A 57,671-nucleotide genomic window follows, 5' to 3' on the forward strand; every position below is an offset into this window, starting at 1 on the left:
GAGATGATTGCTTCTCTTACTTCTTACGACTTTATCCTTGAAGCCTTATTTAGCGCAGCTTCATAAAGAATTGGTATCAATACCCTTGGGTTAAGGATTTTTGGTACTGATATTAAACCTGTATAGACATAAAATTTTGTGTCTATAACAAGTATTTTGGGCTTAACTGAACTGAACAGTATTGATTCCCAACTAATGACTAATGACTAATATATTTTATTTCAATTTCAATAATTTCGACTCCGAAGATTCCCAGCATAAAATCTTGCTGGGAATCACTTAATTGTCTTGATTTCTTGTTGTTAATGATCTTTCATAGATTGCTTTTTAGCTGCTTCACCTACTATTTTTGGATGATTACTGGTGTACCTACCGATGCCCACTCAAATAGCCATTTAGCGTGTTTTGGTGCAAGATTCACGCAGCCGTGGCTCATTGGAGTACCAAACTTTTTATGCCAGTAAGCACCGTGAATACCGTAATTACCTTGGTAAAACATTGCATGAGGAACGTTAGGAACATTGTAGTCTTCTCCCCGCATTCGGGTAGTTTTGAACTTGGATTGAATTTTAAATGTTCCAACAAGAGTGGGAGTTGCTTTTTTACCCGAGGAAATAGCACTTCCATAAACCACTCTGTCTCCTTCCCAAGCTATTAACCGTTGCTTTGAAAGATCAATTTGAATCCAACGCTGATCTGATTTTTGCAATGTCTGGATTGTTTGTGCAATCATTTTATCTTTAGAATTCGCCCAAACTTCACTTGTTCCAGTAGTAGTAAAAACACTTAAGGATAGTACTGTACCAGTCAAGAGTATTTTTAAGCGACGCACCCAGTCAGCATAAATTAATTTTTTCATTTTAGATACACTCCCACTCAAATCATGAAGTCTTGAGAAACTTATCAGCTTTCACCTTTATTTCTCTATCTATTACTTTAATAGACGTGAATTTTTGATGCTTTGTTCTAAGTTAACCTAACTGTTGTATCAGCTTTTTGGCCCCAGATGCGATCGCTTGCCAATTTCCCTCTGTGACAAGCTTTTTGGGAAATAACTCATTGCTCAAACCGACAGCGATCGCTCCGGCTTGTAAAAATTCTTTGGCATTTTCTAAAGTCACGCCGCCAGTAGGAATTAAGGGAATCTGACTTAGTGGGCCTTGCAAACTTTTGATATAATCAGCCCCTCCTACTGCTTGCACGGGGAACACTTTTACACAACTAGCACCCTGACTCCAGGCGGTAACAATTTCTGTAGGAGTCAGCGCCCCTGGGATAATAGGTACATTTTTTTCTTGTGCTGCTTGAATCATTGCTGAGTCAACATGGGGTGTAAAGAGGAATTGCGCCCCAGATGCGATCGCTTCTTGTAGCTGTTGCACATTGAATAACGTACCAGTACCAATGGTGCAGGCTGGTAATTCTGAGCGTAGTTGAGTGATTAATTCCCCAGCGCGTGAGCTATTCCAGGTAATCTCAACGATCTGCATTCCCCCAGATGCTACAGCCATTGCCATTTGATACCCCACTTCAATTTTAGGGGCACGGATAACTGCGATCGCTCTATGTCTTTGCAACTGTGATAACCAAATTTCATTAGGCATTTTAACTGGGAATTAGAGATTGAGGACTAGGGAATGAGAACTAGAGAATAGTTTTCCTAACACCTAATTTTCAATACTAATACCCAGTAACTAATCCCCAATGCCCAATGTCCATCCCCTTAGCGCTTGTTTTTTGTATCAAACTATATCCTGACGATATCTAAGTGCGGAATGTTGAAAATTAAGTTCCTACAACTACGCCCATCGTAGACATCACCTGATTTTATCTCTTTTACATTACTTTAGAGACAGTCTTTGAAAACTCAGCTTAATTCTTCTAGTAGAGGAGAGAGCTAATTAAAAAGACATATACTTCAATTACCAAGCAATAGTTTGATCGGCTCCTAGTTTAAGACCTACTAGGAGCTTTTTTTAACTAATTATCCTAAATATCCATAAACCTATGGATTACTATTTGATTTTTGAACGAAATTAAGTATTTGTAGAGTGTGTTAGAACGGAGTTCGTAACGCACTAACTATTATCAGGTTCGCTTCACTTCCCTAACTTCATATTCAATGACTGTGTTAGAACGGAGTTCGTAACGCACTAACTATTGTCAGGGGTTTGATGCCGTACTCTTTGCGCTCATATCCTACGGATATTTTCTCCAAATCAAACCTAATACCTAGAGTTGCAATTAAACTATTCCTCATGGATATTAATAATTAATTCTGATGGTAGATGGAATCAAAAGATTGAGATTGATAATATGTATTCGTGAGTGAAAAACGTTTACCCATTTAATTACAATGAATATTCTTGCTTGGATTGTTTTAGGTCTAATTGCTGGTGCGATCGCTAAGGCTATCTACCCCGGTCATCAAGGTGGCGGAATTCTGGGAACAATCTTGTTAGGAATTATCGGTGCTTTCGTTGGCGGTAGCTTAGGAGTATTTTTCAGTACAGGAACGTTAAGTTTAGCTGCTCCTAGTCTCAGCATTCCAGGTATTGCAGTAGCAGTTCTTGGTGCAATTGTTGCAGTTTTCTTGTGGAATTTAATAACCAACCGCAGTGCTGTATAAAAGCAAAATCGCGGATAATGACTGAAGGATATTTAGTAAATTCTTTTAACTATCGGGAATTAAATGAAAAATAGCGTTTGCCTTTTATTATGGTAACGCTATTTTTTATTTATTAATAAATCAAATAAAGATTGGTGTAATCTAATCGTAGTTTTTTATTAAAAGTCTCAATTAGCTTTAAGAATTCATATAGGATTCCTACTTGATTTTTGAACAAAACTCACTAAAACTATCATTTTTTCTTTCCTGTTCCCTGTCCCATGTCTCCACGAGTAATTCAGTAATCAAATCAAATTTATATACAAGTAAGTGGTTCAAATTAAATACCTCACCCTGCCTCCCGCTTCCCTCTCCGATACTTTGGAGAAGGATTGAGGGTGAGGTTTGATCTTATATTTAATTACGCCTGCCTACTTACCAGCTACTCTTTCAATATATAGGACTACTATTTGATTTTTGAACGAAATTTTTATTTTTGAAAAGATACGTAGGGGAGCCAGTCGCATGGACAGGTTTCCCGACTTGAGCGGTAGCGACGCAGGAGCGTCACTGGCGTTGCGTTACGCTGTCGCTAACGCACCAAAGTCTTAAGAATGGTGCGTTACGGCTTACGCCTAACACACTCTACAAATACTTAGATTTTTCAGAAATCAAATATGATTCCTATAGTCTGCTAAATTGATAAAATCTTCGCGCGGGTAGCATCTTCCGCCAACCAGATCAAAAGCTAATCTACTCGCAGGCTTTTCTGGGTTTTCAAAGATATGTATACCCCAGTAATAAAGGAGATCGCTAGCGCGAATACAAACTTCTTCTGGATATATACAATGAAACTTATTATTTATTTTACTAATTTCTTTATACTTTAAGTAAGTATAAATACGCTACATTATAGAGCTTTCATGAAATTTTAAAAAAGTTGCCCTAGTAGCTACATACAAAACAACGATGTTTGGTTAAGCTGTAAGCGCTATCATATAGATTTATTGAACGTCTTATGCATTGGTTATTATCTGGGCCGTTGAGTACAGAAAAATTGACGGTTAACATTGCAGGTTTGCCTGTATCGTTACAAGGTAAGAAACTGGTGCAGTTGTCAGATTTTCACTACGATGGTTTGCGGCTGTCGGAAGAGATGTTAGAAAAAGCGATCGCAGTTACTAACGAAGCTAAACCAGATTTAATTTTATTAACTGGCGACTATGTAACTGACAATCCGACACCGATTCATCAACTGATACTTAGACTCAAACATTTGCAAAGTCGCAGTGGTATCTATGCGGCTCTTGGCAATCATGATATACATTACAAACAAGCAAAAGTAGAGGTTACAGATGCCCTTACTAGCATTGGCATCCATGTCCTTTGGAATGAAATTGCCTACCCACTAGGAAAAGAATTGCCACTCGTTGGACTGGCGGATAGTTGGTCACGGGAATTCAATCCTGTACCAGTGATGAATCAATTAAACCCCGACACACCCTGTATTGTATTATCCCACAACCCAGATACTGCGGAGATACTGCAAGCATGGCGAGTTGATTTACAATTATCTGGTCATACTCACGGTGGCCAAATCGTGATTCCTGGACTTGGCCCGGGGGCGTTGATTTACAGCAAGATTGCAAAAAACATACCCTTAGCAGTGCGCCGTCGAGTCCGATTTTTGGAAGCAAATGTTTCTGTAGTCAAACATTGGGAATGGGCACAGGGTTTCCATCGAATCGGAAAAAATCAGATGTATGTCAATCGTGGTTTGGGAACTTATCTCCCAGGACGGTTATTTTGCCGCCCAGAAGTTACTATAATCACACTACAAAGTGAGTAGGGAAGGAGGCAGGAGGTAGAAGCTAGAAGGTAAAAAATATATTTTCTTCCTCCTGTAACGCTGCCTTCGTTCGATAATTCAAATTTTAGAATTAATGAACAGAATCAAAATATAGGACTACTATTTGATTTTTGAAAAGATGCGTAGGGTGTGAGCGCAAAGAGTACGGCACCAAAGCCTTAAGAATGGCGCGTTACGGCTTATGCCTAACACACCCTACAAATACTTAGATTTTTCAGAAATCAAATATGATTCCTATAGGTATTATGGTTAATCAGTTAAGAGCAAATTAAAACAAGGTCTTCTCAGTTTAACTTAAGGATTTAAGCTAACTAGCTAATTATATTTGGAGTATAGGAATCCTATTTTATTTTTGCGGAGCTAAATACAACTTGAATAGACTACCGCCTATTGCCTCTTGCGTCTCTAGGCAAATGAATTCAAAAATCAAAGCAGACTGCTATATATGACATAAATTATTGCAGTTTATCAAGTTACATTTTTATTTTTGGTAAGCTGTAAGCGCTGGTATGAGGAGTATTGCTTGCCTTATGCATTGGTTGTTTACGGGACATTTAAGAGTAGATAAAATCACGGTTAAGATTGCGGAACTTCCAGCATCTTTACAAGGTACAACGCTAGTGCAGTTGTCAGATTTTCACTACGATGGTTTGCGGCTGTCGGAAGAGATGTTAGAAAAAGCGATCGCACTTACTAACGAAGCTGAACCGGATTTAATTCTATTAACTGGTGACTATGTAACTGACGATCCGACACCGATTCATCAATTGGTGCATCGACTCAAACATCTGCAAAGTCGCTGTGGTATCTACGCTGTACTGGGTAATCACGATATTTATTACAGCCATTCAAAAGCAGAAGTTACACAGGCGTTTACTAGTATTGGGGTGCATGTGCTTTGGAATGAAATCGCCTATCCACTAGGAAAAGAATTACCATTGGTAGGACTAGCTGATTATTGGTCACAGGAATTTTACCCTGCACTAGTCATGAATCAACTAGATTCTGTTACACCCCGCATTGTTTTATCCCATAACCCAGATACAGCAAAGATACTACAACAATGGCGCGTAGATTTGCAATTATCTGGTCATACTCACGGCGGCCACATTGTAATTCCTGGCATTGGCCCTGTAGTTTTCTATTATAAAAAGTTACTCAAACAAATTCCCAAAAAATTACGGCGTTGGGTAACATTTTTTCTAGGAGACTGTTCTAAAGTCGTGCGATATTGGGAGTGGGCGCAAGGATTTCACAAGGTGCAAGAAAATCAACTATATGTCAATCGGGGTTTAGGAACTTATAAACCAGGACGTTTATTTTGCCCGCCAGAAGTGACTGTAATTACCTTAATTGGTCATTAGTTATTAGTCATTGGTCATTGGTCTAAATACATAACAAAGGACAAATGAAAGCCCTTATCTATCAATCTGCAATTGAAATGAAAACACTCAAAGCAGAAACCGCCGGAAGCTACGATGGATGAATATCAGCAGCTTGGGGCGGTTTCTTGAAGATTGGAGAATTCAGAAGTAAGTAACTCAACTAAGGTGGACAGTATTGGCGATCGCTATACTCAGAATTGCACATCCTTATATTCTAACTAGGCAGGCATTTTCTGACTGTGCGTTTTCAAAACCTCCAAAACAACTCATTGAACTTAAAGTAAAAACATATTCAATGGATGCCACAAGTTCAGAGCGATCGCAGTGTTATTAGAGCGGAAGGTACAGGCTCTAATATGAAAGTTTTTAGTAACTTTTAACCTGTTTGTACCTTGCTCTTAATCTAGCATCATGTTTGTTCAGTTCAATACATCTTTACGAAACTTAAATTTTTTCCACCTGTGTTCTAGTAAAAGGGAAAACTGTTTGTGCTAGTGACGATACAATAGCATTCATTGTCTTGCTGCCAACTTTTTCGTCCTATGCTGCCAGTCATTTATTCCGACGAATTTTTAGATCACAAGACTGGAAAATACCATCCCGAAAAACCAGAGCGTTTAAGTGCGATCGCCACCGCTTTAAAAGCAGCTACATTTGCAGATAAAATTGACTGGCGATCGCCCACACCAACATCAGAACAGCCAGCACTGATGTCTATGTTGGTTAAAGCCCATAGCCCAGCCTATATTAAAAAACTTTGGCAAATCGCTTCTAGTGGCGGCGGCCCTTTGGATGGAGATACGCCAGTTTCCCCGCGCAGTTATGATGTGGCTTTGCTGGCAGTCAGTGCATGGTTGGATGGTGTTGAAGCTGTGTTAAAGTCGGCTAATCCAGCTTTTGTATTAGCACGTCCTCCAGGGCATCATGCAGAAAGCGATGCGGGGATGGGCTTTTGCCTATTTTCTAATGCTGCGATCGCCGCTTTCTTTGCCCTCGAACAACCCGGAGTTAACCGCGTCGCCATCCTCGATTGGGATGTACATCACGGTAATGGTACTCAAGCGATCGTTGAAAGTGAAGCACGCATCGCCTACTGTTCCCTACATCAATATCCATGCTACCCCGGTACTGGGAGAGCAACAGAACGCGGCTTTCATAATAATGTATTAAATTTACCAGTACGCCCTGGTAGTGATATTGCCGAATATCAGCCACTATTTGAGAAACAGGTAGTACCGTTTTTAGCCAACTTTCAGGCGGATTTACTGATTGTGAGTGCGGGTTATGATGGCAATGCCGCAGATCCTTTGGCAAGTATCAATTTACAGCCAGAAGACTACGCTTTATTTACTGATTATTGTCTAGGACTAACTCGTAAAATTCTTTTTGGCTTAGAAGGTGGTTACGATTTTGACACTCTTTCTCAATCAGTTGTAGCAACTATTGAGCGCTGTTTACTTTAACCAATTTAAAATTAAAAACAGGTTTAATCCTTGTCTATGCCCTTTTTCTTTTATTAAAACAGAAGTCAGAATTCTGTACAACTAGCGGATAGTACAGCGTAAAGCCTGCGGCATATCAGCGCTATGAGCGAGTCCGCGTACTCTTTTAACGTCTCGTAGAGAGCGTCATTTTGAATTCCCCAAAGAGGTTGACTATATTTCTCATTAATGGATATTAAGTTAGCAAAAATAAAACAGGCAAAGGTTTATTGAGCATGGGAGTAGAGGGAAAGTTGCATAAGTCTTTCCACTGTGCGTAATGCCCAATGAGATTTTTTGTCAAGTTCATTAAATCTTCAGAAAGAAAAACTTTGAACGGGGTTCTGAAAGAGCTAAAGTTTTGTTAAGATGCAATTGCTAGTAGTTTCTCAGCGAAATTCACCTATCTGGGTGTGGAGAAATAAAAAGCACTAGCAGCACAAAATTCAAAAGGTGAAGCAATGACCACCTACATTTTTTTCGATGAAGCCCTACGGATGCTAACCAACGCCTATTTAATATCAGCAGTATTGCTAATAGCAGCTTCTGGTATAGGTTTGGCGGTAATTGAAACAATAGAAAAAACAGGAGAACGTTAAGTTTACAAATGGCAGTATAGTTTTTGCCAAAAGCCATTGGGTGCAGGTGTTCGCTGTTGAGAAATCCTGGGAATACTAAAGCATGAAAGTCTCATAACGTTACAGTTTTACCTGTAAATATACCAAATACACAGGTAGCAGTAACGCTATTGAGACTCTAACCAAGGAGTTACTATAATGGGTCTATTCGACGCTGTTTTGGACACAGAAAACCAAACTCAAGCGGCACTCAATCCAGCCGAAGCCTTTGCTGTCATTATTTTGATAGCAACAGCATCAGACGGTTATCTTTCTGTTGAGCAAGCAAATTCTATCACTTTTGTGCTATCTCGGATGAAACTTTTTAAAAGTTATCCCCATGAAATGATGGATAGGCTGTTCGACAAAATCTTGGGCATTCTCCAGGGTGATGGTTTTAATGCTTTATTCGATGCAGCCAAAGATTCTCTATCTCAAGACTTGCGAGAATCAGCCTTTGCAGTAGCCACTGATTTCGTCTTAGCTGAGGGAATTGTAGCTGAAGAAGAAAAAAACTTCTTAAACGATTTATATCAAGCTTTAAACGTTTCTAGTGAGAGAGCAATGCAAATTATGCAAGTAATCTTAATTAAAAATCGTGGATAGAGCGATAAAATATATTCTTAATTAAACTATATAAATAGCTTATAAAGAAAGTGTGCCAAAGAAGTTAAACTTTTTTGGCACTATTTTTGGTGTTGTTATGGCTAGGTTTAGATTGGTAACTTTTTCGAGAAGTCACAACTCTAGGAATTATGCACAAGATATTACCCAAACCCTTAAAAACGAGGATCTAGGTTTCAGGTTTTTAGTGCGTAAATCATGAAATTTTGTTGTTCAATGCAGTATTATGTCAGAAATTTAAATTGTAAATTACTTATGCATTGCTCTGCGACCCTAACCCAACTGGTTGAAGTTCTTTTGGCCAGTCCGATAAACTTATCTGAAACTGCTTTAATACAAGTAAGTAGCGGTATACAAACAGATAGCCGCGCCCTAAAGCCAGGTGAAGTATTTCTGGCTTTGCGAGGCGAGAAATTTGATGGACATGAATTTGTGCCAATTGCGATCGCAAAGGGTGCAATAGCAGCAATTGTAGATTTTGAATACGAAAATCCCGGTTTACCAGTATTGCAGGTAAAAGACACTCTCAAGGCATATCAGCAAATCGCCAGATGGTGGCGCGATCGCTTTAATATTCCTGTAATTGGTGTAACTGGTTCCGTGGGTAAAACTACAACCAAAGAATTGATCGCCGCAGTTTTAGGAACAAAGGGACGAGTTCACAAAACTTATGGAAATTACAACAACGAAATTGGTGTCCCAAAAACTCTCCTAGAACTTGGCGCAGAAAATGACTATGCCGTGATTGAAATGGCGATGCGGGGTAGGGGACAAATTGCCGAACTAACCCAAATAGCGCGTCCAACAATTGGATTAATTACCAATGTGGGGACGGCACATATTGAGTTACTGGGTTCCGAAGAAGCGATCGCTGAGGCAAAATGTGAGTTGTTAGTTGAGATGGCTGCTGATAGTGTGGCAATTCTCAACCGCGACAATCCTTTATTAATGACCACGGCGGCAAAATATTGGCACGGAGAAGTTTTAACTTACGGCTTTTCTGGTGGGGATATTCAAGGGGAGTTAATTGATAACGAAACTGTGGAAGTTGCCGGAATCCAACTACCTCTACCGCTACCCGGCCGTCACAATGCGATTAATTTTTTAGCAGCTTTAGCGGTGGCAAAGGTGTTGGGGATCGATTGGGCAACCCTGAAAGCAGGTGTGGAGGTGGATATGCCCACAGGACGATCGCAGCGATTTAACTTAGCTAATGATGTGGTAATCTTAGATGAAACTTATAATGCTGCACCAGAAGCTATGATTGCAGCGTTGCAATTATTGGCAGATACACCCGGAAAACGGAAGATTGCTGTGTTGGGTGCGATGAAAGAATTAGGGGAGCGATCGCAGCAGTTGCACCAGCAAGTGGGAGAAACAGTACGAAAGTTGAATTTAGACGGTTTGTTGGTTTTGGTAGATGGAGAAGATGCCGAAGCGATCGTTCAAAGTGCCAAAGGTATCCCATCGGAGTGCTTTGCAACTCATGTCGATTTGGTGGCTAGGTTAAAGACATTTGTGCAAACAGGCGATCGTTTATTGTTTAAAGCCGCTCATTCTGTGGGGCTAGATCGGGTTGTCAATCAGTTACGTGCAGAATTTTCTAGATGATACCGCTAGAAACCCAACGTCTCATACTGCGAGACTTTGTAGAATCTGATTGGCCAGCAGTTTATCGATATGCTAGCGATCGTGAAGTTGTGCGCTATTTGACATTTGGCCCTAATAACGAAGAAGAGACTAAAAAGTTTTTGCAAAGAGAGATTGCATTACAAGGAGAAAAACCCCGTCGGCATTTTGCCTTAGCAGTGACTTTAAAAGCCTAAAATCAATTAATTGGTATCTGTCGCATATCCGTTAAGGATATTGGTAATAAAACAGGCTCTATTGGATACTGTTTTACTAAGGAATTTTGGGGATACGGATATGCGACAGAAACTGTAAAAGCAATTCTATCCTTCGGTTTTAAGGAGTTAGACTTACATCGCATCATTGCGACTTGTCATCCAGAAAACATTGCTTCAGCACGAGTTATGGAAAAAATCGGAATGCAGCAGGAAGGATATTTGCGAGAACACCATTGGATAAAGGGAGAATGGCGAGACTCTTGGCTATATGCCATCCTTGAGCATGAATGGAGAAGTCTAGATTTCAGACGTTGTTAGAAAAAGTAGGGCTGTTATTGTAACGTCTTTGAAAAAGAATTGCTGCCAAATTAGTCACCAAACACGTGATTGCTAACCACAGCAAGATGTAAGTAGGAGCCATCACCACGCCAATCATGAACCAAGTGTAAACGTGCAATATCATTACGGAAGCGAAAAAGCTGGCAATTCCAGCAGATTGCCACACTTGATATGATGGGCGACGTAAGGCTACTAAGCTCATCGTTAAAATTGTGACAATCAAGTTTGCTGGTACGAGAAACGCACAAATACCTATGCAGTTGCCACGAGAGAACTCTACTAAGGTGTTAAAATCGAGCATTAATGTTCTTGGGATAGATGTTAGCTTTTTAAGAACTTAATTTATTTTAAAATTACTAAATTTACATTAACAGATGAGTGAGTAATCACATTGCAAACATAACATAAATTAAAATATTGAGTTGCGTTTTGATACTACTCAATAGTTAGTTAATTATAAAGATTTTAGATAAATAGGGTGGATGTTTCCACCCTGGCTGAATTAACCTGGTAAAATCACGGTATCGATAACGTGTACTACGCCATTATCAGCTTCGATATCTGCTGCTAAAACTGTGGCATTTTTAACTTCAAAACCATCTGAAGAATGAATTTTAATAGGTGAACCTTCTACAGAATTAACTGTACCGAGTTCTGCCAAATCAGCCTTTAGCAGCTTTCCGGGAACGACATGATACTTTAAGATCCGCGTTAGCTGGGGAATATTTTGTAACAGAGTTTGGATAGTTCCCGGTGGTAACTTGGCAAAAGCATCGTCATTTGGTGCAAAGACAGTGAAGGGGCCAGGACTTTTCAATGTTTCTACTAAACCAGCAGCTTGTACAGCTGCTACCAGTGTTTTGAAAGACTCAGCCGTAACTGCAATATCAACAATATCAGCCATATACCTTACCTAATTTTCTGCAAAATATTTTAAAGGATAATAAACCTATTTGAAGTTTTATTAAATAGGGAGTGGGGAGAAGAGGCAGGGGGGCAGGGGGCAGGGGAGCAGGGGAGCAGGGGGGCAGGGGAGCAGGGGAGCAGGGGAGCAGAGGGGAAAGAGGCGATGTTATTCTCTCCAATTCTCAATTCCCAATTCCCATTAATTCTGATTAGCTTTCCAGTTTGCTAAATCGGTTAAAGAGCGATCGCGGTAACGTCCGTAACGCTCCTGCTTACTTTTGATTTTCGCACCCAATTCGGGAAAAATCCCAAAGTTGGGCGGCATTGGTTGAAAATGCTTCGGCGAAGCGGAACTAATAAATTCCAGTAACGCACCCATCATTGTTGTTGGTGGCAAAACTAAAGGTTCTTTACCCAAAGCTAGCCGCGCTGCATTAATTCCCGCCAAGCACCCACCCGCCGCCGCCGCAGTATAGCCTTCAGTACCAATCAATTGTCCCGCAGCCAACAATGTCGGACGCTCTTTAAATTGCAGAGTCGGATGCATTAGCTGAGGAGCATTAATAAAAGTATTGCGGTGCATTACTCCCAAGCGCACAAACTCCGCTTTTTCCAAACTTGGGATTAGCTGAAATATGCGTTTTTGCTCACCCCAACGCAGATTAGTTTGAAATCCTACCATATTCCACAGTTGACCGGCTTTATCTTCTTGTCGCAACTGCACCACAGCATAAGGACGTTCCCCGGTGCGACTATCTGACAATCCTACCGGCTTTAGCGGGCCATAGCGCATGGTATCTTCCCCACGCTGTGCTAGTTCTTCAATGGGTAAACACGCTTCAAAAAATTTCGCCGTTTCCCGTTCAAAACCTTTGAGTTCTGTTTGTTCCGCTTTGCAAAGTTCTTCTCTAAAGTGCAAATACTGCTCTTTATTCATTGGGCAGTTGAGATAGGCGGCTTCACCTTTGTCATAACGTGATGCCATAAAAGCAACATCACGGTTAATGGATTCTCCGACAATAATTGGACTAGCGGCATCGAAAAAGCTGAGGTATTTCATCCCCGTAAAGCGTTGCAAATCTTCAGCTAAATCGGGACTGGTTAAAGGCCCGGTTGCCAAAACTACAATTCCTTCAGGAATCGCAGATACTTCACCCCGGCGAAATTCAATTAAAGGATGGTTGGCTAAAGTTTGAGTCAAGTCTTGGCCAAATTGTCCCCTGTCTACCGCTAACGCCCCACCCGCAGGTACGGCGTGTTCATCAGCTTTGGAGATGACAATAGAACCTAGTTGGCGTAATTCTTCGTGCAATAATCCTGCTGCGCGATCGCTTGCCATTGCCCCAAAGGAATTACTACACACTAATTCTGCCAAATGTTCTGTATGATGAGCAGGGCTGAAGCGTTTTGGCCGCATTTCATGGAGAATTACCGGTACTCCAGCTTGGGCTATTTGCCACGCTGCCTCTGTCCCAGCTAGTCCACCTCCAATTACTTGTATCGGTTGTTGTTCCATAGTTAAATTTTTAGTTCCTAATATTATAAGTATCTATCAGCATCACAGAAGTAAAATTAAATAAAAACACCTAATTCATGACTACTTCTGTAAATACAACAGTAGCAATTATAAATTATCTGTATCAATTCCCTTTTCTTTGAGTTTAGCTAGTAATTCTTGATAGCGATCGCGCTCTTTTTCTAATTCTTGTAAAGCTGCCTCCTTTGCTTGACGTTCTTGTTCACGCAACTGGTCAATTTCTACGGGACTCAAAAACTTTTGTCCAGAAGGGGAAAAAATTTCCAGCGTATCCGATGTTAGTTGAAAACGGATTTCCAAACGCGGACTTACCCAGCCATTCATTTCTTCAATGACTTCAAAACTATCCCCAGAACGGAGCAAGCCATTTAAATCGTTTTTTTCTGGATCGTAAATATAATATTCTTCCACACCGTAACGCTGGTAAAACTGCAATTTTTTGGTCATTTCTTTGAGCGTATTACCTGGTGAGAGTATTTCAAATACTACCTGCGGAGGTATATTATCTTCATCCCACTGTAAATAGGAACCCCGTTTTACTTTTGGTCTGCCAAAGACTACCAGCGTATCAGGCGCTTGTTTAATATTAGGGCTTCCTTTAACTGGATACCAAAACAAATCTCCGGCGATAAATACATCAGCTGAGGATGCAAATAAGATTTCTAAATTTTCTTTAATTTTGACAATCCATGCAAATTGTTCTGTATTATCCGCCATTGGTTGCCCGTCACTTTCTGGGTAGATAACTTCGATTGGGGTTTCTGATGTGACTTGTTGTATCATTACTGCACCTCTAAGTATGGGGTTTCTAGCTGAGATTTTTAGTTAGGAAGATGCGTAGATGCATTGGCGCAGCGTCTCGTAGAGAAGCGTCTTGTAGCCAGACATCGCTTGTCTGAACTTATTCATTGAGAGGTATTTGCTGTACTGTTTGCTGGACTTGTGCAACATCCGAATCTAACGCCTGTGATATCTGTTCCACACTTAAACCTAGTGCTAGCAGTTTAGGTACAGCTTCTAACTTTGCCTCAAAACGACCTTTTTGTTTGCCTTCTTGTTTAGCTTCTTGATAAACCCGTGTTTGCTTCAACTCACTTAACCCAAACATCGCTTCTATCTCCTCTCGACTTATGTTAGGCAATTTATAAACCAGGATTGTCTCTATTAATTCTAGTAATTGTTTTTGTGGAAGTTGTAAATTTACCGCTTGTTTGGTACGGTTGATTAAAACTCTTGCGCTAGTAATAGTTGTATCTTCATTTTCAATTACTAATTTTAGGGTAGCAATACCTATTGGTAGTGATGCAGCTTCGCCTAGTTCATCCAAGTAAATTATACTAATACGATCGCTGTTGAAGAATTCGTGGCAATCTTGTCGTTCACCAGTATCTATATTCCTTCTGGGATAAATCACCACTCCTCGCCAAGAATTTTTAGATTTCTTTTGCCGCAAATAGAGAAATACTTCTGAAACTAGGCGCAAATAAATATCTAAATCTGGTTGAAATTGAACTTCAACGAAATAAATCGGATTTTCTTCGTCTTGAGTGGGAAGAAATACACCATCTATTCTAAAGGCAGTTTGTTTGATTTCAACTGAAGAGAATTGATAGGTATTTGCAGTCTCAGGAGGATTGCCAATCAGTTCAAAGAAGATACTGGGAAATTCTTGAAATAAGCGATAAAATATGCTGTCAGTTTTCACTCTGGATGTTGTAGCACAATTTTGAACTTCAGCAATTTTATAATGTGCTGCTCTCTGATTGGATAATTTATCACAGATGAAAACTAACTAATTGGCAGTTTTTTGTATTTTTTGATCGTAAAATCCATGTTTATGGAAATTTGCGATCGCGCACTTCCACGGCATAATCTTGTACAGCTTTGGTAATTGTCTCCCGCAAGTTGGTGTAAACTTTTGCAAATGGTGGATGCTTCTCGGCAAGACCGATTACATCTGAGGTAACTAAAACTTGTCCATCGCAGTGAGTTCCTGCACCGATACCAATTGTCGGAATCGTAAGTTTTTGTGTAATCTGCATTGCTAAATCTGCGGGGATATGCTCTAAAACTAGAGAAAATACACCTGCTTGTTCCAGAGCGATCGCTTCAAGTAAAATTCTCTCACTTGCTTCTTGGGTTTTCCCTTGTTGTCGTAAACCCAATTGATGTACAGATTGGGGTGTCAAACCTACATGACCCATTACCGGAATTCCAGCTTCTACTAAACGAGCAATAGTTTCTGCGATCGCTGGATAGCCACCCTCCAATTTTACCGCTTGAGCGCCCGTTTCCTTCAGTATCCGCCCAGCTGAGTGCATTGCTTGTTGAAGACTTTCTTGATACGTCAAGAATGGTAAATCTACAACTACTAATGCCCGTTTCACCCCACGACGCACAGATTTGGCGTGGTAGATCATCTCATCCAAAGTTATCGGCAGTGTTGTTTCATACCCTAGAACTACTGCCATAGAGTCACCCACAAGGATTAAGTCTACACCAGCTGCATCGATGAGTTGAGCGATCGCATAATCCCAGGCCGTCAATGCCACAATTGAACGTCCCTGTTGTTTCCATTGAATTAATTGCTGGGTAGTGATTGCCATTTTTTGAGTGCTGAGTGCTGAGTAGTGTTAGCGGTAGCGGGGCGTTTAGCCCGTGCTGAGTTAAGAGTTACGAGTTAGAAATGAAGATAGAAGTTAGGAGTTAGCAGTGAAGATAGAAGTCAATAGTTCAATACAGTTCAGATAAGACCAAAGCACTTGTAGAGACGGCGATTTATTGCGTCTCAAAAACCAAAAATTTTTTACCAATAGCCCTTAACTGAACCGTATTGGTCAATAGTTGAGAGTTTAATTTAATTCATAACTCCTAACTCCTAACTCTTAACTTGTCATTTAACAGCGCGACTGAAAGCAATATGGGTTTTTGCACTGTCCGTTTTGGGCATTAACCAAGCTAGACCTTCACTAGTGCCAATCCATAATTTATTAGCGATGTCAGGTACAAGGGCAAGAACCCGACTAGAAGGAAGTCCAGCCACTTCTGCATCTAACACAGCGCCTGTATTTGGATTTAATCGTAACAAACCATTGCTAGTTCCAACCCAGACACTACCATCTTTAGCAAAACGTATTGCTCTCACATCACGCCCACGTAAACGAGTTACAGACCTTAACACTGCACCAGTTTTTGGGTTAATAACTAGTAAATTATTCGGCATTCCCGCCCAAATTAATCCTTCTGGACTAATAGCTAAGGCTTGAACAGTCGTCCCTGGCAAATCGGCTATTCGCTTCATAATCCCAGCACTAGCGGTATTTACTCGCACCAATCCATCAAGAGTACCAACCCACAGTTGACCTTCGGCATCTAAAGTTAGGGTGTTGGCGCTGACACCAGGCAGATTTTTGACTGTTGTCATAATCAAACCTTGGTCGGGACTAATTAGGGCTAAACCACTATCAGTACCAGTCCACAAATAACCTCGTTTGTCAAGTAACAGTGACAAAACCCGTTTAGAAGGCAAAAATAAATTCTGTGCGGTGATTTCATTAGTGCGAGGGTCTACTCTAACTAGTCCGCCATAACTTCCTACCCACACACGTCCTACTTTGTCTTGGGCTAAAGCACCAATAGCAACATTCGGTAAACTAACACGAGAAATAATCTTGCCAGTTTTAGGATCAATCCGCGATAATCCCCGCCAAGAACCTACCCAAAGATTGCCTGTAACATCTGCCAGTAAGTTACCGACACGATAATCAGTTTCAGGCGAATTCTCTTGCACTCCCCGTTCATCGGGCAAAGATTCTACTCGCGGTGGCGGTGCAGAAGGTGGGTAAGCGGGGGTTAAATCAGATGGTTTAATGTCAGGAGTTTTTTGTGCCCATCCCATACTTGGCACAGCTATTAACCCCAGCAACATAGAAGTAATCAATAAACTAGTACGCTTGCAAAACAATACCACGATGACATTTCCTTTGGAGACAGTACCCCTAGCCATTACCTAACCTGGCTTTGGGTTAGTTTCAGTGTTCCCCTAGCTGAGATTTTTTAAACATTGGGAAGTGGGAATTGGGAATTGGGCATGGGGAAAGAATTCTTATAACTCCTAACTCTATGTATAGACAAAGATTTTTCGCGTCTATCGAAAGGCTTCTTTACAGTTATTGCTGACATCTTGTAAAGCATTTGTAATAAAATGTTAAATATTTATTTAATAACAAAACTAAATATATAAGTTCAAAACTTTGAAAGAATAACTTATCGAATTCTTGATATATTGTGAAATAAGTTACAAATTACGTGGTGTGCGATTTTTTATCTTTAGCTCACCACTCTGCTAAATCTCTGTCAAGTAAATTCTTTTGTGATATCTTTTCCAGCAACGGAGAAGATATAGGGAGTGTAAAGCCGGGAATGTGTGCCAGCCAGCCCAATCCCCTGAATACCCCGAATTGTAGGGGAATTATCTAAATCAAACCGCGAAACGCGGAATTTTTGGTGAAATTGAGAAGGTTTAGTCGGGTGCGAAAAAGAGGTAAAAAAGAATTTTGATTCGTAGAAAGAGGCAACAGTAGAAGCTCTAGGTCGTGTACCCCTAGAAGGGGATAACACTGGTGAGGAGGGCTACCACCGCGACCATTGTGTCCGCCGCAAAAAAACTACTACCCTTTGCAAAAAAACAACCCCTAACAAAAATTTTTCCCATTCTTCTCCCCGATTAAGGGGGGAAAAACTGGGTGAGGGGAAGTTGCACAAAACGTGATTTGATAATTAACAAGAGTGATTTCAGGGAAGGATAAAATATGTCTTACGCTCAAACGAAGACTCAGAGCAAGTCTGGGTATCAAGCCGGGGTTAAAGATTACAGATTAACTTATTACACACCCGATTACACACCAAAAGATACCGATCTTCTAGCTGCGTTCCGCATGACACCCCAGCCTGGTGTTCCTCCCGAAGAAGCAGGTGCGGCTGTTGCGGCTGAGTCTTCCACAGGTACTTGGACAACTGTGTGGACAGATTTGCTCACCGACCTCGATCGCTACAAAGGTCGTTGCTATGACATCGAACCAGTTCCTGGCGAAGACAACCAGTATATTTGCTACGTTGCCTATCCTTTAGACTTGTTTGAAGAAGGTTCTGTAACCAACGTATTGACCTCAATTGTCGGTAACGTATTTGGTTTCAAAGCTCTCCGCGCACTACGTCTAGAAGATATCCGCTTTCCAGTAGCTTATATCAAGACTTTCCAAGGGCCTCCTCACGGTATCCAAGTTGAACGCGACAAGTTAAACAAATACGGTCGTCCTTTGCTGGGTTGTACCATTAAGCCCAAATTGGGTCTTTCTGCTAAGAACTACGGACGCGCTGTATACGAGTGCTTACGCGGTGGTTTGGACTTCACCAAAGACGACGAAAACATCAACTCCGCACCATTCCAAAGATGGCGCGATCGCTTCTTGTTCGTAGCTGAAGCTATCAACAAATCTCAAGCAGAAACCGGTGAAATTAAAGGTCACTACCTAAACGTTACCGCTCCTACCTGTGAAGAAATGCTGAAGCGGGCTGAGTACGCAAAAGAACTCAAAATGCCCATCATCATGCATGACTACCTAACCGCAGGTTTCACCGCCAACACCACATTGGCTCGTTGGTGCCGCGATAACGGTATCTTGCTACACATTCACCGTGCTATGCACGCTGTAATTGACCGTCAAAAGAACCACGGTATCCACTTCCGTGTATTGGCTAAAGCCCTACGTTTGTCTGGTGGCGACCACATCCACACTGGTACAGTTGTTGGTAAGTTGGAAGGTGAGCGCGGCATCACAATGGGCTTCGTTGACCTGTTGCGTGAAAACTACATTGAGCAAGACAAGTCTCGTGGTATTTACTTTACCCAAGACTGGGCTTCTCTACCTGGTGTAATGGCAGTTGCTTCTGGTGGTATCCACGTATGGCACATGCCCGCGCTGGTAGAAATCTTTGGTGATGACTCCGTACTACAATTCGGTGGTGGTACTCTGGGACACCCTTGGGGTAACGCTCCTGGTGCAACCGCTAACCGCGTCGCCTTGGAAGCCGTTGTTCAAGCTCGTAATGAAGGCCGCAACTTGGCTCGTGAAGGTAACGATATCATCCGCGAAGCTGCCAAGTGGTCTCCTGAACTAGCTGTTGCTTGCGAACTGTGGAAAGAAATCAAGTTCGAGTTTGAAGCAATGGATACCGTCTGATCGAAAGTTAGGAGTTAGAAGTAGAGACGCGAGAAATCGCGTCTGTACAAGAGTGTAGAGACGCGATTCATCGCGTCTGTTAAGAGTTAGGATTTGCATTAATTCATAACTCATAACTCATAACTCATAACTCTTCACGGCTGGGGTCAAGCATGAATCTTAAGCAAATTGCGAAGGACACAGCCAAAACTCTCCAAAGCTATCTGACTTATCAGGCTCTAAGGACAGTATTGGCACAGCTAGGCGAAACGAATCCGCCATTAGAACTTTGGTTGCATAACTTTTCGTCTGGCAAAATTCAAAATGGTGAGTCATTCATTGAGCAACTGTTGCGAGAAAAACCAGATTTGGCTTTGCGAATCATGACTGTCAGAGAACACATTGCCGAAGAAATAACGGAATTTTTACCGGAAATGGTTCGCACTGGCATTCAGCAAGCGAACATGGAGCAGCGTCGCCAGCATTTAGAACGCATCACACGAATAGACACATCTAACCCCAGTCTGCAACCAGAACAGCAAGCAACTTCAGATCCGAATTTGGATAATTTATCCAATTAGTTCGATCAATTTAGTAGTAAAAAATCGCAACCCATTATCAAAAGCTATGCAAACTTTACCAAAAGAGCGTCGTTACGAAACCCTTTCTTACCTGCCCCCTCTGTCTGACGCTCAAATTGCCAAGCAGATTCAGTACATTTTGAATCAAGGCTATATTCCAGCGATCGAGTTCAACGAAACTTCTGAGCCAACAGAATTATATTGGACAATGTGGAAGCTGCCTTTGTTCGGTGCTAAATCTACTCAAGAAGTATTGAGCGAAGTTCAAGGATGCCGTTCTCAATTTAACGGTAGCTATATTCGTGTTGTGGGTTTTGACAACATCAAGCAGTGCCAAGTTCTCAGCTTTCTTGTTCACAAACCTAACAAAGGTAGCAGATACTAAAGCAAGCGTTGCTCTAAGTAATTAGTTTATCTTCATAGGAGAGGTGGAATTATCTGCCTCTCCTATTTACTAGATTTGTTGCTAACACCAAGGGTATTGGGTTACAAAATATATAGAATTTTGTAACCCAATACGGTTCAGTTAAGGACTACTGGTAAAAATTTTGGGTTTTTGAGACGCGATAAATCGCCGTTTCTACAAGTGTTTTGGTCTTATCTGAACTGTATTGTTTTATAACCTGCAAATTAGGTTATTACGCAACATGAGAGCAAGATATAAAAATTCGTTCCTTTGTCCTCTTTTTTAATTAGCGATCGCACCACAAATTTACTAGTATTCCAAAACACACTGCTAAGGCACAATCAGCACTGGACAAGGGGAAAGGTTAATAACGCGAGTTGTCACACTATCATCTGCTCCCTCTTCAGTCAAGCCTAGCCCCCGGCAGCCCATAATAATTAAATCGGCCCCGATTTCATCAGCGACATCGCAGATAGTAAAAGCTGGTTTACCTTGCCTTTCTAAGGTTTCAGATGGAATTCCTTGTCCAGAAAATAAAGTTTGGGCACTTTCTAGCAGTTTAGCAACTACCTCTGGTGACACCATCGGATCTGCACTAGGGGCATCTTTTGGCGGTTCTTCTACTACAGACAGCAGCACTAAGCGACTGCCATACTTTTTAACTACGTTGGTAACAACATCAGCAGCTTCCCGCGTTTCCCGGCTTTGATCGATAGGAAATAGTACTGTCTTAAATATCTCTGTCACTTGGGTACCCCTGACTCCGGTAAAATCTTGATGGTTCTACTTTCAAAACAATAACAAAAAGGCAATCAGGAGAGTTTGGTGTGTCCAAAAAAAGTTTAGCAAGTTTATCTTCAGCTGATATATCTGGGAAACGGGCCTTAGTGCGGGTTGACTTTAATGTGCCTGTGGACGATCAAGGCAAAATTACCGACGATACTCGCATTCGCGCCGCTTTACCCACCATCCAAGATTTGACGCAGAAGGGTGCTAAAGTCATTCTCGCAAGTCATTTTGGCCGTCCCAAGGGTGTGGATGACAAATTACGCCTAACTCCCGTTGCCAAGCGTCTGTCGGAGTTGCTGGGGCAAGAAGTCGTTAAAACTGATGACTCCATTGGCGATGAAGTTGCAGCTAAAGTTGGTGCGTTGCAAAATGGCCAAGTGCTGTTACTAGAAAATGTCCGTTTTTACCCAGAAGAAGAGAAAAACGACCCAGAATTTGCGAAAAAATTGGCAGCTAATGCTGATTTTTATGTAAATGATGCTTTTGGGACTGCACACCGCGCCCACGCTTCTACTGAAGGTGTGACTAAATTCCTTAGCCCTTCTGTGGCTGGATATTTGGTTGAGAAGGAATTGGAATATCTGCAAAACGCCATTGAAAATCCCCAACGTCCTTTGGCGGCAATTATTGGCGGTTCCAAGGTTTCCAGCAAGATTGGCGTAATTGAAACGCTACTGGAAAAGTGCGACAAGCTAATCATTGGCGGTGGAATGATTTTCACCTTCTACAAAGCCCGTGGTTTGAGTGTCGGTAAGTCGTTGGTAGAAGAAGACAAGCTGGAACTAGCGAAGTCTTTGGAAGCGAAGGCTAAGGAACGGGGTGTTACCTTCTTGTTACCCACGGATATCGTATCGGCAGATAAGTTTGCTCCTGATGCTAATGCGACAACTGTCAGCATTGAGAACATCCCCGATGATGGTATGGGTTTGGATATTGGCCCAGACTCAGTAAAAGTTTTCCAAGAAGCCCTTGCAGATACCAAAACGGTAATTTGGAACGGGCCGATGGGTGTGTTTGAGTTTGATAAGTTTGCCGCAGGTACGGAAGCGATCGCTCATACTCTCGCCGAAATCGGTAAAACTGGCACAACCACCATCATTGGCGGTGGTGATTCAGTAGCGGCTGTGGAAAAAGTTGGTTTAGCAGACCAAATGAGCCATATTTCCACCGGTGGCGGTGCTAGTTTGGAGTTACTTGAAGGCAAAGTGTTGCCCGGAATTGCAGCTTTAGATGATGCGTAATTAGGGATTGGGGACTGGGGAATGGGGAATGGGAAATAAGATTAAAAATACTTTTTTCCAATCCCAATGCCTAATACCCAATCCCCAATGCCCAATCCTCAGTACCCAGTACCCGATTCCCAATCCCTAAATATGGAAACCAAATGGCTGGAATGGGCGCAAAATTTACAGGCGATCGCTCAAAATGGTCTAACTTATTCTGAAGGGCCTTTTGATATTGAGCGATACAAACAATTACGAGTAATTGCCACAGAAATTATGGCAACCTATTCGAATGTAGAACACAGCTATGTCCTTGATTTATTTAACTGTGAATTAGGGTATGCAACTCCCAAAGTTGATGTGCGGGCAGCAATTTTCCGTGATGACACTATATTGTTAGTCAAAGAAAAAGCTGATGGCTGCTGGAGTTTACCTGGTGGATGGGCTGATGTTGGGGAGTCTCCCAGTGGTGTAGCTGTAAAAGAAGTATATGAAGAATCTGGATATCAAGCACGCGCGATCAAATTACTAGCAGTCTATGACAGAAACAAACAGGGACATCCACCGTTACCGTTTTATGCTTATAAGTTGTTTTTTCAATGTGAACTGATTGGTGGTTCTCCATCATTAAGTATTGAAACTGAAGATGTAGGCTTTTTCGCTGAAAATGCCTTACCAGAACTTTCTATTGGACGTGTGACACCAGCGCAAATCACGCGCCTTTTTCAACATTATCGCCAACCAAATTTACCAACAGATTTTGATTAGTAACATCTTAAATATTTAAGATAGTTTACTCTGAAAATAAATACTTAAAAATGACTCAAATTACTCAACAACAAACAATCCAGCACCACCCAAGACTCGGAGTTGAAGTCCTGCGCGGTTGCAATCTTAACGATCTCACAAATCTAGAGTCGCGTGAATTAAAGGAATCACTTTGGAAACATGGCGTTGTAGTAGTCAGACAACAACAGCTGACTGCACAACAATTAAAAGAATTTGCCAAGCAGACCTTTGGCGATTTTATGTTTGGTGGGCCTCCTAAAGCATTAGATCCTGAAATTAGTCCAGACTTACAAAGCCAATATGTCTATATATTGGGCAATCTTAAAGAGCCAGTTCCCGATCCAGGAGAGAAATATGCGTGGCAATGGCATCATGATAAAGATAGTCTCCCCCGCATAGAGGGACTGGATATGAATGCGCTATATGTTGTGATGCTTTATGGAATACAAGTGCCGGTAGGTGTAGATGGGCAACCTCACACTACCGAGTTCCTCGATATGCTAGAAGCGTACAATAACCTAGATCGTCAACATCAGCAGCAGTTAGAGCAGATGTCAATGTATCACCCAGGGCCAGTTTTTTCTAAAAATTCGAATGTAGAAACTGATGAACTGGGAAAAATGCATCCCATTGTGTCTACTCACAAAGTCACTGGTAAAAAGGGATTATATCTAGGTTCCGACACTGCGATCGCAGTTGGTATGGAAGATCGACCAGAGGAAGCAAAACGTTTCTGGGAAGATTTGTTTGCAACTGTTTTAGACTGTACCCCAATCTATTCCCATGTTTGGCAGCCAGGAGATATTATTTTTTGGGACAACTCACAGGTGATGCACAGAGGTAGACCCTATGATGCAACGAAGCATAAGCGAATTGCGTTGCGTTTAGGTGTCGTGGAAAGAGGTTGAGGTGAGAGTGGAAGACGCGGGGATGCAGCGAAAGAATTTTCTGTATCTCCGTGTCTTTTTCTGTTCATATACTCTTCAAAAACCATTAGTACAGCACGGCGGAAATAAACTACCCTGATGAAATGTCTGGAACCCTTGCGAACAGGTAATTACGAATTACGAATTACTAGAAGCGGTACTACGGCGTTTTCTCTTGCGTTGGTGTCGGTGTAGATTCAGGTGTGGGCGTTTCTGTAAGAGTTGGAGTAGAAGTAGGCGTGGGAGTTGGTATGGGTATTTCCGTAGGTGTTTCTGTGGGCGTTGGTGTTGGTGTTGACGTAGGCGTAGGTGTGGGATCTTCCGCCGTGATACTGAGTTGATAATCTAATGGTTTGGATGCTGTGGAAACCACAACAAACTCGTAAAATCCGTTTTCTGGTAATTTGGTTGATAAACTGCGTTTGCTAGAATCTTCTAAAAATTGGATTTTGCCAGAGGGTGAATAAACTGATAACAAAACTTGGGAATTTGCTTCTAGTTTCAAGTCCAGAGATTGATTTTTAGCAAGTCCAGCAATGAATACTTTACCATCACCAGGTTGGAGAGTACTGTTGACTGTAGTGCCTGTAGTGCCTGGATCAAAGACAAGCTTTTGGAAAGCGCTACCAGCTACGATCGCACTCAGTTTATCACTAACAAAACCGTACCAAACTTGTCCAATGGGCTGATTCCGAAAATCTTTACCACGCTGCTCAGGGAATACACTTAAAAAAGCAGCGTCTCCCACATCATACAAAGAACGACTACCAACGTTAATTTTGTTGACTTCTACTTTCCAGCGATCGCGTTCAGCACTTGTATAACTTCCCAGTTGTCGGCGGGCATTTGAACTCAGTGGTGCTAGCTTTTCTAGCAATTCTGAGGCTGTTTTATCCCATTCTGCCCGCAAGCCCTCATCTTCAGGGCCATCGCTGAGAGTGCGTCCTTTTAAACTGGGGTTTCTGTCCCAAAAAACTTGATTCACCAAGTTCACATAGAAGTTTGAGTTAATTCCCAACTGTTGACGGCGATCGTTTAATTTTTCTTTGCGTTGCCGTTCTGCTGGTGAATATTGCGCTAAAGGATCGGTTGGTTGGTTACTGGTTGGAGTTGGGCTGGCTGTGGGATTAGGTTGAACTTCCCCAATATCGCGGCGGCTATTGACTCCCCACAAAATTAATCCCACACTACCAGCTACCGCTGCCGCCACGAGAAAGGTTTTTGTTGGTGTCCACCAAGAGGAAGGGGGAGGAGATGAGGAGGATGGCGGAGGTGGGGAAACGGCGACTGTGGCGGATGTAGGTTGTGGTGGGGTGGGATATTGTTGTGGTGGGGTGGGATATTGAGTTGGAGGAAAGTTAGCTGGGGGAGGGTTGAGGGCTTCGATTACTTGACGAACTGATTGATAGCGATCGCTTGGTCTGGCAGATAGCATTTTATCTAATACCTGTGCCAAAATCGGACTCACGTTTACTTCTCTTCGCCACTGCCAGGTAAGATTATAGGTATCAATTAATTCTTGTGGTTGCTTCCCTGTGAGTAAAACCAACATTGATGCGGCCATTGCGTATAAGTCGCTATGGGGAGATACTAACCCAGTTTGCATCTGTTCTGGGGGTGCAAATCCTATCTTGCCCAATAGAGTTGGCGATGGGGAAGATGCAACTACGCCGGGTTGGTAATATTGGGAAGCTACGGTTGCTACTACTTGTTTTACACCACCAAAATCAATTAGAACTGGCAGTTTGTCAATAGTGCGAAGCATTAAGTTATCTGGAGAAATATCTCGATGAATTACTCCTAGTGAGTGGATATATTCCAACACTGGCAAAATTTGCTGCAACAGTTGGCGTATTTCCGCTTCTGTAAAGCGCAAACCCTGTTGTAATCGGGCATTTAACAACGAGTTGTAAGTTTCTCCTTCTACATAATCTTGCACCAAAAATAGAGATTCTTTGCCCCCTAAATTTATGCGAAGCAGTTCCCGGAAGCGGGGAATTTGGGGATGTTGCAGTTTATATAGAACACTCGCTTCTCTCTCAAACAGTTCTTCCGCTTTTTGGACAACGTAAGCGGTTTGAACTTGAGGGGAAAATTCTTTTAAAACACAAAGTTCGCGGAAACGGTTGACATCTTCAGCTAAATATGTACGTCCAAAGCCACCTTGGCCAATTTGACGCACAATTACATAGCGATCGCCTAAAGTTAGTCCCGGTTGGATGCCATAACTCATGGGCGTACCCGACAAATTTTCACCACACTGGAGACAAAAGCGGCTACCTGGGGAATTTTCATGTCCTTTAGAGCAATATATTTTTGTCATTTGTCATTTTTTATTTGTCATTTGTCATTTGTCGTTTGTCATTTGTCATTTGTCGTTTGTCATTCTTCCCCAGTCCCCAGTCCCCAGTCCCCAGTCCCCAATTCCCAGTCCCCAGTCCCCTTACTTGCCAGATTGTACTTTACTGACTCGATCGGCTGCGATCGCATACCAAATTTGACCGAAAGTTTGCTGATTCAGTTTCCCACGCTCTTGGTCGGGAAACAACCGATCAAATTGTTCATTTGTGTCTTTGGTTAGTTGATTAAATGTATAATCCCCAAACTGACCCGATCGCGCTTGTTGTCTCCATGTATCGTAATCTTTTTGACTATACTTACCTAATTTCCGACGAGCTTCCGTACTGAGGTTAGCCTGTTCTATTTTATTCAATAAATCCTTAGCAATACCAGACCATTCATCTCGCAAACCAGCATCTTCAGGTTTAGATGTCAGGCTACGTCCCTTTAATTCGGGTTTTTTTGTATAAAATAAATTATCTACGAAGGGAATAAAAAATCCTTCAGAAATTTCTAGCTTTTGGCGACGACTGATAATATCCTGGAGTTCACTATTTTTTCCTTTGTCGCTGACTGGTTTACCGATGGGATTTGGAAATTGGGGAATTTGCGGTAATGAAATTGATGGAATACTAATTGAAGTTACACTCCGAATGACTGCATTTACCACCGCCCAAGTCCCTGCACCAGTTAAGACAACTAAAGCTGTCCCGCCGAGACTGATTACAAAAGGGCGAATCCAAATTGGTAAGGATGCCGGTTTAGAAATAGCTTGCGTTCTATTCTGGAATCTACTGACAATAGCACTGGCGCGTTGTCTTCCCGGAGCAACTACCATCGTTTTAATCTTGGTGGTAATATAATTTCCAGGTGATTTAGTTGTAGTTGATGATGGTAAATCTCTGAGGACTTGCTCGGCTCGTTGATAGCGATCGCTCGGTTTATAAGCCACCATCTTTTTTAACACCGCTTCCAATTGGGGACTAACTCGAATTTGCTTTCCCCAACCCCAAATGCCCTGATAGCTGTCGTATAATTTTTGCGGTTCTTGCCCTGTAAGCAACACCAATGTTGTCACCGCTAAAGAGTATAAATCACTACTAAAGAATGCTTTACCCTGCCGTAGCTGTTCTTCGGGTGCGTAGCCCTTTTTACCTAATAATGTGTTATCTCCAACCAACTTAGTTTGCCAAAAACCTTGAGAAGCAGGTAATTGTTTGACACCGCCAAAATCAATCAGTACTGGGAGATTATCAGAACGCCGCCAAATCAAATTGTCGGGAGAAATATCACGGTGAACTACATCTTGTGAGTGGATGTAGGATAATACAGGTAAAATCTGTTGCAGTAAAGTAATTACTTCTTCTTCACTGAAAGTCTTTCCTTGACTCTCACGTTGTTCTAATAGTTGGTAATAATTATCACCATCGACATAATCTTGCACTAGAAAGAAAAAATCTTTAGTGCCTATCTTCACTTGTAGCGAGGCGTGAAAACGCGGAATTTGTGGATGCTGGAGTTTTTTTAGAACATTTGCTTCTCGTTCAAATAACTCTTTAGCTTTTTGTAAATCTTGATGTTCTTGGACTTGGGGTGCAAATTCCTTCAGCACACAGGTTTGATGGGATTGACTTATATCCTCCGCCAAATAAGTGCGTCCAAAGCCGCCTTGCCCTAAATGACGGATAATTTGATAGCGGTTATCCACAATCTGTCCCACAGCAAGAGGTAATGGCTCACCACAATGGGTACAAAAGCGGTTGCTACCATTATTCGTGTGTTGTTTACTGCAATAAAGCTGCATGGTGCTGAAGGATAAATTAAGGTTTTATTGGATGACTACAACGTGTATACGCTCATTTTCGGATATCCTACAAATTAGGAATTACGAATTACGAATTATTTTAACGATGTTGGTTCTATTTCAGGATAAATAAAAAGCGTCATGAACCGCATACCACGACAGCAGCAAGTAATTAAAGCATTTGAAGCTTTTTTGTCTACCCCCCTAGAAACGATACTGCAACAGCATCTCAACTCTCAAACTTTGCCAGCTTTAACTTTATTTCATGATGTGGCGGCTAATGTCCCTGCTTATAAGGAATTTTTAGCAGAAAGGGAAATTAATCCCGCGACTATTCAAACCTTAGAGGAGTTTCAAAAACTACCAGCGATCGCTAAACAAAATTATATACTGCGTTATCCTTTAGCTGACTTGTGCCGCAACGGGCAATTAGAAGCGTGCGATATGATAGCTGCTTCATCAGGTTCTAGTGGTAAACCGACATTTTGGCCTCGTTTTTTCACAGATGAACTCCAAATCGCCACACGCTTTGAACAGATTTTTCACGATGGTTTCTATGCAGATACCAGACGTACCCTAGCAGTGATTTGTTTCACTCTGGGTACTTGGGTAGGTGGAATGTTTACTACTAATTGCTGTCGTTATCTTGCTAGCAAAGGTTATCCCATCACTGTAATTACTCCAGGTAACAACAAAGAAGAAATTTTGCGAGTTGTCCAAGAACTTGGTTCAGCATTTGAACAAGTGGTGTTATTGGGATACCCACCCTTTTTAAAAGATGTGATTGATACTGGTATCGCTCGTGGCGTGGAGTGGCAGCAATATCAGATTAAATTAGTGATGGCGGGAGAAGTATTTAGTGAAGAATGGCGGAGTTTAGTTGGCGAACGAGTTGGTTCACAAAATCCTTGTTATGATTTTGCATCACTTTACGGTACGGCGGATGCAGGAGTTTTGGGTAATGAAACACCGTTAAGTATCTGCATTCGTCGTTTTTTGGCACAAAATCCTGATGCTGCTAGAGCTTTATTTGGGGAATCGCGTTTACCCACACTAGTACAATACGATCCTTTCACTCGCTTTTTTGAAGTTCACAATGGCGGATTACTGTTTTCGGGAGATAACGGTATTCCCTTAGTGCGTTATGACATTTTAGATACTGGCGGGATAATTAGTTATGATGCGATGCTGCAATTTTTAGCAGAATGGGGATTTAACCCGCTTGAAAATCTTCGTTCTGACGCTCAACAATCACCTAGAGGTATTCATCAACTACCTTTCGTTTATGTTTTTGGCCGTTCTAACTTTACAGTTTCCTACTTCGGTGCAAATATCTATCCGGAAAATGTGACGGTGGGATTAGAGCAACCAGGAATTCAAGAATGGGTAACGGGGAAATTTGTGTTGCAAGTGAAAGAAGATGCAGATAAGAATCGATTTTTATCTGTGGTTGTGGAGTTAGCACCAGGGGTAGAGGGGAGTGAAGATCGAAGAGTTGCGATCGCATCTTCTATTCTTTCACAACTGTTACGCCTAAATAGCGAGTTTGCTAATTATGTTCCGGCAGAATATCAAACACCACAGGTTGCATTAGCGCCAATGGGTGATGCTGAATATTTCCCGATTGGGGTGAAACATCGGTATACGCGTCAATAGTACTAATCAAATATAAGAAGACACGATGAATCGCGTCTCTACAAGGGGGGATGGGGTGGGTGTTCGCGTTGGTGGGCTATGCCCCGCCGTAGGCATCGCTCTCCCAATCAATTGGGTTATTGATAATATATATGTCTGATGCGATCGAGGGCGAATTCATTACGAATTATGTTGTCATGAAACCTTTCTTGCCATCCAAAACCTTCATATATTTGATTAATTTCAAATGTACATCGTCCTTTGTACCACCTAACAATTTTAGAAAGAGAATTTTTAGATAACATCGGATTAAATAACCCAGTAACCCCACCCCGTTGAATATCCCCCCTTGTAGAGACGCGATGAATCGCGTCTTCTTCCTGCGTTCGTGGATTCATCGCGTCTCCTTCTCGTATTTGATTAATAACCAAAATCCCATGAATATGATTAGGCATGACGCAAAACGAATCTATCTGACAATTAGAAAAATTATTAGGAATTTCGTACCACAATTTATGAGCAATTTCTCCAATTGCTGATCGCTTCATTTCACCTTGCACAACCTCACCAAAAAAGCATTTTTTACCGTCGGTGCAAATAGTAATAAAATATCCGGCATTGCTGGCATAACTCCATGCTGGCAAACGGGTTGATTCAATTCGATATTTACCTTTGTATTTAGGTTTGTTGTTTTCTGGTTGAGGCTCATCATTATTCATGATTACATCTTTGATTGATACAAAAATTTATGCAATTATTGCTTTGCATTGATGTAATTGCCAACCCAAAAAACTCGGAATTATTCGCGCTATGTAAATGATGGGAAGGAAGAAAACGCGATGACGGAAAGGAGGAAGACGCGATGAATCGCGTCTCTACAAGGGGCGATCGCAAAAACGATGCCTGCGGCGGGCTACGCCTACGCATTCCCATTCTGTTTACAATATCTGTTTTATTAGGGGCGACGCATTCCCTGGATTGCGGAAAGATCAGACGCGATAGATTTACGAGACGCTTACGAGAGGCGATGAATCGCATCTTTAGAAGGGATTGCTGCTTCTACATTTCGCTTATGTTTTGGCTGGAGGAAGTATTTTTCTTTCCTACTCTCCATCTTTCACTTTCTCTTGTTAATGCCAAGCTTGATAAAAAGCGGGGTAGGACATGCTTTGGGCGCACTTCCAGATAACTTCGTAGCAACTATAAAATCGCTTAAAGTCATTTTTGTAACTTTCAGGTGATAAGTAATCCTTCAAAAGGCTGACAACACTCGGCATCTGTTCCTCTAACATAATTTGCTTTAAGCTAAATGCCGCTAGCCATTGGGTATAATCATCCAGTTGTGATTTGCTGATTAACTTCACCAAAGCATCAATCGCTTTTTGGTTTCCAGAGTCAATTTTCCCTAAGCTTTCTGTCACTTGCCTTCGGGTAGAATAATCCAGTTGTGGTTTGCCGATTAACTCTACCAAAGTATCAATCGCTTTTTGGTTGCCAGGGTCAATTTGCCATAAGCTAGATGCCGCAATCCTTCGGGTATCATCATCAAGTTGTGGTTTGCAGATTAACTTGATCAAAGCATCAATCACTTTTTGGTTGCCAAAGCCAATTTGTCCTAAGCTATATGCCGCTAGCCATTGGGTAGAATAATCCAGTTGTGGTTTGCCGATTAACTCCACCAAAACATCAATCACTTTTTGGTTTCCAGAGCCAATTTGCCTTAAGCTATATGCCACTTGTCTTCGGGTATTATGATCCAGTTGTGGTTTGCCAATTAACTCTACCAAAGCATCAATCGCTTTTTGGTTCCCAGAGCCAATTTGCCCTAAGCTTTCTGCCGCTTGCCTTCGGGTATCATGATCCAGTTGTGGTTTGCCGATTAACTCCACCAAAGCATCAATCGCTTTTTGGTTCCCAGAGCCAATTTGCCCTAAGCTACATACTGCGTCCCTTCGGGTAGAATAATCCAGTTGTGGTTTGCTGATTAACTCCACCAAAGCAGCGATCGCTTTTTGGTTCCCACAGTCAATTTCCCCTAAGCTAGATGCCGCTAGCCATTGGGTATAATCATCCAGTTGTTGTTTGCCAATTAACTCTACCAAAGCATCAATCGCTTTTTTGTTGCCAGAGCCAATTTTCCCTAAGCTATATGCCGATAGGCATAGGGTAGAGTTATCTAGTTGTGGTTTGCCGATTAACTCCACCAAAGCATCAATCGCTTCTTGGTTGCCAGAGCCAATTTTCCCTAAGCTAGATGCCGCTAGTCTTTGAGTATAATTACCCAGTTGTGGTTTGCCGATTAACTCCACCAAAGCATCAATCGCTTTTTGGTTCCCAGAGCCAATTTGCCCTAAGCTTTCTGCCGCTTGCCTCCAGGTATCATCATCCAGTTGTGGTTTGCCTATTAACTCCATTAAGGCAGCGATCGCCTTTTGGTTGTCACGGTCAATTTCTCCTAAGTTAGATGACGCTAGCCTTCGGATAGAATCATCCAGTTGTGGTTTGCCTATTAACTCCACCAAAGCATCAATCGCTTTTTGGTTCCCAGAGCCAATTTGCTTTAAGCTATATGCTGCTAGCCTTCGGGTATCATGAGCCAGTTGTGGTTTGCCGATTAACTCCACCAAAGCATTGATCGCTTTTTGGTTCCCAGAGCCAATCTCCCCTAAGCTTTCTGCCACTAGCCATCGGGTATCATCATCTAGTTGTGGATTGCTGATTAACTCTACCAAAGCAGCGATCGCTTTTACGCGATTTGTCTGATACAGTGTTGTTTCTGCTCCCTCTGCGATTGGTGTGAGAAATTTTACCCACTCGTTTTGTTCAACTTTAAACTCGCCAAAGCGCCATTTAACGATTTCCGCCACAATAGCATCTGCGTTGCAAGAATTTTTCCACTCATCAACCGCCGCAGCCGCGAGAAAATAAGCACGAAACTCGTAAAATCCCCTTCTGACTCTATCAAAAGCTCTACATTCTCCGCACCTATCATCAAATTCCACTAACGCCTGAATAAATTCTTCCTTCATCTCCCTCCCCACATCCTCACGTCCCAACCACAGCAAAATCACCTCTTTCCACTGCGGGGCAAAAATGCGATAAACGCCTTGCGCGGGGTTGTCGGGAACATGATTCAGAAACTCATCCCAATCAGCGATCGCTAACGCTGCAAAATATTCCTCAAATGTGGGATGGTAGAAAGCGTAAACTTTCTCTTTTGGTGATTCCGCAGCCAGTCCAACTTCATTTAGCCATCCCAACTTTAACGCTAACGAAAATAAAGAATCTTGCTGTTTTGAATCGCCTAATTCCTCACGCACAAACTTATGTCGTAGCCGAAACCGTGAGGTTTCTTGATCGATTGCCCGTTTTGCCAAACGTCCCAACGCAGCGTTTAATTCTTCTTGCTGCTGTTCGGTGGTAGGGGAGGGCTTTTCTTTCCATTTGTAAAACTCTTCCACAAACTGCTGATAAAGTCCGGCTTTAGTTTCCGGTAAACCTTGATCGGAACCTTGCCAAGTGCTACACAACAGCGCTAACCGCAAAGGATTTTTAACTAAATCTTGGATGCGCTGACGTTCAGCTTTATCTAATTCCTGCCATAATCTTTTTCCTTTATCTGTATCCTTGTTGTGAAACCAACGCCCAATAAACTCTTGCACTTGTTGCGGATATTCAAAATTGAGTAACCGATACGTCTCAAAATTTTCTAAAGCGTTGGCGTTTGCTTCCCAAACATTCACCCGACAAGTCAGCACAACCCGCGCATTTTTCATCCATCCCGTCAACTGCTGGGAAATCTCAGTTAATGGTTGGAGTGAGGACATTTCATCTGCTGCATCCAACAACAACCACACACGATTATTCTTGAATAAATCTGCAAAAGCGTTTTCCTGTTCTTCTTTTACACGTACCACTTCTAAAGCATTCTTCAGCCAATCTTGCAGCAGATAATTTTCTACACTCTTTCCTTGCAAGTCTGCTAAAGAAATCCAAATTGGTAAACCCAGATTGTTGTCTAATATCCAAAAAGCTATAGTTTGCAACTGAGTAGTTTTTCCCGCACCCGGTTCCCCAATTAAAGAGATGCGGTGTCCTTGAGTTTTACCAACACCATCACGGATAATTTTCTCTAAAAAAGCCTCATGTTCAAATCGCTGCTTCTCTTTATAACTCGCTTCGTAAAGCCGCGAACCTTGTTCTGGGGAAATATCCTCGCTGCACTTCTTCGGTTTGTTACGCTCCACCAATGCTAAAGGGACATGAATTTCCTCTAGCTCAAATTTCATCTCTTCATCAGCAAACAGCAACTCATTTGTGGTGAGACGCTTGTGTTTTTCCAGCATAGCGCCGCAGATTTCTTGCCAATCGAAGCTATTATCTGTTGTTTGTACGTGGGATGTTTCTTTTAAATTTGTCTTTTGGTGTTCCTTCCACTTCTGCTTAACCACCTCCAGATTATCTTTTATTGTCGCTGTCTGATGTTTTAGCGTCAGGGTAAATTTCCAATAACCTTGACTCTTTGTAGATTTTTGGTCTTCTCGCACTTCCAACTCTTTCAACCAGTCGAGCGCAGTTTGAAGCTCGTCTAATTCTCTTTCTTTCTGATAAACGTTAGGTTGTGCTTTTTGCCAGGGAATTTTTAAAGTTTTGCCAGCATCTTTAATCTGCTTGATTAAATATTCCTTCTTTGTACCAACTTCAGTTGTTTTGCTTCTGCTTCCTCTTGTTTGTTGGCTTTTATATCCGGTAATTTGCAGCTTCTCAGCATTCCAGACAACGCAAAGTGGAAGTTTTGATTCACAGTCTTGCTCTACCGACAGTTGCAGCAATGCTTCTACCAGACTAAGTACATTCTCTAACGCTGATTCATCTCCACGAATATTTCTTGACATCAGTCAAATAATTTTGAATTACCCAAACAAACAAGCTTCCCCAAGCCGCAAAACCTGATTATACAAGCATTATAGACGTTGCGTGGGGGATGTGCATGGGGAAATACCCAAAAAAATAATTGACCTTGTAAACCAAAAAACAAGGTGAATTTGAATGTCAGCTAAAAAACGCGGTCAAAATGCAAGACAAAGAGCGATGTCTACAACGGGCTACGCCTACGCCTTTTTACTAATTCTGCAAACAATATTAATTGGCGTAAATGCCGAAAACCGCATTCAGCAAGGAGACTCAAAAATCGAGGTTTTAATGTGGATGATTAACCAGTACATTCCAGTCCTGAAACAAGCCAGCAGTTTCCAAAAAAAGCAGAAAAAGAGCCTATTACCCACACATCGCCACTCTGAGGATAAATAGAAAAACAATTCGGTTAAGGTTCTTAGATGAAAATCATAGATCCCAAAAACGCAATAAATTGCCGTCTCTACAATAATCAGTTATTTGTAGAGACGGCGATTTATCGCGTCTCTTACCTTAACCAAGCCCATTCGTTCAGAACACGAGCTTATTCGTTCAGAACAGCAGTTTATTGTCGTGTAATTACTGAATTAGCAATCCAATCTTATTCCAAAAAACACCTATTTTTGCAAGTTTTACTGAACCACTATACTGTTCTATTGAGACACTCTAGAGAGATAAAGTTTAGTAAAAAGTCTGCATTGATGGCACGCCAAAAAAGAACCTCTCCCCTGCTAGAAAAGACCGAACAGAGAGTAATCGGATTTAAATCAATTAATTCTAACCTTGACTTTGGTGATTCCATCAGTTTAAACCACTTAACTCAGTTAACTGGGCAACTCCGCAACCAAATTGACCAGTATAATATGATGCTAACCGCTATTGACACAGCAAAGGCAGAAATAGAAACTCTTGAAAAGACAATTCGGGAAACCTCAGAACGCTTAGTTAGTGGTGTGGCGTTGAAGTATGGCAAAGACAGCCGGGAATACGAAATGACAGGTGGAGTACGCAAGAGCGATCGCATTCGTAGAGCTACTATCACTCGGTTAAAATCTACCGCAGACTCAAAACCAGCTACGGTGTAATGAGCAACAAGTAGGCATCATTCACGGTGAATGATGCCATTGCTTTGCGTAGGCCAGCAAAAACCGCAGGCTTTGCGCGATCGCACCTTAGTAGTTTGGCTTTATTCTTCAATTAACTCAAAATCAACCCGCTCATAAATATCACGCAAGGTAATTTGAAAATCGATAGAATCTAAGACTAAAACTGCCTCTTCACCTTCATATTCCTTAAAAATCCATTGACCTTCTGCTTGCTTAACAAATTGTTCCACAGCAAAACTATACTGGTCAATCATAATATATTCCTGAAAACCAGGAATTGAACGATAATATTTAAACTTATCTGTTTTGTCATAATTTTTAGTTGAATTTGATAAAACTTCAACAATTAGCAAAGGATTAGTAATAATTGTTGTACCCTTTCCCTCATAAATAGGCTTACCTTTAATTACTATGACATCAGGATAAGTATAAAGGTGATAACGGGGTATAGATACTTTAACATCGCCTATATATACGTCATAATCTTGATCTTGCACTGTGTTAGGAAATTTTTTATAAACATTACCTGCAATTTTATTGTGGTTAGTTGTTCCACCTGTCATCGGTATAATCTCTCCGTCTTTGTATTCATTTTTATATTCAGCTTTCTCTTCTAATTCCAAATATTCTTCTGGGGTGTAGTAGCGCTTTTCTGTTTGTAAAACCATATTAATTAACTCACAAAATGGGGAATGGTTCTGTTATCAATAGCGTAACGTACCCTCAAGATAGGCAAAATAAATATTTTGTTGTAAAAAGATAGTTACAGACAATGTAACAATAGCGATCGCAAGCAAACCCTTTTAGTTATATTCACCAGTGAACGCCCCTACCAACATCTCTGCACAAACTCAAAATCGCAAAGCCGATCACATTCGGATCTGTTTAGAGGAAGATGTTCAGTCTCATCAAATCACCAATGGACTAGAACGTTATCGCTTTACCCATTCTTGCTTACCCGAACTGAACCACAACGATATTGATATCAGTACAGCTTTCCTGGGGAAACACCTTAACGCACCCTTGTTAATTTCTTCCATGACTGGCGGAACGGAACAAGCTGCAATTATTAACCAACGTTTGGCCAAAGTCGCACAACACTATAAAATTGCGATGGGTGTAGGTTCCCAACGAGTAGCAGTAGAAAAACCCCAAGTGGCTGATACTTTTGCAGTCCGCAAGTATGCGCCCGATGTTCTACTATTTGCAAACTTGGGGGCTGTGCAACTTAACTATAAATACGGCTTAGATGAATGTCTACGGGTAGTTGATATCTTAGAGGCTGATGCCCTGATTTTACACATTAACCCTCTACAAGAATGTATTCAACCCAAAGGTGATACTAATTTTCGTGGTTTGCTTGACAAGATATCTGATTTGTGTAGCAAGATACCAGTGCCAGTAATTGCAAAGGAAGTTGGTAACGGCATTTCAGCAGCGATCGCCAGCAAACTGATAGCCGCCGGAGTTACAGCAATCGATGTCGCTGGTGCGGGGGGAACTTCTTGGGCAAAAGTGGAAAGCGAACGGGCTGAAAATCCCTTACAACACCGCTTAGGGAGGACATTTGCCGATTGGGGTTTACCGACGGCAGAGTGTATTACAACAATTAGAGCGATCGCCAAAGATGTGCCTTTAATTGCTTCAGGAGGTTTGCGTCATGGATTGGATGTTGCAGTTGCGATCGCTTTGGGAGCAGATATAGCTGGTTTAGCAATGCCTTTTTTGCAAGCAGCAGCAACATCAGAGACAGCAGTAGCGGAACTAGCTGAAGTATTAATCGCCGAAATCACCACAGTTTTATTCTGCACTGGCAACCCCACCTTGTATCAGTTACAGCACTCTGGCAGTTTACAGCGCATAGAATAAATTAAGTAGGTCATTAGTCATTAGTCATTTGTCATTAGTCATTTGTCATTTGTCAATGCCCCATGCCCCATGCCCAATTCCCAATTCCCAATTCCCAATTCCCAATAACTAATGCGTAATTTTATCAAACAAACTTTTGCTAGTTTAATTGGCACATTATTAGGACTAATTATTTTTGGCGGTCTAGGAACCACTGGACTGTTCTTGCTAATATTGGCTGCTAGCTCCTCTAAAGATACTGGGCCAAACGTAAAAAATAAGTCAGTATTGGTTTTTGACTTGTCGATGACAATTACTGATAGCGAACCTAGTTCTGACAAACTGTTTCAAAATACAATATCAGGTGTGGATGATGAAAGGATAGCACTCCGCAAAGTTATAGAAACTTTAGAAAAAGCCCGACGCGATTCACGAATTGTCGGCATCTATCTGGATGCAACAAAGGCAAGCCCAGGTAGTATTGGCTATGCTTCCCTGAAAGAAATTCGGAAAGCGCTGGAGGAGTTTCGTGCTTCTGGGAAAAAGATTGTGGCTTATGGTAGTGATTGGACTGAAAAGGAATATTACCTGAGTTCAGTGGCAGATTCCATCGTACTTAATCCTTTGGGAATGATGGAAGTTAATGGTTTGAGTTCACAACCAATTTTCTTAGCAGGTGCATTAGAGAAGTATGGTATTGGCGTGCAAGTTGTGCGGGTGGGGAAATTTAAAGGTGCTGTAGAACCGTTTATCCTCAAAAAATTGAGTCCAGAAAACCGCGAACAAACTCAGAAGTTGTTAGATGATGTTTGGGGAGAATGGCGCACTACTGTGGGTGCAAGTCGGAAAATTGAACCTAATCAGTTGCAAGCGATCGCAGATAATCAGGCGTTACTGGAAGCCGCACAAGCCAAAACCAACGGTTTGGTCGATCGAGTCGCATACCCCGATGAAGTGGTAACAGACCTCAAAAAGTTGACAGATAGCGATAAAGACGACAAAACATTTCGACAAATTAGCTTAAATAACTACGCAGAAGTTTCTGGCAAATCTTTGGGTGTAGAACGTAACTCAAAAAATGAAATTGCCGTTGTTTATGCTGAGGGTGAGATTGTTGATGGTAAAGGTGATGATGGGCAAGTAGGAGGCGATCGCTTTGCCAAAATCTTCAACAAAATCCGACAAGATAAGGATGTGAAGGCTGTTGTCTTACGGATTAATAGTCCTGGTGGAAGCGCTACCGCAGCCGAAGTTATGCAGCGAGAAGTGAAATTAACCCGTGAGGTCAAACCTGTTGTAGTCTCAATGGGCGATGTGGCCGCCTCTGGTGGTTATTGGATTGCTAGCGACTCAAATCGCATTTTTGCCGAACCAAATACTATTACAGGTTCAATAGGTGTGTTTGGGTTGCTATTTAATGGTGGAAAGTTAGCCAATGATAACGGCATCACTTGGGATTCGGTAAAAACTGGAACCTATGCTGATAGTCAAACAGTTTCGCGTCCGAAATCGCCTCAAGAGTTAGCAATTTATCAACGTAGTGTTAACCGCATTTATGATATGTTTCTGAATAAAGTTTCTCAAGGTCGGAAACTCCCAGGACAAAAAGTAGCAGAAATTGCCCAAGGAAGAGTTTGGTCTGGGGTGGCGGCCAAAGAAATTGGGTTGGTGGATGAAATTGGTGGTTTGAATAGTGCGATCGCTTATGCTGTCAAAGAGGCAAAGCTAGGAGAAGACTGGGAAGTGCAAGAATATCCTCGCACTAATAGTTTCGGAGAACGCTTTTTTGGGCGTGCATCTGAAGAGGTGCGAACTACTTTAGGAATTGAAGCGACACAAGTCAAACCATCTAACCCCCTCACCAATGAATTTCAGAAATTGCAACAGGAAGTAGAAATTCTGCAAAAGATGAACGATCCACAGGGGATTTATGCGCGTTTGCCTTTCAACTTGAAGATTGATTGACATCCTCACCTGATCTATCTAGCGATCGCAACAACAACGCCCTTGCGATCGCAAGAGCATTGTCATCAATCTTCTAAACTTGATACTGAAAAAAGTGTATTAGGGTTGGTAGCAATACTTGTCGGTTAAAGGGCAAAGGGGAAGGTGGGGCCCCCTCTGGGGATAAGGGGCGGGGGAAAAGGGAAATAAAAAACCTTTAACCTTTACCCTTTAACCTTTACCCCAAATCAAATTCCGAGTTAAAAATGCAAAACCCGAGTAGTATTAGGGCTGGTAGTACTTCGACAAAACTTGATGAAAGTGAGAAATTCCATATTCAATGTCTGCAAGCTGAAGTACACCATAAGCTTTGGAATGAACACTTGCTTGTAGCGATCGCACCACGCCAAAGTCTTCATTTAATACCCGCTCAAATTCAGGTCGAAATTCATCCTGTTTATAAGGAAATGCTTCAATCTGGGCTTTGGTTTGATAAATAAAAACCTCAAACTTAGTTCTTGTGGGAGATAAAGGAGTCAGCCGAAAAACTGAAACTTTGTCTCTTGCAGTATTAATCATCATATTGGGAAAGATGAAGCCCTGGTAAGATTGTCCCCTTGGTTCTCCTGAAAAAGCGGGGTGATCTTTCACAAATTCATCATCTGTAAAGGGAACAAATATCTGATAGTGTCGCCCAGTTGGAGTGTAAATAATATTCTTCGGATCGAAACACTTTAAACTTTGGGCATGAACAACTGACAAGTGATAGCACTCTAGATAATTCTCAATGGGAAATTTCCAATTGGCTGGCTCTTCATAAAACCAATGGTCAACCTGCTGAAGTTCCTGCCAACGGTGCTGATATTGCTCTAAATAAGCTGAAAATCCAGCCAAATAACTTACTAAAGATTCCCCTTCTGCTTCTGAGCAAACAAAAATAAAGCCGCCCCATGTCTCTACTCGTCCCTTAGCTAGATAGACAGCCGACTTATCTAAATTGGGAAAACACTCAGCGCGAGGTAAACCTTTAAGATTGCCTTCATAATTGAAGTTCCAACCATGATACGGACAACGCACCCGTTGACAATGACCCTGCCCTTGTAACATCTGCGCTCCGCGATGCGGACAAACATTGTGCATTGCTTGCAATTCACCATTATTATCTCGAATCACGAACATGGGCTGATCGCCAACTTTGCAAGTTAAATAATCCCCAGGATTAGGTAGATCGGATTCACGTCCTACAAACTGCCAGGTGTTACGCCAGATAGTTTGCTGCTCATAAGCAAAAATTTGCTCGCTAAAGTAGTAATCACCAGGTAGTCCAAATTTGGGTTTATTAGTATTAGGAATTTCATCCACAAATGATGGATGGGTGAAGATATTCATAGGGTTAAGTTCTATTTAATCAGTGGTGTTGAGCGATCGCTATCTCAAGTCCAATCTCAGATGAGATTGCCTCTTGCGCTAATTCCTGCCACCAAGCCTCCATCGCATCGATCATTGCCCGAAATCCTGCTGCAAACTCTCCAAATTGTTCGGGTTGTATATATGCTGCCACAGATGTTCTTAAGCCCGCTTCATGTTCGAGTTCCCACTCGTTTAAATGCTTGCTGAAGAAATATTGCAAATCTTTGGGCATTGCTCCTTCTAGCAACCACTCTAGAAGTTGCACAATCAGAGTCAACTCAGGAATTGAGGTTGCCTCGATCGCATAGGTTGCCCCAAGTACATTAGGTAGTTGTTGCTCAAATATCGATTGCATAGTTCTTAACAATTTGAATGTAGCTATTGACGGCATTGTGTTTTTCACAGGAACGCCCAGTCCTTGTTCTAACCCTTCAGCTAAAAGCGTGTAATGAGAGATTCCTTGTGTACTTTTGCCCATCTCTTCGGCAATGTTTTCTTTGAGTTCTTGGGCTACAATGTCCCATTCTGCTACCAACGCTTTCTGTCTTGCTAACTCTGTGAAACCCACCAACTCCTTTGGAAAAATCGAATATTGCTGCATGATATAAGCAATCTGAACAAAGCTTGCTTGACTCAGCATTTGTGCAACAGGATTTTTTGTAATACTAAATGCCAAGTAATTCTGAGTGAGCAGTTGATTTAGCTGCTGAGTTAACCGATCGAATGTGTTCAAAATTTTAGTCCTTTCAAGAGTTGAAGTAGTGTCGGTCGATTTGTCTCAAAAGTTGGTGTGAATATAAAAAAGGTGATATTAGCGGCAATATCAAAACCAAGCAAAATTGATACGTAAAATTAATACGCATTTCACTGGGCTGATTACCAACTATTTCTGAATACAGGCAAGGCAGAATTGATACTCAGTTAGCTTGGTTGATTACCTAAGATTTCTGAATACCGATATCAGACCTGAACTTGCAAACAGTTAATTTATGAAGTTTTTGGCATTATTGATTGCCAGATTTGGTTTTTGGAATCCAAAAACCTTGAATTTTATGACTATAAATATTAAATCATTATAAACATTTATACTTCATTAAGATTATTAAAGTAATGTATTTTTACTGAAACATTTATTAAATGGTATTGTTATAAACTTAATTACTAAATATTAGTACTTAGCAAATCACATTAAATATCCCAAATAGCGAGACACAAAGGTATTTATCTTGTTCCCAGAAGCAAGGAACAAGCTTGATTGAGGATAAAGTTCGGGAAGATAAAGTACAAATTATCTTTAAAAGAGTATAAATATAACTAAGTGATTTTTCTGGTATTTGATAGTATGAAGTTTGTGATGGGTAATCTAGGTTAAGCAAAGACCTGAGCGAACCAAGATTTACCACTCATGAAGATACATTCATCTAACAAAGTCCGTGCATTTTCATTACAGCTTGTTCTGGTCGTTCCTTTCGTATTGCAACTTTTTGGCATCGTGGGGCTGGTCGGGTATCTGTCGTTTAAAAATGGCGAGAAAGCAGTAAACGATCTAGCGGATCAGTTGATGGAGCGAACCAGTGGTGAAGTAAATCAACATTTAGATGCTTACCTGTCAATTCCTCATAAAGTTATCCAGTTAAATGCGGATGCCATTCGCATGGGATTGCTGAATGTGCGCGATCGCCTCAAGGTTGGTAAGTACTTCTGGCACGAAATGCAAGCCTATGACCTAACCTTTATCAGCTTGAACCTAGCAACTGGGGAAGGAACTGGAGCCGGCCGTTACGATGGTAAGACGGTGACAATCGATGATAATGCGATCAAAACCCCAAGTCTGCCGAAAAATACGAAAACTTATTTAACAGATAATGATGGCAACCCAACCAAAGTTATGACGACCAGTACTTGGGATACCGTCAATGAACTTGCCTACACTGAACCTGTCAAAGCCGGAAAACCTATCTGGGTTCGCATTTATACTTATTACGATCCTGCTTATCCCCCTTATATTGTGGCATCGGCTGGTCGTCCGATTTATGATGCCAGCAAAAAACTGATTGGTGTTGTGGGGGCTGAAATTCACCTGTTGAAACTCAGTGAATTTTTACAGAAATTAAATGTCAGCAGCTTCGGACAAGTTTTTATTATGGAGCGTGATGGTATGTTGGTTGCCAATTCTGCTCAAGAAAAGCCTTTTACCGTAGTCAATAACGAAATTAAACGCCTTAAAGCGATCGACAGCCCCAATCCGGTGCTACAAAGCATTGCCAAGCAACTTCAGCAGCGCATTCCAAATTTTCAGTCCATTACCAATACCCAAAAACTGAAAGTTAATGTTCAAGGAGAAAATTTCTACGTGCATGTTGTACCTTGGCGTGACCAACATGGTTTGGACTGGTTAGTGGTAGTTGGTACTCCAGAAAAAACTTACATGTCGCAAATCCATACCAACACCCAAATTAGCATCCTGCTGTGTTTTGGGGCACTGATAGTAGCAACGACGATTGGCATATTTACCTCGCGTCGGATTGCAGATCCTATCTTGCGTTTGAATCAGACCACCAAAGCAATAGCATTTGGTGATTTAGAACAGACACTTCCAAAGGGCAATATCCATGAACTCAACACTCTTGCCCACTCTTTTAATCACATGGCAGGGCAATTGCAGGAATCTTTTATTGCTTTAGAAAACAGTAATGCCGAACTAGAAGCGCGAGTCGAAAAACGAACTGTCGAACTCAAAACAGCCATGAGTGAATTGCAGCGTACCCAAGCACAAGTACTCCAAAGTGAAAAAATGTCTAGCCTGGGGCAACTGGTAGCAGGTATTGCCCATGAAATCAATAACCCAGTCAACTTTATTCATGGCAATATTACTTACTTGGATGAATATACTCAAAAATTGTTACAGATGATTTATCTCTACCAAGAACGCCATTCTAGTCACGATCCAAAAATTCAAGCATTAGCAGAGGAAATCGATCTAGAATTTCTCATTGAAGATTTACAAAAAATACTGCCTTCAATGAAAATGGGGACTGAGAGGATTCGTAACATTGTGCAATCGCTGCGGAATTTTTCGCGTATGGATGAAGCAGAATTTAAGACAGTTGATATTCATGAAGGTATCGAAAGTACGCTTTTAATTTTGCAACACCGCCTCAAAGATAAACCAGACTGTCCAGCAATTGAAGTTGTTAAAGATTATGGCAACTTGCCGCGAGTGGAATGTTATCCAGGTCAACTCAACCAAGTATTAATGAATGTTCTGGTAAATGCAATAGATGCCCTTGATGAGTTGGATCTCAAGCGTACCTCTCAACAGATAGAGGAAAATCCCAGTCGAATTACTATTCGCACTTCAGTAGTTGATTCACAATCAATAGAAATTGCGATCGCTGATAACGCACAAGGAATACCAGAATCGGTTCAAAGCCGGATCTTCGATCCATTTTTTACTACCAAACCTGTAGGCAAAGGAACAGGCATGGGTATGGCAATCAGCTACCAAATCATTACAGAAAAACATGGTGGGAAATTGCTATGTTTTTCTAGCCTTGGGCAAGGCACTAATTTCATAATTCAAGTGCCTATCCGCCAACATGCTGCTGAACATGTCCTCAGAGTATAGAGCGATCGCATCATTTATTGAAATTGTTTAACCAACGACTGGAGTGATATTCAATAAAAGTGAGACGCTCCTGAGACAATGCTATAACCAGTGCTTTGGATATGTCCTTTCTGCCGCTAAATTGTTGAAGATCACAGCGCATAGCACTAGAATCATCGATCCCTCAAAGGCAGGTGTGACAAGAAATAGCCAGCCCGGTTTCGTCATCATGACAACTAATGCAACAGCGCCCGAAGGTGGGTGTACAGTTCCGGTAAACTGCATAATTGCGATCGCACAAGAAACAGCCATTCCCATTGCCAAGGGGGAGGAACCGAAAGAATGCAGAATTATCAGACTCACTATAGCAGCTAAAAGATTACCCCCAATCACGTTGCGAGGTTGAGCCAAAGGACTGTCAGGGACACCAAAGATCAGGACACTTGTAGCACCAAAAGGAGCCATCAGCAAAGGAGAATTAGTTTTGACAGCAAGGTAAGACGTTGCTGTAATGGCTAAAAAACTACCGATCCAACTCCAAAAAACATGCCGATGATGAGGTCTGTCTATTGGACAGGTTAGCGGACACGACCGCCATCTACCATAGGTTTTAAACCAATAATTTTGCCACTTCAACCGAACTTTTTTACTATCTATCATGAATCAACCACTCGATAATCATGACTCCTTGAATTGACTAAGCAAGGCTTTGCTTAAGTTACAATACCATGACATTTAGGGAAAAAGGCTATAAAAAGTATCTAAATACACAGATTTTTTTATCTTATTATAATTCAAACCTAAATATTCTAAGTTTTTAGGGGCTTCCAAATAAAAAATATCCCAAAGTCGATTACAAAATCTCTCTATTGCTCTTAACTCTGTGTTGCCCCAGGTGCTATAACGGGGAGGCAGCGCGGTCTTCTCCCAGAGGGAGAGGCTAGCGCCAAGAGGGTTTATGAGCCACTGCTGTGGGAACCCCCGCAACGCACTGGCTTCTCTGCGTTTCTGTGGTAGCCTGCGGCAAGCCGCTCCGCGTCTACGTTAATCTAGATAATTTATTTCTTGAAAATCCCTTAAGCAGACATGATTGTGGCTTAAGTGATATCGAGTAACGCAACCGCATCAAATATCTCAGAAATATCACTGAACCACCAAGACAATAAATGTAACTAACATATACATAAAGATTGTCAGGGTGCTAAATATGTCAGATTTACCGCTTCAGTGCAAAAATTTGAAAGAGCAAGTTGAGTCGATACTACAACTTTTACAACAAGAATCAACGCTACATTCTCAAGATATTACACCTGTACAAACTTCCCTTACAAAAGCAATTTCTCCTAAATTTGAGATTGTGTTTGCCGGTGCATTTAGTGCTGGAAAATCAATGCTAATCAATGCACTTTTAGAAAGGGAATTACTTTACAGTGCAGAAGGACACGCTACAGGTACAGAATGCAAAATCGAGTATGCAGATGTAGATAAAGAACGTGTTGTTTTAACATTTTTAAGTGAAGTAGAGATTCGGGAACAAGCAGTTTATTTATGTCAGCAACTAGGATTTCAGACAGTACCTAATATTAATCAAACTGATGTAATTAACTTGCTACGTCAAGATTCAGAAGCGATTATTCAGCAGGAGGGTGGTGAGAGTAAATCAGAACGTGCAAAACAGGCGAAGGCGTTAATGTTATTGCTACAGGGATATTGGGCAAACCGCGATCGCATCAACACGGTTAATAATGCTACATACTCAATGGAACAATTTCACTTTTCTAACCTCAAGGAAGCTGCGGGATATGCCCGTCGGGGTAGTAATAGTGCAGTATTGAAGCGAATAGAATATTACTGCAATCATCCTCTGCTAGAGGATGGTAATGTGATTATTGACACACCAGGTATAGATGCCCCAGTAGAGAAAGACGCACAATTAACTTATGCTAAAATTCAACATCCTGATACTTCGGCGGTGGTGTGCGTGCTAAAACCTGCTTCGGCGGGTGACATGACAAAAGAAGAAACAGAACTTTTGGAATTAATGCGGCAAAATGGGGGAGTACGCGATCGCGTTTTCTATGTTTTCAATCGCATTGATGAAACTTGGTACAATACCCAATTACGGCAACGATTAGACGATTTAATTAGTGGGCAATTTGCTAATTCAAACAAGGTTTATAAAACTAGTGGATTATTAGGATTTTACGGCAGTCAAATTAAACAGACAAGTCAAAAAGATAGATTTGGTTTAGATTCTGTTTTTGCAGAGAGTATTAAAGGTTTAGATGGTAAAGAAGAAACACCACAATTTATCTATGCCTTTAACAATTACTGCGTCAATTCAGGAAAACTATCTACCACTAAATTCCGTGTTTCTGTGAACGGCTATGAAACCCCAAATCAAAATTATGTACGAATTTTGGGAGATTGGGGAAATGAACTGATAGAAAAGTTAATTCAAGACAGTGGTACTGAGGAATTCCGTACAGCTATTACTCGCTATCTTACAGAAGAAAAGCGTCCCCAATTATTTAAAAATCTTGCTGATGATTTGGAAGATATTTGTATTAAACTGAAAAAACATTATCAGAGCGTACAACGTAATTTAGATAGTCAACCCCAAGAAATTGAGAGTATGAAAGCACAAGAGTTGCAACGCCTAAATCAGCAACTCCAGCAAATTGGCAGAGAATTTAGCGAACATATCAAAGAAGAAGTGAACTTAATAATTAATAATTCTTGCGATGCTTTTGAAGCAGATTTTAAGCAATTGCAATCACGAATGATTCGCCGTTTAGATGAATTGCTAGATACTTTTTCTGTAGCTTCTGCTTATCAACGTGCAACAATTAGCCATCCTCGCAATGCTACCGCACCTTTGCTTGCTATTTTAGTAGAGGCATTTTATTACTTAGCAAATCAATTAGAAGATATTTTGGTTGAATCTTCCCAGCAAGTAGTTGCAAATTATTTCCAACGATTGATTGATAAGATTCGCAAGTCAGAATATTATCGGCAGTTATATCGTTTATTAGATAATGATGGTGGCATTGAACAAGAGATTAGAAATTTAGAAAAAAGCATTACTCAAGCATTAGTGAGTGCAGCTAGTGTAGAGTGCGATCGCTTCGTGCGAGAAAGCCCAAGATTTTATGATGAAGGCACTTTTTCTATCTATCAATTTCGCCAAACTTTATTACAAACTTCTCAAGGTTACGACGCTGAAAGTATTGTGGAAGCAGAACCAGCAATAAGGCAATTATTGAAGTTAGATTTTGAACCAAAAGTTTCTCACACTATTCGTAAATCTTTCCGTCAAACCATCAACCAAACCCTGAAAACTCAGTTGTTACCAATGGCAGATCGGCAAGCAGATGAGATTTTGCAACAATACCCACAGGCGCGGGCTTATTTAGAGAAAACACTGCAACAAGAAGCTGAAGAAAAAATTGCGAATAATCGCCGATTATTGAGTGTTGTTGAGGGAAATATTGCAGCATACAATTCAGCCGCTTCTAGTATCAATAGTTGTTTGCAGTCAATGAAACTATACGATCGTTTCTTGCCTACAATTGATGATTCATTTGAGCCTGTTGATAAGTTTACCAATAATGGATTTGTGGTTTCAGACGCGGTGCAAGAGGTTGAATATTAATCTCAAGATTTGAGATAATTGTAGCTTTTAGTGAGTGCTTTAGCGCTCACTAACTACATACAGCTTTGCGTAAGTTGAAAGGTTTCAAAAATTGAGGTTGGTTGATATGGAAGATGGATTCAAGCCAATAGAATGTAAAGATGGCGATGTTTTGGACTTTGGAGACGATATATATAAAGTTGCTAAATTTAAAAAAGCAATAAATACCTCATCTAATTACAGCCTAGAATGTACATTGAATCAAGAGTTAAGTAGGCAAGGAGTAGAGATAAAACAGTCTCAGAATGCGAATTTGAATTGGTTTCAGAAGGGTATAGATTGTGAAATTTTAACAGTAGGTTCTCAAAGCTGGAAAAAGGGAAAAGTGAAAATTAAAATAAGCGTTGAATTTTATATTGAAGAGGAAGATATACAAATAACTAACAGCAATAATTCAGAAATCACCGAACCAGAATCACCTCTTGACGATCTTCGCCGCATGATTCATGAGTAAAATTAGTCAACAGTAATTTACATATCGTAATTATATTTGATTTGTAAAAATTCACGGTGTTCAGATACCTGACTTCTTTAAAAAGTCGGGTATTTAACTTTTTATGAATTACTTAGGCGTTGGTATAACCTATTAAAATTCGTCACTATCCTAAATAGTTATGCTTATCAAACGCCGACAATTTATTACAACCTGTGGATTGGCTACCATAGCCACTCAGATACCAACATTTACTGCTGAAGGTAAACTACCCCCAAACATCATCCGCAAGCCGCCCCGTCTGCAAGTGGGCGATACTGTAGGATTCATCTCCCCTGCGGGTATCGTTGACGCTAAAGATATCGAAGCAGCGCAAAAAGCAATCTCACAATTAGGGTTAAAAGTCAAGCTGGGGAAGCATATTTTAGATCGTTACGGCTATTTAGCGGGTAAAGATGGCGATCGCGCCAAGGATGTAAACTTGATGTTTAGCGATCGCACCATCAAAGCAATTATCCCGATGCGTGGCGGTTGGGGCTGTAATCGCATTCTACCGCTACTAAACTACTCGCTAATCCGCTCACATCCGAAAATTATCATAGGCTACAGCGATATTACAACGTTGTTGCTAGCAATTAACGCCCGTAGTCAAATGATTACTTTTCATGGCCCAGTTGCCACTTCTACATGGAATCAATTTACAGTCAATTACTTCAAACGCATTCTATTTAATGGTGAAGCTGTAACTATGCAAAATCTCAACCCTAGTGAAGTGCGGGTGGAGACGATAGCACCAGGAAAGGCAAGAGGTAAACTTGTAGGTGGAAACTTATCAGTCCTATCAGCAATGGTAGGTTCAGCTTACCTACCTTTTTGGAACAAAAGTATTCTGTTTGTGGAAGAAGTTGGCGAGGATGTTTATCGTATAGATAGGATGCTAACGCAGTTAAAAACTGCTGGAATACTTAATCAAATTGCTGGCTTTATCTTTGGGCAATGCACTAATTGTAAACTTGGAGATGAACCATCATTTACATTAATGCAAGTATTGCAACAACACATACTTCCTTTAGGTATTCCTGCTTGGTATGGTTCAATGATTGGTCATATTAAAGATAAATTTACCTTACCAATCGGTTTAGAAGTAGAAATAAATGCTGAACTTGGGACAATACAAATGTTAGAGGCGGCTGTTAGCCTTGTGTGAATGAGGCAGGAGGTTGGAATAAAAAATAATGGCTCACATTTTATCTAAATTGCAAGCCACTAAAGCAGATTTGGGTATTGAGTCCTTTATCCTCTCCGGTTATCCCCACCTAGAGGAAGCTTATCGAGTTGCAGAACTTCCCGCATTTCTCACAAGCTTCAGGCGTTTGATGGAGCAGAGGGGCAGAGGGGAAAGAACTTGGTATTTGAACTCTCCCCTGCACAAGCGCAGACTTTTTGCCCCTTCAGAAGTCCACTGCATCATCCGTGGTTGTAAAGTTTCCCAAAAATATAGATTGGATAAGGCTAATACCTTACCCTACCAAAGTGCGATCGCTCTTGATCTCGAAGCTACCGTTATTAATGACAATGCGCTTTTTTGGTCAGGTTAACCAGTAAATTAGATGTAAGGCGTAAAAAAATAAACTTAATGAAAGCGATGTCTAACGACAGGCCGCAAGCCGTGTGCGCTACTGATTTTGCATCTATCATCGGCGAAGAAAATGCTGTTTGCCTTTGGGAAAATATTGAAAGAGGCCAGCAAAACTGTATCCAACAGGCTATAACCTACGGAAAATCTCCCAGTTGTATCGTTTATCCCCGCACCCAAGAACAACTAGCCGCAGTTCTCGCCAAAGCTTATGCTAACAACTGGCGCGTGCTTCCCTATGGTAGTGGCAGCAAACTTAGCTGGGGCGGGTTAGCTAAGGGTGTCGATGTCGTAGTTAGTACAGAACGCATCAACGAACTGATTGAACACGCTGCTGGCGATTTGACTGTCACAGTCGAAGCTGGAATGAAGTTCTCGCATCTTCAAGCACTTTTAGCAAAATCGCGGCAATTTCTCGCCCTTGACCCCACAGCACCCGAATCAGCAACCATTGGCGGTATTGTTGCCACGGGTGATACAGGTTCTCTGCGGCAACGTTATGGTAGTGTGCGCGACCAGTTACTAGGTATTACCTTTGTCCGTGCTGATGGAGAAATTGCTAAAGCTGGGGGAAGAGTAGTTAAAAATGTTGCCGGATATGACTTAATGAAGTTGCTTACTGGGTCTTACGGCACATTAGGATTTATTAGTCAACTAACTTTCCGCCTGTATCCGCTAGCAGAGGCATCGGGGACGGTGGTACTAACTGGTAGTGCTGAGGCTGTATCCCAAGCGGCTGATATCCTTCGGGGTTCGGCATTAACACCAGTTCAGGCTGATTTGCTATCAACTAAATTGGTGTCTAGCTTAGGTTTGGGTGAAGGACTGGGATTAATTGCCCGTTTTCAAAGTATTAGTGAAAGTGTTAAAGAACAGTCAAACCGAGTTTTGGAAGTTGGGCAAAAGTTAGGTTTAGATGGGGCAATTTTTGCCGATGCTGATGAGGCTAGTCTATGGCAGAGATTGCAAGAACGAATATATAGTACTGTTACAGAATCAGTAATTACCTGCAAAATAGGAGTGTTACCTACTGCTGCTGTAGAGATTTTGACTCAAGTGGAGTTAGGTTTAATTCATATTAGTAGTGGTTTGGGTTTGTTACAATTAGAGAGTAAAAATCAAGTTTTGAAGGTGCGCGGTTCTACTCAAGCTAATAGAGGTTTTTTAACAATTTTGTCAGCACCAAAGGCGGTTAAAGAACAAATAGATGTTTGGGGTTATACGGGAAATGCTTTGCCGTTGATGCGCCGTATTAAGGAACAGTTTGATAGTAAGAATATTTTAAGTCCTGGGCGGTTTGTGGGTGGAATTTAAGAAACGAACCGCAGAGACGCAGAGGGCACTGAGATATAGAGGGGAAAGAAGAATTATGCAGGTTTCAGACAATTCTGTTAATAATACGGCTAGTTTAAAGAATTTGGAGGGGTTTGATGAGAGCCATCCGCCTGAACCAAAGTTAATTGATAGTTGTGTACATTGTGGATTTTGTCTCTCCACTTGTCCAAGTTATCGGGTACTTGGGAAGGAGATGGATTCACCTAGAGGGCGCATCTATTTAATGGATGCGATTAATGAGGGTGAAATTGCTTTAAATACGGCAACGGTAGAACATTTTGATTCTTGTTTGGGATGTCTTGCTTGTGTGAGTACTTGTCCTTCTGGGGTGCAGTATGACAAATTGATTTCTGCAACTCGTCATCAAGTTGAACGGAATTATCCCCGCAGTTTGCCAGATAAATTTTTTCGTCAACTGATATTTTCTTTGTTTCCCTATCCCAATCTTTTACGAGTTTTATTAGTTCCGTTGTTGGTTTATCAAAAGTTAGGGTTTGCTAAATTCTTTCGCGCTACAGGTTTACTCAATAAAATATCGCCCCGTTTGGCAGCAATGGAATCAATTCTGCCAGAAATTACTCTTAAATCTTTTCAAGATAATTTGCCTAGTGTGATTCCTGCTAAAGGTGAAAAGCGGTATCGCGTTGGGGTAATTTTGGGTTGCGTGCAACGGTTGTTTTTCTCTTCCGTGAATGAAGCAACAGTGCGGGTTTTAACGGCGAATGGTTGTGAAGTTGTGATTCCCAAATCTCAAGGTTGTTGTGCAGCGCTTCCCGAACACCAAGGACAAACAGAACAGGCGAAAGCTTTAGCAAGGCAGATGATTGATAGTTTTGCCAAGGCTGATGTAGATTTCGTAATTATTAATGCTGCTGGTTGCGGTCATACTTTGAAAGAATACGGTCACATTTTAGAAAATGATCCCGAATATCGGGAAAAAGCGAAGGATTTTGCCGCTAAAGTTAAAGATGCTCAAGAGTTTTTAGCAACTGTTGGTTTAACAGCAAAACTTTCACCCCTAACTGATAAACCCTTGAATTTAGTTTATCAAGATGCGTGTCATTTATTGCATGGTCAAAAGATTAGCGTCCAACCGCGTCAGTTATTGCGACAAATTCCAGGGGTGAAGTTGAGAGAACCACTGGATGCGGCTTTATGTTGTGGCAGCGCTGGGGTTTATAATATGCTGCAACCAGAAGTTGCTGAGGAATTGGGTCAGCAAAAAGTGCAGAATTTGTTGAATACTGGTGCTGAGTTGATTGCTTCTGCTAATCCGGGGTGTACTTTGCAAATTACGAAGCATTTACAGTTGCAGGGTAAGAAAATTTCAGTTATTCATCCGATAGAGTTGTTAGATTATTCAATTCGGGGTGAGAAGTTAAAATTGTAGACATTTTTTGTGGCTTGGACATTTTGTTATTGATTTTAAAGCAAACAGCCAAAGCCACGTTTTTACTCCCCTCCTCGCTTGTGGGGAGGGGTTGGGGGTGGGGTTCATCTGAATTCTATTTAATTAAACAGACAAAAATAAACAGACAAAAATAATCAGTCAATCTGAAGAAGTTTTTTCCGAAATCGCCGCTTTATCGTCTGTATAATCACTGAAATGGGCAAGAATGTCAGGCTAATTTCGGGTGATTTGTGATGAAACTAGATTTAGTGAGGTTTTTTCAAGCTTGCAACCCCAGTAAGACTCTGATTGTAAGCAAACCGGAGGATAGGCAATATTATATTGATTTCTCTAAAGTGCGTGGTGCCAAGATTATTGAAGAACTTGGGCGAACTATCACCCACCTTTCACCAGAACAACCTACCTGTCAATTATTTACCGGACATATTGGCTGTGGCAAATCTACTGAATTACTGCGGCTAAAAGCAGAGTTAGAACAGCAGGAATTTCATGTGGTTTATTTCGAATCTAGCCAAAGCCTCGATATGGCTGATATTGATGTTACAGATATTTTACTGGCAGTAGCTCGTGAGGTGAGTCAAAGTTTAGAAGCAATCAAAATTAACCTCAAACCAGGATACTTTAAAAATCTATTTACGGAAATTTCTGAGTTTTTGCAAACGCCTCTAGATATTGGGGTGGAGGCTGAATTATCTGTAGGTATCGCTAAGATTACTGCCAAAACTAAAGATAGCCCTAAACTCCGCGGTCAGTTACGGCAATATTTAGAACCGCGCACCAATGGCATTTTAGAATCAATTAACAAAGAATTGCTCAAGCCTGCTAGAGAAAAGCTGAAGCAGCAAGGTAAAAAAGGACTGGTGGTAATTATAGATAATCTCGACAGAGTGGATAATTCTTTGAAGCCTTCGGGTTATTACCAGCCAGAATATCTCTTTGTTGAACGCGGCGAACAGTTAAACCAGCTAAATTGTCATGTTGTTTATACCATTCCTTTAGTGTTAATTTTTTCCAACGCTTTAGGAAGGTTAACAAATCGCTTTGGAGTAGACCCCAAGGTTTTGCCGATGGTTCCCGTGCAGTTACAAAATGGTTTGCAATTCTCAGAGGGAATCATACTGCTGCAACAGATGGTGATGAAGAGGGCTTTTCCTGATGTGAGTTGGGAACAAAGCCGGAATTTAATTATCGAAGTTTTTGATAGTCCTGATACTTTAGAGCGACTTTGCCGAGTTAGCGGGGGTCATTTGCGTAATTTATTAATGCTGTTGTTTCGCTGTCTTCAACAAGAAGACCCACCTTTGTCGCGGGAGTGTGTGGATAGGGTAATTAAACAACGCCGCAATGAGCTAACTTTGGCAATTACGCCCGATGAATGGGAATTGCTGCGTGAGGTGGCGCTAGAGAAAAGCTTGAGAGGTCATGAAAGATACGAGCTTTTGCTTCGCAGTATGTTTGTATTTGAATACCGAAATGATGATGGTTCTTGGTTTGATGTCAATCCGATTTTGGCTGAAGCCAGGGAATTTAGGCTATGAATCGGTACATATAGCACAATACGGTTCAGTTAAGGACTACTGGTAAAAATTTTGGGTTTTTGAGACGCGATAAATCGCCGTCTCTACAAGTGTTTTGGTCTTATCTGAACTGTATTGATATATAGCAAGGGACTGGGGACTGGGGGCTGGGAAATGGGTGAAAAGTCTTTTTGTGTCTAAGTTTCATTATTTGAAATCTTTGCGCTGACTTACTTATTAGGTGTTTTGGGAAATTGTATAACTTTAAGCATTTCGGTCGTGATGAGAGCGACATCGGTCGTGATGGGAGCGACATTCGTCGTGATGGGAGCGACATCGGTCGTGATGGGAGCGACATCGGTCGTGATGGGAGCGACATCGGTCGTGATGGGAGCGACATCAGTCGTGATGGGAGCGACATCAGTCGTGATGGGAGCGACATCAGTTGTGACGGGAGCGACATCGGTCGTGATGGGAGCGACATCAGTTGTGACGGGAGCGACATCGGTCGTGATGGGAGCAGCTACAGCTTTTTGAAATTAGCAGAAATTACCTGTGTTATGAATAATCAGCAAGAGCCAGAAAATCTACTCTTTGATAATGAACGTTCATTGCAAACTTTGGTACGAGCAATTAACCTTTCGCAGGGAGAATTTTCACTGACTTTGCTGCGCTGTAATTATGCAGCTTTTCGTCAAGATATTGTACAACGTCTACACCAATTATCTCCTGTTAAAATCCGTGAAATCACTTTACCCGTGTCAGTCAAAACTCTTTACACGTCTATAGGTGAAAAGTTGGGAGATGAACAGCCATCAGCGTTAATAGTTTTTGGCTTGGAATCGGTTAAAGATATTGATACGGTTCTAACTTCAGCTAACCAAGTACGGGAGGAGTTTAGAAAAAACTTCCCGTTCCCAGTCATGTTACTGGTTAATGACCAAGTTCTGCAAAAGCTGATCAGATTAGCGACAGATTTTGAGAATTGGGCCACAATAATTCATTTTGCGATCGCTACTACTAATTTAGTTCAATTCATCAAACAAACTGCTGAATCGGTTTTTACCCAAGTTTTAGAGGCTGGTGCTGGAAAATTTATCGATAACTCTGCAATCAACCTAGCAATCGGTTCGCCGCAGCGCGTAGAACTTGAGTTAGCACAAGCTGAACTCCAAAAGCGGGGTGTGAAGTTAAACGCAGAACTAGAAGCCAGTTTAGAATTTGTTCTAGGCCGAGATGCGGTTTCGATGGAACAGTCACGCCAGCATTATGAACGCAGTCTCGCACTTTTAGAACGGAGTTCTCAACTGGAGCAGCAAGGATGTGTACTGTACAATTTGGGTTTATGGTGGCGTACCTACGCGGTGCAGCATTTAACAGAACAACAAACTGCTTGCTTGCACGCTAAAGATTATTATGACAAATGTATCGAAATATTTGAGCAGGCAAATCGCCCTGACTTGGTAGGAAAATTTATTAATGCTTTGGGAGAAGTACTGCAAAAGCTCCAGCAGTGGGATGAATTAGAAATAGTTGCTCAAAAAGCTTTAACTCTGTATCAAACGTATCCTGATTGGTTTAGAAAAGCAAGAGCTTATGGATTTCTTGCTGAAGTAGCACTTGCTCGGTCTGCTTGGAATAAAGCTAAAGAATTTGCCGAAAAAGCGCTTTCTATTGTAGCTAGTAACCAATCTATCCAATCGAAAGCTAATTTAGAATTGGTGCTATATTATCATCAAGGTTGGTATTTATTTGCACTAGCCAGAGCGCTACAGCAGCTTAATAAGGTGGAAGATGCTTTAACTACTTTAGAAGCGGCGAGAAGAGAAACTAAACCTCAATACGATCCAGAGCTTTACATTGGAATTTTGGGGAAGTTGCAGAGCATTTATTATCAACAATGTCAATATCTGGCAGCTTTTCAGATTAAGCAAGAGCAAATTAAAATTGAACATCAATATGGTTTCCGTGCTTTCATTGGAGCAGCTTATTTAATTCCTCGGCATGAGATAATTAACCCGGCACTAGTCCAAGGAGAAAATATCATAAAAGTTGCTCAAGAAATTGCTGTTTCTGGTCGGCAACAAGATGTCAATCGGTTGATGAAACGAATGAGCCGGACTGACCATAAATTAACTGTATTTCATGGTCAGTCAGGAGTAGGTAAAAGTTCAATTTTAAACGGGGGACTAGTACCAACACTACAACTACAATCAATAGATGCGCGTGATGTGTTACCCATTGTCATCCGAGTTTATACAGATTGGATCGGGATATTGTCAAAATGTTTAGCAGACAATGGTACATCTAATAATTCCATAGAATTTATCTGTGGAAGTTTGCACAAAAATGCCGAGCGGAAGTTAACAGTTTTAATTTTTGATCAGTTTGAAGAATTTTTCTTTGTTTACACAGATTCAAATAAAAGACAGCCATTTTATAAGTTTTTGCAACTTTGCTTAGATATCCCTTTTGTTAAGGTGATTCTCTGTTTGAGAGAGGACTATTTGCATTATTTATTGGAATGCGCTCGCCTACTTAATTTTAAAGCAATTAATAACAATATTTTAGATAAAGATATTCGTTATTATTTAGGCAATTTTTCTTCAGAAGATGCCAAAGCTGTTGTACAAAGTCTAACTGAGCAAACCCACTTTCACTTAGAGCCTGAATTAATTGAGCAATTAGTAGAAGATTTATCAGATGAACTTGGCGAGGTACGCCCTATTGAGTTACAAATCGTCGGTTCTCAACTGCAAACAGATAAAATTAAAACTTTAGAACAATATCTTCAGTCAGGAACAAAAGAAAAACTGGTCGAGCGATTTTTAGAAGAGGTTATTAAAGACTGTGGTTCTGAAAACGAACTTTGTGCCAGAGTAGTTTTA

Annotated in this window: 45 protein-coding genes and 1 pseudogene (1 of these 46 running past the window's edge); 28 read left to right on the forward strand and 18 right to left on the reverse strand. The window is 41.3% G+C overall.

The annotated features are described in order from the left end of the window. Positions 1-343: 343 nt before the first annotated feature. Both RMZ41_RS08125 and RMZ41_RS08130 read right to left on the reverse strand, forming a co-directional pair. Positions 344-859, reverse strand: coding sequence for a L,D-transpeptidase (locus RMZ41_RS08125; RefSeq protein ID WP_322644568.1), 516 nt, complete (start codon positions 857-859; stop codon positions 344-346). Positions 860-971: 112 nt separating this feature from the next. Further along, positions 972-1,604 (reverse strand): bifunctional 4-hydroxy-2-oxoglutarate aldolase/2-dehydro-3-deoxy-phosphogluconate aldolase, encoded by a 633-nt coding sequence (locus tag RMZ41_RS08130; protein WP_322644567.1) that lies wholly within the window; start codon positions 1,602-1,604, stop codon positions 972-974. Between the two features lie 752 nt (positions 1,605-2,356). On the opposite strand from RMZ41_RS08130, the gene RMZ41_RS08135 reads away from it, so the two are divergent. From RMZ41_RS08135 to RMZ41_RS08170, 8 genes and pseudogenes are all read left to right on the forward strand, one after another. Then, on the forward strand, positions 2,357-2,629 hold the full coding sequence (locus RMZ41_RS08135) for a GlsB/YeaQ/YmgE family stress response membrane protein (RefSeq protein WP_322644566.1): 273 nt from the start codon (positions 2,357-2,359) through the stop codon (positions 2,627-2,629). Positions 2,630-3,626: 997 nt separating this feature from the next. Next, positions 3,627-4,457: a metallophosphoesterase gene (locus RMZ41_RS08140; protein WP_322644565.1), complete on the forward strand. Its 831-nt coding sequence runs from the start codon at positions 3,627-3,629 to the stop codon at positions 4,455-4,457. Positions 4,458-5,008: 551 nt separating this feature from the next. Beyond that, complete coding sequence (locus RMZ41_RS08145; RefSeq protein ID WP_322644564.1) at positions 5,009-5,842, forward strand: metallophosphoesterase; 834 nt, start codon at positions 5,009-5,011, stop codon at positions 5,840-5,842. Positions 5,843-6,405: 563 nt separating this feature from the next. After that, positions 6,406-7,326, forward strand: coding sequence for a histone deacetylase (locus RMZ41_RS08150; protein WP_322644563.1), 921 nt, complete (start codon positions 6,406-6,408; stop codon positions 7,324-7,326). A gap of 479 nt (positions 7,327-7,805) precedes the next feature. Further along, a complete protein-coding gene (locus RMZ41_RS08155) occupies positions 7,806-7,943 on the forward strand; it encodes a hypothetical protein (RefSeq protein WP_292798388.1) in 138 nt (45 codons plus the stop codon). 177 nt (positions 7,944-8,120) lie between these two features. Further along, positions 8,121-8,567, forward strand: a complete 447-nt coding sequence (locus RMZ41_RS08160; protein ID WP_322644562.1) for a tellurite resistance TerB family protein — start codon at positions 8,121-8,123, stop codon at positions 8,565-8,567. Positions 8,568-8,840: 273 nt separating this feature from the next. Next, positions 8,841-10,196 (forward strand): UDP-N-acetylmuramoyl-tripeptide--D-alanyl-D-alanine ligase, encoded by a 1,356-nt coding sequence (gene murF, locus RMZ41_RS08165; RefSeq protein WP_322644561.1) that lies wholly within the window; start codon positions 8,841-8,843, stop codon positions 10,194-10,196. After that, positions 10,193-10,750, forward strand: a pseudogene (locus tag RMZ41_RS08170) (GNAT family N-acetyltransferase). The gene murF and the pseudogene RMZ41_RS08170 overlap by 4 nt, the downstream one beginning before the upstream one ends. On the opposite strand, the gene RMZ41_RS08175 reads toward RMZ41_RS08170, so the two are convergent. The 7 genes from RMZ41_RS08175 to RMZ41_RS08205 form a co-directional block, all read right to left on the reverse strand. Further along, complete coding sequence (locus RMZ41_RS08175) at positions 10,737-11,072, reverse strand: hypothetical protein (protein ID WP_322644560.1); 336 nt, start codon at positions 11,070-11,072, stop codon at positions 10,737-10,739. The pseudogene RMZ41_RS08170 and the gene RMZ41_RS08175 overlap by 14 nt on opposite strands. A gap of 201 nt (positions 11,073-11,273) precedes the next feature. After that, the gene (locus RMZ41_RS08180; RefSeq protein WP_104898847.1) at positions 11,274-11,675 is read right to left on the reverse strand and encodes a fasciclin domain-containing protein; all 402 of its coding nucleotides are present in this window, start codon (positions 11,673-11,675) and stop codon (positions 11,274-11,276) included. 201 nt (positions 11,676-11,876) lie between these two features. Then, the gene (gene trmFO / locus RMZ41_RS08185) at positions 11,877-13,193 is read right to left on the reverse strand and encodes an FADH(2)-oxidizing methylenetetrahydrofolate--tRNA-(uracil(54)-C(5))-methyltransferase TrmFO (RefSeq protein WP_322644559.1); all 1,317 of its coding nucleotides are present in this window, start codon (positions 13,191-13,193) and stop codon (positions 11,877-11,879) included. Positions 13,194-13,301: 108 nt separating this feature from the next. Further along, on the reverse strand, positions 13,302-13,997 hold the full coding sequence (locus tag RMZ41_RS08190) for a Uma2 family endonuclease (protein WP_322644558.1): 696 nt from the start codon (positions 13,995-13,997) through the stop codon (positions 13,302-13,304). 118 nt (positions 13,998-14,115) lie between these two features. Beyond that, positions 14,116-14,919: an Rpn family recombination-promoting nuclease/putative transposase gene (locus RMZ41_RS08195; RefSeq protein WP_322734516.1), complete on the reverse strand. Its 804-nt coding sequence runs from the start codon at positions 14,917-14,919 to the stop codon at positions 14,116-14,118. A 130-nt stretch (positions 14,920-15,049) separates the two neighbouring features. Next, positions 15,050-15,820, reverse strand: a complete 771-nt coding sequence (panB, locus tag RMZ41_RS08200) for a 3-methyl-2-oxobutanoate hydroxymethyltransferase (protein WP_174712666.1) — start codon at positions 15,818-15,820, stop codon at positions 15,050-15,052. A 287-nt stretch (positions 15,821-16,107) separates the two neighbouring features. Then, a complete protein-coding gene (locus RMZ41_RS08205; protein WP_322644555.1) occupies positions 16,108-17,220 on the reverse strand; it encodes a two-component regulator propeller domain-containing protein in 1,113 nt (370 codons plus the stop codon). Between the two features lie 805 nt (positions 17,221-18,025). On the opposite strand from RMZ41_RS08205, the gene RMZ41_RS08210 reads away from it, so the two are divergent. The 3 genes from RMZ41_RS08210 (at position 18,026) to RMZ41_RS08220 (ending at position 20,401) form a co-directional block, all read left to right on the forward strand. Further along, entirely contained in the window at positions 18,026-19,456 is a 1,431-nt protein-coding gene (locus RMZ41_RS08210) for a form I ribulose bisphosphate carboxylase large subunit (protein WP_100900845.1), read from the forward strand. A 152-nt stretch (positions 19,457-19,608) separates the two neighbouring features. Then, positions 19,609-20,016 carry a RuBisCO chaperone RbcX gene (gene rcbX, locus RMZ41_RS08215; RefSeq protein ID WP_174712669.1) on the forward strand — a complete coding sequence of 136 codons (408 nt, stop codon included), beginning with the start codon at positions 19,609-19,611 and terminating at the stop codon, positions 20,014-20,016. A gap of 46 nt (positions 20,017-20,062) precedes the next feature. After that, entirely contained in the window at positions 20,063-20,401 is a 339-nt protein-coding gene (locus RMZ41_RS08220) for a ribulose bisphosphate carboxylase small subunit (protein ID WP_322644554.1), read from the forward strand. A gap of 351 nt (positions 20,402-20,752) precedes the next feature. Here RMZ41_RS08220 and RMZ41_RS08225 read toward each other — a convergent pair whose 3' ends face one another. Beyond that, positions 20,753-21,160 (reverse strand): universal stress protein, encoded by a 408-nt coding sequence (locus RMZ41_RS08225; protein ID WP_322644578.1) that lies wholly within the window; start codon positions 21,158-21,160, stop codon positions 20,753-20,755. Positions 21,161-21,249: 89 nt separating this feature from the next. Between RMZ41_RS08225 and RMZ41_RS08230 the strand changes: the two genes are divergently transcribed. The 3 genes from RMZ41_RS08230 (at position 21,250) to RMZ41_RS08240 (ending at position 24,131) form a co-directional block, all read left to right on the forward strand. Further along, positions 21,250-22,452: a phosphoglycerate kinase gene (locus RMZ41_RS08230; protein ID WP_322644553.1), complete on the forward strand. Its 1,203-nt coding sequence runs from the start codon at positions 21,250-21,252 to the stop codon at positions 22,450-22,452. 132 nt (positions 22,453-22,584) lie between these two features. Then, complete coding sequence (locus RMZ41_RS08235; RefSeq protein ID WP_322644577.1) at positions 22,585-23,202, forward strand: NUDIX hydrolase; 618 nt, start codon at positions 22,585-22,587, stop codon at positions 23,200-23,202. Between the two features lie 50 nt (positions 23,203-23,252). Beyond that, positions 23,253-24,131, forward strand: a complete 879-nt coding sequence (locus tag RMZ41_RS08240) for a TauD/TfdA family dioxygenase (RefSeq protein ID WP_322644552.1) — start codon at positions 23,253-23,255, stop codon at positions 24,129-24,131. A 178-nt stretch (positions 24,132-24,309) separates the two neighbouring features. On the opposite strand, the gene RMZ41_RS08245 is transcribed toward RMZ41_RS08240, so the two are convergent. Beyond that, positions 24,310-26,472 carry a serine/threonine-protein kinase gene (locus tag RMZ41_RS08245; protein WP_322644551.1) on the reverse strand — a complete coding sequence of 721 codons (2,163 nt, stop codon included), beginning with the start codon at positions 26,470-26,472 and terminating at the stop codon, positions 24,310-24,312. 120 nt (positions 26,473-26,592) lie between these two features. Beyond that, positions 26,593-28,293, reverse strand: a complete 1,701-nt coding sequence (locus RMZ41_RS08250) for a serine/threonine-protein kinase (RefSeq protein ID WP_322644550.1) — start codon at positions 28,291-28,293, stop codon at positions 26,593-26,595. Positions 28,294-28,434: 141 nt separating this feature from the next. On the opposite strand from RMZ41_RS08250, the gene RMZ41_RS08255 reads away from it, so the two are divergent. Continuing rightward, on the forward strand, positions 28,435-29,949 hold the full coding sequence (locus RMZ41_RS08255) for a phenylacetate--CoA ligase family protein (RefSeq protein ID WP_322644549.1): 1,515 nt from the start codon (positions 28,435-28,437) through the stop codon (positions 29,947-29,949). A 116-nt stretch (positions 29,950-30,065) separates the two neighbouring features. Here the strand turns inward: RMZ41_RS08255 and RMZ41_RS08260 are convergent, their stop codons facing one another. Both RMZ41_RS08260 and RMZ41_RS08265 read right to left on the reverse strand, forming a co-directional pair. Next, entirely contained in the window at positions 30,066-30,647 is a 582-nt protein-coding gene (locus RMZ41_RS08260) for a transposase (RefSeq protein WP_322644548.1), read from the reverse strand. 411 nt (positions 30,648-31,058) lie between these two features. After that, positions 31,059-34,823: a HEAT repeat domain-containing protein gene (locus tag RMZ41_RS08265; RefSeq protein ID WP_322644547.1), complete on the reverse strand. Its 3,765-nt coding sequence runs from the start codon at positions 34,821-34,823 to the stop codon at positions 31,059-31,061. A 154-nt stretch (positions 34,824-34,977) separates the two neighbouring features. Here RMZ41_RS08265 and RMZ41_RS08270 point away from each other — a divergent pair, with 154 nt between their 5' ends. Then, positions 34,978-35,238: a hypothetical protein gene (locus tag RMZ41_RS08270; RefSeq protein ID WP_322644546.1), complete on the forward strand. Its 261-nt coding sequence runs from the start codon at positions 34,978-34,980 to the stop codon at positions 35,236-35,238. A gap of 305 nt (positions 35,239-35,543) precedes the next feature. Next, a complete protein-coding gene (locus RMZ41_RS08275; protein ID WP_322644545.1) occupies positions 35,544-35,927 on the forward strand; it encodes a hypothetical protein in 384 nt (127 codons plus the stop codon). 101 nt (positions 35,928-36,028) lie between these two features. Here RMZ41_RS08275 and RMZ41_RS08280 read toward each other — a convergent pair whose 3' ends face one another. Beyond that, positions 36,029-36,616, reverse strand: a complete 588-nt coding sequence (locus RMZ41_RS08280; RefSeq protein ID WP_322644544.1) for a Uma2 family endonuclease — start codon at positions 36,614-36,616, stop codon at positions 36,029-36,031. Between the two features lie 151 nt (positions 36,617-36,767). On the opposite strand from RMZ41_RS08280, the gene fni reads away from it, so the two are divergent. Further along, a complete protein-coding gene (fni, locus tag RMZ41_RS08285) occupies positions 36,768-37,817 on the forward strand; it encodes a type 2 isopentenyl-diphosphate Delta-isomerase (protein ID WP_322644543.1) in 1,050 nt (349 codons plus the stop codon). Between the two features lie 111 nt (positions 37,818-37,928). After that, positions 37,929-39,761: a signal peptide peptidase SppA gene (sppA, locus tag RMZ41_RS08290; protein ID WP_322644542.1), complete on the forward strand. Its 1,833-nt coding sequence runs from the start codon at positions 37,929-37,931 to the stop codon at positions 39,759-39,761. A gap of 264 nt (positions 39,762-40,025) precedes the next feature. Here the strand turns inward: sppA and RMZ41_RS08295 are convergent, their stop codons facing one another. Together RMZ41_RS08295 and RMZ41_RS08300 are read right to left on the reverse strand one after the other, a co-directional pair. Further along, positions 40,026-41,129, reverse strand: coding sequence for an aromatic ring-hydroxylating dioxygenase subunit alpha (locus tag RMZ41_RS08295; protein WP_322644541.1), 1,104 nt, complete (start codon positions 41,127-41,129; stop codon positions 40,026-40,028). A gap of 19 nt (positions 41,130-41,148) precedes the next feature. After that, positions 41,149-41,883, reverse strand: a complete 735-nt coding sequence (locus tag RMZ41_RS08300; protein ID WP_322644540.1) for a DUF3865 domain-containing protein — start codon at positions 41,881-41,883, stop codon at positions 41,149-41,151. A 672-nt stretch (positions 41,884-42,555) separates the two neighbouring features. Here RMZ41_RS08300 and RMZ41_RS08305 point away from each other — a divergent pair. Next, positions 42,556-44,778 (forward strand): ATP-binding protein, encoded by a 2,223-nt coding sequence (locus tag RMZ41_RS08305; protein WP_322644539.1) that lies wholly within the window; start codon positions 42,556-42,558, stop codon positions 44,776-44,778. Positions 44,779-44,859: 81 nt separating this feature from the next. Here the strand turns inward: RMZ41_RS08305 and RMZ41_RS08310 are convergent, their stop codons facing one another. Further along, a complete protein-coding gene (locus RMZ41_RS08310; protein ID WP_322644538.1) occupies positions 44,860-45,417 on the reverse strand; it encodes an HPP family protein in 558 nt (185 codons plus the stop codon). Positions 45,418-45,964: 547 nt separating this feature from the next. Between RMZ41_RS08310 and RMZ41_RS08315 the strand changes: the two genes are divergently transcribed. The 8 genes from RMZ41_RS08315 to RMZ41_RS08350 all read left to right on the forward strand — a co-directional run. Next, positions 45,965-48,412, forward strand: coding sequence for a dynamin-like GTPase family protein (locus tag RMZ41_RS08315; protein WP_322644537.1), 2,448 nt, complete (start codon positions 45,965-45,967; stop codon positions 48,410-48,412). Between the two features lie 106 nt (positions 48,413-48,518). Further along, positions 48,519-48,905 carry a KGK domain-containing protein gene (locus RMZ41_RS08320; RefSeq protein ID WP_322644536.1) on the forward strand — a complete coding sequence of 129 codons (387 nt, stop codon included), beginning with the start codon at positions 48,519-48,521 and terminating at the stop codon, positions 48,903-48,905. 160 nt (positions 48,906-49,065) lie between these two features. Continuing rightward, positions 49,066-50,091, forward strand: a complete 1,026-nt coding sequence (locus RMZ41_RS08325; RefSeq protein WP_322644535.1) for an LD-carboxypeptidase — start codon at positions 49,066-49,068, stop codon at positions 50,089-50,091. 28 nt (positions 50,092-50,119) lie between these two features. Continuing rightward, positions 50,120-50,482 (forward strand): hypothetical protein, encoded by a 363-nt coding sequence (locus RMZ41_RS08330; protein ID WP_322644580.1) that lies wholly within the window; start codon positions 50,120-50,122, stop codon positions 50,480-50,482. Between the two features lie 38 nt (positions 50,483-50,520). Beyond that, positions 50,521-51,834 (forward strand): FAD-binding oxidoreductase, encoded by a 1,314-nt coding sequence (locus RMZ41_RS08335; protein WP_322644534.1) that lies wholly within the window; start codon positions 50,521-50,523, stop codon positions 51,832-51,834. A gap of 55 nt (positions 51,835-51,889) precedes the next feature. Beyond that, on the forward strand, positions 51,890-53,245 hold the full coding sequence (locus RMZ41_RS08340; RefSeq protein ID WP_322644533.1) for a (Fe-S)-binding protein: 1,356 nt from the start codon (positions 51,890-51,892) through the stop codon (positions 53,243-53,245). Positions 53,246-53,499: 254 nt separating this feature from the next. Continuing rightward, entirely contained in the window at positions 53,500-54,804 is a 1,305-nt protein-coding gene (locus tag RMZ41_RS08345) for a P-loop NTPase fold protein (RefSeq protein WP_322644532.1), read from the forward strand. Between the two features lie 233 nt (positions 54,805-55,037). Then, positions 55,038-57,671 carry the 5' portion of a tetratricopeptide repeat protein gene (locus tag RMZ41_RS08350; protein WP_409874950.1) on the forward strand. 2,598 nt of this gene lie beyond the right edge of the window, so the window shows 2,634 of its 5,232 coding nt (coding positions 1-2,634); it begins with the start codon at positions 55,038-55,040; its stop codon lies beyond the right edge, outside the window.

The sequence above is a fragment of the Nostoc sp. DedVER02 genome (genome assembly GCF_034530675.2).
Taxonomy (GTDB): Bacteria; Cyanobacteriota; Cyanobacteriia; order Cyanobacteriales; family Nostocaceae; genus Nostoc.

Coding starts and splice junctions, on each gene's coding strand:
- RMZ41_RS08125 (WP_322644568.1), bottom strand. CDS start 859: ATGAAAAAATTAATTTATGCTGACTGGGTGCGTCGCTTAAAAATACTC.
- RMZ41_RS08130 (WP_322644567.1), bottom strand. CDS start 1,604: ATGCCTAATGAAATTTGGTTATCACAGTTGCAAAGACATAGAGCGATC.
- RMZ41_RS08135 (WP_322644566.1), top strand. CDS start 2,357: ATGAATATTCTTGCTTGGATTGTTTTAGGTCTAATTGCTGGTGCGATC.
- RMZ41_RS08140 (WP_322644565.1), top strand. CDS start 3,627: ATGCATTGGTTATTATCTGGGCCGTTGAGTACAGAAAAATTGACGGTT.
- RMZ41_RS08145 (WP_322644564.1), top strand. CDS start 5,009: ATGCATTGGTTGTTTACGGGACATTTAAGAGTAGATAAAATCACGGTT.
- RMZ41_RS08150 (WP_322644563.1), top strand. CDS start 6,406: ATGCTGCCAGTCATTTATTCCGACGAATTTTTAGATCACAAGACTGGA.
- RMZ41_RS08155 (WP_292798388.1), top strand. CDS start 7,806: ATGACCACCTACATTTTTTTCGATGAAGCCCTACGGATGCTAACCAAC.
- RMZ41_RS08160 (WP_322644562.1), top strand. CDS start 8,121: ATGGGTCTATTCGACGCTGTTTTGGACACAGAAAACCAAACTCAAGCG.
- murF (WP_322644561.1), top strand. CDS start 8,841: ATGCATTGCTCTGCGACCCTAACCCAACTGGTTGAAGTTCTTTTGGCC.
- RMZ41_RS08175 (WP_322644560.1), bottom strand. CDS start 11,072: ATGCTCGATTTTAACACCTTAGTAGAGTTCTCTCGTGGCAACTGCATA.
- RMZ41_RS08180 (WP_104898847.1), bottom strand. CDS start 11,675: ATGGCTGATATTGTTGATATTGCAGTTACGGCTGAGTCTTTCAAAACA.
- trmFO (WP_322644559.1), bottom strand. CDS start 13,193: ATGGAACAACAACCGATACAAGTAATTGGAGGTGGACTAGCTGGGACA.
- RMZ41_RS08190 (WP_322644558.1), bottom strand. CDS start 13,997: ATGATACAACAAGTCACATCAGAAACCCCAATCGAAGTTATCTACCCA.
- panB (WP_174712666.1), bottom strand. CDS start 15,820: ATGGCAATCACTACCCAGCAATTAATTCAATGGAAACAACAGGGACGT.
- RMZ41_RS08205 (WP_322644555.1), bottom strand. CDS start 17,220: ATGGCTAGGGGTACTGTCTCCAAAGGAAATGTCATCGTGGTATTGTTT.
- RMZ41_RS08210 (WP_100900845.1), top strand. CDS start 18,026: ATGTCTTACGCTCAAACGAAGACTCAGAGCAAGTCTGGGTATCAAGCC.
- rcbX (WP_174712669.1), top strand. CDS start 19,609: ATGAATCTTAAGCAAATTGCGAAGGACACAGCCAAAACTCTCCAAAGC.
- RMZ41_RS08220 (WP_322644554.1), top strand. CDS start 20,063: ATGCAAACTTTACCAAAAGAGCGTCGTTACGAAACCCTTTCTTACCTG.
- RMZ41_RS08235 (WP_322644577.1), top strand. CDS start 22,585: ATGGAAACCAAATGGCTGGAATGGGCGCAAAATTTACAGGCGATCGCT.
- RMZ41_RS08240 (WP_322644552.1), top strand. CDS start 23,253: ATGACTCAAATTACTCAACAACAAACAATCCAGCACCACCCAAGACTC.
- RMZ41_RS08245 (WP_322644551.1), bottom strand. CDS start 26,472: ATGACAAAAATATATTGCTCTAAAGGACATGAAAATTCCCCAGGTAGC.
- RMZ41_RS08250 (WP_322644550.1), bottom strand. CDS start 28,293: ATGCAGCTTTATTGCAGTAAACAACACACGAATAATGGTAGCAACCGC.
- RMZ41_RS08255 (WP_322644549.1), top strand. CDS start 28,435: ATGAACCGCATACCACGACAGCAGCAAGTAATTAAAGCATTTGAAGCT.
- RMZ41_RS08260 (WP_322644548.1), bottom strand. CDS start 30,647: ATGAATAATGATGAGCCTCAACCAGAAAACAACAAACCTAAATACAAA.
- RMZ41_RS08265 (WP_322644547.1), bottom strand. CDS start 34,823: ATGTCAAGAAATATTCGTGGAGATGAATCAGCGTTAGAGAATGTACTT.
- RMZ41_RS08270 (WP_322644546.1), top strand. CDS start 34,978: ATGTCAGCTAAAAAACGCGGTCAAAATGCAAGACAAAGAGCGATGTCT.
- RMZ41_RS08275 (WP_322644545.1), top strand. CDS start 35,544: ATGGCACGCCAAAAAAGAACCTCTCCCCTGCTAGAAAAGACCGAACAG.
- RMZ41_RS08280 (WP_322644544.1), bottom strand. CDS start 36,616: ATGGTTTTACAAACAGAAAAGCGCTACTACACCCCAGAAGAATATTTG.
- sppA (WP_322644542.1), top strand. CDS start 37,929: ATGCGTAATTTTATCAAACAAACTTTTGCTAGTTTAATTGGCACATTA.
- RMZ41_RS08295 (WP_322644541.1), bottom strand. CDS start 41,129: ATGAATATCTTCACCCATCCATCATTTGTGGATGAAATTCCTAATACT.
- RMZ41_RS08305 (WP_322644539.1), top strand. CDS start 42,556: ATGAAGATACATTCATCTAACAAAGTCCGTGCATTTTCATTACAGCTT.
- RMZ41_RS08310 (WP_322644538.1), bottom strand. CDS start 45,417: ATGATAGATAGTAAAAAAGTTCGGTTGAAGTGGCAAAATTATTGGTTT.
- RMZ41_RS08315 (WP_322644537.1), top strand. CDS start 45,965: ATGTCAGATTTACCGCTTCAGTGCAAAAATTTGAAAGAGCAAGTTGAG.
- RMZ41_RS08320 (WP_322644536.1), top strand. CDS start 48,519: ATGGAAGATGGATTCAAGCCAATAGAATGTAAAGATGGCGATGTTTTG.
- RMZ41_RS08325 (WP_322644535.1), top strand. CDS start 49,066: ATGCTTATCAAACGCCGACAATTTATTACAACCTGTGGATTGGCTACC.
- RMZ41_RS08330 (WP_322644580.1), top strand. CDS start 50,120: ATGGCTCACATTTTATCTAAATTGCAAGCCACTAAAGCAGATTTGGGT.
- RMZ41_RS08335 (WP_322644534.1), top strand. CDS start 50,521: ATGAAAGCGATGTCTAACGACAGGCCGCAAGCCGTGTGCGCTACTGAT.
- RMZ41_RS08340 (WP_322644533.1), top strand. CDS start 51,890: ATGCAGGTTTCAGACAATTCTGTTAATAATACGGCTAGTTTAAAGAAT.
- RMZ41_RS08345 (WP_322644532.1), top strand. CDS start 53,500: ATGAAACTAGATTTAGTGAGGTTTTTTCAAGCTTGCAACCCCAGTAAG.